Source organism: Mycolicibacterium vaccae NBRC 14118 = CIP 105934 (assembly GCF_001552715.1).
In the GTDB taxonomy this organism is placed as follows: domain Bacteria; phylum Actinomycetota; class Actinomycetes; order Mycobacteriales; family Mycobacteriaceae; genus Mycobacterium; species Mycobacterium vaccae.
The window spans coordinates 1-56,767 of record NZ_BCRS01000017.1; the positions used below are offsets into that span (position 1 = coordinate 1).

54 protein-coding genes, 1 tRNA gene and 2 pseudogenes (1 of these 57 cut by a window edge) are annotated in these 56,767 nt (G+C 67.5%); 30 read left to right on the forward strand and 27 right to left on the reverse strand.

The window, feature by feature from the left end; all coding sequences use genetic code 11:
* Positions 1-82 precede the first annotated feature (82 nt).
* Together MVA01S_RS05510 and MVA01S_RS05515 are read right to left on the reverse strand one after the other, a co-directional pair.
* The gene (locus tag MVA01S_RS05510) at positions 83-1,276 is read right to left on the reverse strand and encodes an alpha/beta hydrolase family protein (protein ID WP_003933728.1); all 1,194 of its coding nucleotides are present in this window, start codon (positions 1,274-1,276) and stop codon (positions 83-85) included.
* Positions 1,273-2,187 (reverse strand): amidohydrolase family protein, encoded by a 915-nt coding sequence (locus MVA01S_RS05515; RefSeq protein WP_003933727.1) that lies wholly within the window; start codon positions 2,185-2,187, stop codon positions 1,273-1,275. Before MVA01S_RS05515 ends, MVA01S_RS05510 begins: the two co-directional genes overlap by 4 nt.
* 45 nt (positions 2,188-2,232) lie before the next feature.
* Here MVA01S_RS05515 and MVA01S_RS05520 point away from each other — a divergent pair, with 45 nt between their 5' ends.
* Both MVA01S_RS05520 and MVA01S_RS05525 read left to right on the forward strand, forming a co-directional pair.
* The gene (locus tag MVA01S_RS05520) at positions 2,233-2,997 is read left to right on the forward strand and encodes a trans-aconitate 2-methyltransferase (RefSeq protein WP_003933726.1); all 765 of its coding nucleotides are present in this window, start codon (positions 2,233-2,235) and stop codon (positions 2,995-2,997) included.
* 70 nt (positions 2,998-3,067) lie between these two features.
* Positions 3,068-4,330 (forward strand): amidase family protein, encoded by a 1,263-nt coding sequence (locus tag MVA01S_RS05525; protein ID WP_003933725.1) that lies wholly within the window; start codon positions 3,068-3,070, stop codon positions 4,328-4,330.
* Between the two features lie 9 nt (positions 4,331-4,339).
* Here MVA01S_RS05525 and stf0 read toward each other — a convergent pair whose 3' ends face one another.
* Together stf0 and MVA01S_RS05535 are read right to left on the reverse strand one after the other, a co-directional pair.
* Entirely contained in the window at positions 4,340-5,143 is an 804-nt protein-coding gene (gene stf0, locus MVA01S_RS05530) for a trehalose 2-sulfotransferase (protein WP_003933724.1), read from the reverse strand.
* Between the two features lie 66 nt (positions 5,144-5,209).
* On the reverse strand, positions 5,210-6,583 hold the full coding sequence (locus tag MVA01S_RS05535; protein ID WP_003933723.1) for a sulfatase family protein: 1,374 nt from the start codon (positions 6,581-6,583) through the stop codon (positions 5,210-5,212).
* A 301-nt stretch (positions 6,584-6,884) separates the two neighbouring features.
* Here MVA01S_RS05535 and MVA01S_RS05545 point away from each other — a divergent pair.
* Positions 6,885-8,044: pseudogene (locus tag MVA01S_RS05545) on the forward strand (IS3 family transposase).
* 226 nt (positions 8,045-8,270) lie between these two features.
* On the opposite strand, the gene MVA01S_RS05550 reads toward MVA01S_RS05545, so the two are convergent.
* Positions 8,271-9,059, reverse strand: a complete 789-nt coding sequence (locus MVA01S_RS05550) for a bestrophin-like domain (protein WP_003933719.1) — start codon at positions 9,057-9,059, stop codon at positions 8,271-8,273.
* Between the two features lie 380 nt (positions 9,060-9,439).
* Between MVA01S_RS05550 and MVA01S_RS05555 the strand changes: the two genes are divergently transcribed.
* Entirely contained in the window at positions 9,440-11,956 is a 2,517-nt protein-coding gene (locus MVA01S_RS05555; protein WP_003933718.1) for an excinuclease ABC subunit UvrA, read from the forward strand.
* Between the two features lie 3 nt (positions 11,957-11,959).
* Here MVA01S_RS05555 and MVA01S_RS05560 read toward each other — a convergent pair whose 3' ends face one another.
* On the reverse strand, positions 11,960-12,442 hold the full coding sequence (locus MVA01S_RS05560) for a hypothetical protein (protein WP_003933717.1): 483 nt from the start codon (positions 12,440-12,442) through the stop codon (positions 11,960-11,962).
* A 42-nt stretch (positions 12,443-12,484) separates the two neighbouring features.
* On the opposite strand from MVA01S_RS05560, the gene MVA01S_RS05565 reads away from it, so the two are divergent.
* On the forward strand, positions 12,485-13,147 hold the full coding sequence (locus MVA01S_RS05565) for a phosphatase PAP2 family protein (protein ID WP_003933716.1): 663 nt from the start codon (positions 12,485-12,487) through the stop codon (positions 13,145-13,147).
* Here the strand turns inward: MVA01S_RS05565 and MVA01S_RS05570 are convergent.
* Positions 13,101-14,594, reverse strand: coding sequence for a bifunctional phosphatase PAP2/diacylglycerol kinase family protein (locus MVA01S_RS05570; protein WP_003933715.1), 1,494 nt, complete (start codon positions 14,592-14,594; stop codon positions 13,101-13,103). The two genes, MVA01S_RS05565 and MVA01S_RS05570, sit on opposite strands and share 47 nt — an antisense overlap.
* Before the next feature lie 68 nt (positions 14,595-14,662).
* Between MVA01S_RS05570 and MVA01S_RS05575 the strand changes: the two genes are divergently transcribed.
* On the forward strand, positions 14,663-15,361 hold the full coding sequence (locus MVA01S_RS05575) for a L,D-transpeptidase family protein (protein ID WP_003933714.1): 699 nt from the start codon (positions 14,663-14,665) through the stop codon (positions 15,359-15,361).
* Here MVA01S_RS05575 and MVA01S_RS05580 read toward each other — a convergent pair whose 3' ends face one another.
* On the reverse strand, positions 15,362-15,820 hold the full coding sequence (locus MVA01S_RS05580) for a nuclear transport factor 2 family protein (RefSeq protein ID WP_040543141.1): 459 nt from the start codon (positions 15,818-15,820) through the stop codon (positions 15,362-15,364). It lies immediately after the preceding gene.
* A 71-nt stretch (positions 15,821-15,891) separates the two neighbouring features.
* Here MVA01S_RS05580 and MVA01S_RS05585 point away from each other — a divergent pair, with 71 nt between their 5' ends.
* Positions 15,892-17,715, forward strand: coding sequence for an Hsp70 family protein (locus MVA01S_RS05585; protein WP_060941551.1), 1,824 nt, complete (start codon positions 15,892-15,894; stop codon positions 17,713-17,715).
* A gap of 81 nt (positions 17,716-17,796) precedes the next feature.
* Here MVA01S_RS05585 and MVA01S_RS05590 read toward each other — a convergent pair whose 3' ends face one another.
* From MVA01S_RS05590 to MVA01S_RS05610, 5 genes are read right to left on the reverse strand one after another with little or no spacing between them, the layout of a single operon-like run.
* On the reverse strand, positions 17,797-18,831 hold the full coding sequence (locus MVA01S_RS05590) for an ABC transporter ATP-binding protein (protein WP_003933007.1): 1,035 nt from the start codon (positions 18,829-18,831) through the stop codon (positions 17,797-17,799).
* Positions 18,828-19,817 carry an ABC transporter ATP-binding protein gene (locus MVA01S_RS05595; RefSeq protein ID WP_003933006.1) on the reverse strand — a complete coding sequence of 330 codons (990 nt, stop codon included), beginning with the start codon at positions 19,815-19,817 and terminating at the stop codon, positions 18,828-18,830. The genes MVA01S_RS05590 and MVA01S_RS05595 overlap by 4 nt, the downstream gene beginning before the upstream one ends.
* The gene (locus tag MVA01S_RS05600; RefSeq protein ID WP_003933005.1) at positions 19,814-20,776 is read right to left on the reverse strand and encodes an ABC transporter permease; all 963 of its coding nucleotides are present in this window, start codon (positions 20,774-20,776) and stop codon (positions 19,814-19,816) included. Before MVA01S_RS05600 ends, MVA01S_RS05595 begins: the two co-directional genes overlap by 4 nt.
* Positions 20,777-20,778: 2 nt before the next feature.
* Positions 20,779-21,798 carry an ABC transporter permease gene (locus MVA01S_RS05605; protein WP_003933004.1) on the reverse strand — a complete coding sequence of 340 codons (1,020 nt, stop codon included), beginning with the start codon at positions 21,796-21,798 and terminating at the stop codon, positions 20,779-20,781.
* Entirely contained in the window at positions 21,795-23,453 is a 1,659-nt protein-coding gene (locus tag MVA01S_RS05610) for an ABC transporter substrate-binding protein (RefSeq protein ID WP_003933003.1), read from the reverse strand. Before MVA01S_RS05610 ends, MVA01S_RS05605 begins: the two co-directional genes overlap by 4 nt.
* A 148-nt stretch (positions 23,454-23,601) precedes the next feature.
* On the opposite strand from MVA01S_RS05610, the gene MVA01S_RS05615 reads away from it, so the two are divergent.
* Positions 23,602-24,555, forward strand: a complete 954-nt coding sequence (locus tag MVA01S_RS05615) for an L-lactate dehydrogenase (RefSeq protein ID WP_003933002.1) — start codon at positions 23,602-23,604, stop codon at positions 24,553-24,555.
* Here the strand turns inward: MVA01S_RS05615 and MVA01S_RS05620 are convergent.
* The 4 genes from MVA01S_RS05620 to MVA01S_RS05635 all read right to left on the reverse strand — a co-directional run bounded on the left by MVA01S_RS05620 (position 24,544) and on the right by MVA01S_RS05635 (position 27,705).
* Complete coding sequence (locus MVA01S_RS05620) at positions 24,544-25,242, reverse strand: hypothetical protein (RefSeq protein ID WP_237024321.1); 699 nt, start codon at positions 25,240-25,242, stop codon at positions 24,544-24,546. The two genes, MVA01S_RS05615 and MVA01S_RS05620, sit on opposite strands and share 12 nt — an antisense overlap.
* Before the next feature lie 75 nt (positions 25,243-25,317).
* Positions 25,318-26,103 carry an SDR family NAD(P)-dependent oxidoreductase gene (locus tag MVA01S_RS05625; protein ID WP_003933000.1) on the reverse strand — a complete coding sequence of 262 codons (786 nt, stop codon included), beginning with the start codon at positions 26,101-26,103 and terminating at the stop codon, positions 25,318-25,320.
* Positions 26,104-26,112: 9 nt separating this feature from the next.
* Positions 26,113-27,342, reverse strand: a complete 1,230-nt coding sequence (locus tag MVA01S_RS05630; protein ID WP_003932999.1) for an FAD-dependent oxidoreductase — start codon at positions 27,340-27,342, stop codon at positions 26,113-26,115.
* Positions 27,343-27,393: 51 nt separating this feature from the next.
* A complete protein-coding gene (locus MVA01S_RS05635; RefSeq protein WP_040542873.1) occupies positions 27,394-27,705 on the reverse strand; it encodes a DUF3303 domain-containing protein in 312 nt (103 codons plus the stop codon).
* A gap of 369 nt (positions 27,706-28,074) precedes the next feature.
* Here MVA01S_RS05635 and MVA01S_RS05640 point away from each other — a divergent pair, with 369 nt between their 5' ends.
* The 9 genes from MVA01S_RS05640 (at position 28,075) to MVA01S_RS05680 (ending at position 34,062) form a co-directional block, all read left to right on the forward strand.
* Entirely contained in the window at positions 28,075-28,611 is a 537-nt protein-coding gene (locus MVA01S_RS05640) for a response regulator transcription factor (protein WP_051015365.1), read from the forward strand.
* 108 nt (positions 28,612-28,719) lie between these two features.
* A complete protein-coding gene (locus MVA01S_RS05645; protein WP_003932996.1) occupies positions 28,720-29,334 on the forward strand; it encodes a response regulator transcription factor in 615 nt (204 codons plus the stop codon).
* Positions 29,335-29,427: 93 nt separating this feature from the next.
* A complete protein-coding gene (locus MVA01S_RS05650; protein ID WP_003932995.1) occupies positions 29,428-29,757 on the forward strand; it encodes a hypothetical protein in 330 nt (109 codons plus the stop codon).
* Between the two features lie 157 nt (positions 29,758-29,914).
* Positions 29,915-30,796 carry a transglutaminase-like domain-containing protein gene (locus MVA01S_RS05655; protein WP_159426302.1) on the forward strand — a complete coding sequence of 294 codons (882 nt, stop codon included), beginning with the start codon at positions 29,915-29,917 and terminating at the stop codon, positions 30,794-30,796.
* Between the two features lie 29 nt (positions 30,797-30,825).
* Positions 30,826-31,401, forward strand: a complete 576-nt coding sequence (locus MVA01S_RS05660) for a hypothetical protein (RefSeq protein WP_003932993.1) — start codon at positions 30,826-30,828, stop codon at positions 31,399-31,401.
* Between the two features lie 18 nt (positions 31,402-31,419).
* Complete coding sequence (locus tag MVA01S_RS05665) at positions 31,420-32,190, forward strand: hypothetical protein (protein ID WP_003932992.1); 771 nt, start codon at positions 31,420-31,422, stop codon at positions 32,188-32,190.
* A gap of 84 nt (positions 32,191-32,274) precedes the next feature.
* Positions 32,275-32,787: a hypothetical protein gene (locus tag MVA01S_RS05670; RefSeq protein ID WP_003932991.1), complete on the forward strand. Its 513-nt coding sequence runs from the start codon at positions 32,275-32,277 to the stop codon at positions 32,785-32,787.
* 96 nt (positions 32,788-32,883) lie between these two features.
* Positions 32,884-33,270, forward strand: a complete 387-nt coding sequence (locus MVA01S_RS05675; protein WP_040542762.1) for a hypothetical protein — start codon at positions 32,884-32,886, stop codon at positions 33,268-33,270.
* A gap of 30 nt (positions 33,271-33,300) precedes the next feature.
* A complete protein-coding gene (locus MVA01S_RS05680) occupies positions 33,301-34,062 on the forward strand; it encodes a M35 family metalloendopeptidase (protein ID WP_003932989.1) in 762 nt (253 codons plus the stop codon).
* Positions 34,063-34,068: 6 nt separating this feature from the next.
* Here the strand turns inward: MVA01S_RS05680 and MVA01S_RS05685 are convergent, their stop codons facing one another.
* The gene (locus MVA01S_RS05685) at positions 34,069-34,932 is read right to left on the reverse strand and encodes a hypothetical protein (RefSeq protein ID WP_003932988.1); all 864 of its coding nucleotides are present in this window, start codon (positions 34,930-34,932) and stop codon (positions 34,069-34,071) included.
* Between the two features lie 21 nt (positions 34,933-34,953).
* On the reverse strand, positions 34,954-36,177 hold the full coding sequence (locus tag MVA01S_RS05690; RefSeq protein ID WP_144033082.1) for a hypothetical protein: 1,224 nt from the start codon (positions 36,175-36,177) through the stop codon (positions 34,954-34,956).
* A 159-nt stretch (positions 36,178-36,336) separates the two neighbouring features.
* Between MVA01S_RS05690 and MVA01S_RS05695 the strand changes: the two genes are divergently transcribed.
* From MVA01S_RS05695 to MVA01S_RS05705, 3 genes are all read left to right on the forward strand, one after another.
* Entirely contained in the window at positions 36,337-37,791 is a 1,455-nt protein-coding gene (locus MVA01S_RS05695; RefSeq protein WP_237024460.1) for an MFS transporter, read from the forward strand.
* 75 nt (positions 37,792-37,866) lie between these two features.
* On the forward strand, positions 37,867-38,361 hold the full coding sequence (locus MVA01S_RS05700) for a disulfide bond-forming protein DsbE (RefSeq protein ID WP_003932985.1): 495 nt from the start codon (positions 37,867-37,869) through the stop codon (positions 38,359-38,361).
* Between the two features lie 4 nt (positions 38,362-38,365).
* A complete protein-coding gene (locus MVA01S_RS05705; protein WP_003932984.1) occupies positions 38,366-39,223 on the forward strand; it encodes a cytochrome c biogenesis CcdA family protein in 858 nt (285 codons plus the stop codon).
* On the opposite strand, the gene MVA01S_RS05710 is transcribed toward MVA01S_RS05705, so the two are convergent.
* The 4 genes from MVA01S_RS05710 to MVA01S_RS05725 all read right to left on the reverse strand — a co-directional run bounded on the left by MVA01S_RS05710 (position 39,208) and on the right by MVA01S_RS05725 (position 45,574).
* A complete protein-coding gene (locus MVA01S_RS05710; RefSeq protein WP_003932983.1) occupies positions 39,208-40,617 on the reverse strand; it encodes a selenium-binding protein SBP56-related protein in 1,410 nt (469 codons plus the stop codon). The two genes, MVA01S_RS05705 and MVA01S_RS05710, sit on opposite strands and share 16 nt — an antisense overlap.
* 90 nt (positions 40,618-40,707) lie before the next feature.
* Positions 40,708-42,606: a lipocalin family protein gene (locus tag MVA01S_RS05715; RefSeq protein ID WP_003932982.1), complete on the reverse strand. Its 1,899-nt coding sequence runs from the start codon at positions 42,604-42,606 to the stop codon at positions 40,708-40,710.
* 248 nt (positions 42,607-42,854) lie between these two features.
* The gene (locus tag MVA01S_RS05720; protein WP_003932981.1) at positions 42,855-43,709 is read right to left on the reverse strand and encodes a glycoside hydrolase family 16 protein; all 855 of its coding nucleotides are present in this window, start codon (positions 43,707-43,709) and stop codon (positions 42,855-42,857) included.
* A 110-nt stretch (positions 43,710-43,819) separates the two neighbouring features.
* Entirely contained in the window at positions 43,820-45,574 is a 1,755-nt protein-coding gene (locus tag MVA01S_RS05725) for a hypothetical protein (RefSeq protein WP_003932980.1), read from the reverse strand.
* A gap of 140 nt (positions 45,575-45,714) precedes the next feature.
* On the opposite strand from MVA01S_RS05725, the gene MVA01S_RS05730 reads away from it, so the two are divergent.
* The 6 genes and pseudogenes from MVA01S_RS05730 to MVA01S_RS30225 all read left to right on the forward strand — a co-directional run bounded on the left by MVA01S_RS05730 (position 45,715) and on the right by MVA01S_RS30225 (position 52,153).
* Entirely contained in the window at positions 45,715-46,215 is a 501-nt protein-coding gene (locus tag MVA01S_RS05730) for a peroxynitrite isomerase (protein ID WP_003932979.1), read from the forward strand.
* Positions 46,216-46,329: 114 nt separating this feature from the next.
* Positions 46,330-46,602 carry a hypothetical protein gene (locus tag MVA01S_RS05735; protein WP_003932978.1) on the forward strand — a complete coding sequence of 91 codons (273 nt, stop codon included), beginning with the start codon at positions 46,330-46,332 and terminating at the stop codon, positions 46,600-46,602.
* Between the two features lie 156 nt (positions 46,603-46,758).
* Positions 46,759-47,523 (forward strand): annotated as a pseudogene (locus MVA01S_RS32405) (DUF222 domain-containing protein); the annotation flags it as partial.
* Between the two features lie 520 nt (positions 47,524-48,043).
* Complete coding sequence (locus tag MVA01S_RS05745) at positions 48,044-49,579, forward strand: recombinase family protein (RefSeq protein WP_003932976.1); 1,536 nt, start codon at positions 48,044-48,046, stop codon at positions 49,577-49,579.
* Positions 49,580-49,797: 218 nt separating this feature from the next.
* A complete protein-coding gene (locus MVA01S_RS31240; protein WP_144033081.1) occupies positions 49,798-50,001 on the forward strand; it encodes a hypothetical protein in 204 nt (67 codons plus the stop codon).
* Positions 50,002-50,152: 151 nt separating this feature from the next.
* Positions 50,153-52,153 (forward strand): SIR2 family protein, encoded by a 2,001-nt coding sequence (locus MVA01S_RS30225; protein ID WP_081529160.1) that lies wholly within the window; start codon positions 50,153-50,155, stop codon positions 52,151-52,153.
* Positions 52,154-52,448: 295 nt separating this feature from the next.
* Here the strand turns inward: MVA01S_RS30225 and MVA01S_RS31245 are convergent, their stop codons facing one another.
* Positions 52,449-52,886 carry a hypothetical protein gene (locus tag MVA01S_RS31245; RefSeq protein ID WP_144033080.1) on the reverse strand — a complete coding sequence of 146 codons (438 nt, stop codon included), beginning with the start codon at positions 52,884-52,886 and terminating at the stop codon, positions 52,449-52,451.
* A gap of 291 nt (positions 52,887-53,177) precedes the next feature.
* On the opposite strand from MVA01S_RS31245, the gene MVA01S_RS31250 reads away from it, so the two are divergent.
* Positions 53,178-53,669 (forward strand): hypothetical protein, encoded by a 492-nt coding sequence (locus MVA01S_RS31250; protein ID WP_003932974.1) that lies wholly within the window; start codon positions 53,178-53,180, stop codon positions 53,667-53,669.
* Between the two features lie 319 nt (positions 53,670-53,988).
* Here MVA01S_RS31250 and MVA01S_RS05750 read toward each other — a convergent pair whose 3' ends face one another.
* The 3 genes from MVA01S_RS05750 to MVA01S_RS05760 all read right to left on the reverse strand — a co-directional run bounded on the left by MVA01S_RS05750 (position 53,989) and on the right by MVA01S_RS05760 (position 55,330).
* Positions 53,989-54,807: an endonuclease/exonuclease/phosphatase family protein gene (locus MVA01S_RS05750; RefSeq protein ID WP_003932973.1), complete on the reverse strand. Its 819-nt coding sequence runs from the start codon at positions 54,805-54,807 to the stop codon at positions 53,989-53,991.
* A gap of 54 nt (positions 54,808-54,861) precedes the next feature.
* On the reverse strand, positions 54,862-55,161 hold the full coding sequence (locus MVA01S_RS05755; protein WP_003932972.1) for a DUF4193 domain-containing protein: 300 nt from the start codon (positions 55,159-55,161) through the stop codon (positions 54,862-54,864).
* Positions 55,162-55,256: 95 nt separating this feature from the next.
* Positions 55,257-55,330: transfer RNA gene (locus MVA01S_RS05760), tRNA-Gly, on the reverse strand.
* 86 nt (positions 55,331-55,416) lie between these two features.
* On the opposite strand from MVA01S_RS05760, the gene MVA01S_RS05765 reads away from it, so the two are divergent.
* The 3 genes from MVA01S_RS05765 to MVA01S_RS05775 form a co-directional block, all read left to right on the forward strand.
* On the forward strand, positions 55,417-55,923 hold the full coding sequence (locus MVA01S_RS05765; RefSeq protein WP_060941552.1) for a cupin domain-containing protein: 507 nt from the start codon (positions 55,417-55,419) through the stop codon (positions 55,921-55,923).
* 28 nt (positions 55,924-55,951) lie between these two features.
* On the forward strand, positions 55,952-56,524 hold the full coding sequence (gene dcd, locus MVA01S_RS05770; RefSeq protein ID WP_003932970.1) for a dCTP deaminase: 573 nt from the start codon (positions 55,952-55,954) through the stop codon (positions 56,522-56,524).
* Positions 56,525-56,753: 229 nt separating this feature from the next.
* Positions 56,754-56,767 carry part of the coding region annotated (locus MVA01S_RS05775; RefSeq protein ID WP_060941553.1) for a DUF7159 family protein on the forward strand (this coding region is incomplete at its 3' end). The annotated region continues 1,141 nt past the right edge of the window, so 14 of the 1,155 annotated nt are shown.

Here is a 56,767-nt window from a genome sequence, read left to right on the forward strand (position 1 = left end):
CCGCTGCCCGGGCTGACCCCCGAACACGGCAGGCACGGCCGCGCGTTGGCCGCGCTGGCGCCCGGCTCGGACCGGCGGCTGCTCAGTCGAACATGAACCCGCCCAGGAAGCGGGTCATCCGGCGCAGATAGTCGGGCTGGCTGACGTGGAGCACGTGGTTGCCCGGGAACCAGTGGAACGCACAGCGGTCCCAGTGCCGCCACAGGATCTCGGCCTGCTCGGGTGGCGCCAGCCGGTCGCCGAGCCCGGCGATGATCAGGCGCCGGTCCTTCGGCACCAGCGGCCGGTAGTTCAACGGTGACGAGTACATGGTCGCCGCATCGACGAGCTCGGTGTCGGTGCCCGCGATCCAGTCCCGCAGTGCCACCACCTTGTTGGCCGGGAACCACTCGTCGACCGTGCGGTCGGGGGTGACGACCGGGACGTTCGGGATGACGGCCTGGATGCGGTCGTCCACGCTGGCGATCAGCGCGGAGGTGTAGCCGCCGAGCGACATGCCGGTCAGCGCGATGCGGTCGACCCCCGTGTACTCCAGGTAGTCCAGGATCGAGCGGAAGTCGTGCACCGCCTGCGCCATCGCCTCGGCGAAACCGGCCATGCCGTAGGCGAAGTAGCCGTGCCCGCTGAACGGTGAGCACTTCTCGGCCCGACGGCCGTGGAAGGGCAGCGTGTACAGCATCACGTCGTAGCCGCAGCGGTAGAACCACGGCAGCGCGAAGAACAGCCCGTTGAACAGATATGCCGAGCCCATGAAGCCGTGGATCAGACACAGGGTGGGACGCGGCCCGTCGTCGTGGCGCCAGTGCTGGGCGTGCACCACGTTGTTGCGCACCAGCCCGGCGCGCTGATCGCGCAGCGCGGGGTTGACCGCGCGAAAGCTGCTCTGGAAGCGCAGGTTGCGGACGTTGCCGCGGGCCACCCACTCCGCGACCGGGCTGGCCGGCCGTGACGACACCCGCGGTGGCGACTGCGGCGCCGGGAACGCCACTTGCGGATCCTTCTCGGCCGCGAGCTCGGCGTAGAACCGGAGATGCTCACGCTCGGCGTCTGCCTGGGAGCGGCGCAGCGCGCCTGCCACCGACGGCACCATGGTGGCGCTGAGCAGCGAGGCGATCGAGGTGCGCAGGGCCAGGTCCGCAATGGCCGAGGTGTCGACGATCAGGCGTTGCCGCAACGTCAGGTCGACCCGCCGCGGCAACCCGCGGGCGGTGGCGTCGGCGCCCGGGACGTCCGGAACCGGGATCGGCGGATCGACGGGGGCGTGCGAATCGGTCACGGCGCGGCCCTCCCTTCCCCGGCGCTGCCGCCCGATGGTAGCCCGAACAGGCGAACCGCGTTGTCGTGGAACACGTTGCGCAGCCACGTGTCGTCGACGCCGGGTAGCTCGGTGAGCACCGACATCGCGTGGGCGTAGCCGTACGGGATGTTCGGGAAATCGCTGCCGAACAGGATGCGCCGGCCCATGTCGCGCAGCCGTCCGTACTCGTCGGCCGGGAACGGCATGGCTTCCTCCATGAACCCGGTGAACGCCATCGTGGTGTCCAGCCGCAGCTGCTCGAAATCCTCGCAGAGATCCAGGAAATCGCTGTACTCCGGCCCGCCCATGTGAGCGATCACCAAACGCAGTCGGGGATGCTCGGTCAGCACGGCCCGGATCGGCGCGGGCCCGGTATAGGTCCCGGGGGTCGGGCCCGAGCCGCAGTGGATGACCACTGGCGTGCCCGCGTCCTCGATCAGGCCCCAGACGTCGTCGAGCAGCGGATCGGTCGGGTCGTAGCCGCCCACCTGGATGTGGGCCTTGAACACCCGGGTGCCGGATTCCAGCGCCGCGGTGACATACCGGGCGGCGTCCGGTTCGGGGAAGAACGTCGCGGTGTGCAGGCAGTCCGGCGTGTCGGCGGCGAACCCGGCCGCCCACTGGTTCAGCCAGGCCGCCATGCCGGGTTTGTGGGGGTAGACCAGCGAGGTGAAGGCCAGCACCCCGAATGCACGCAGCGTGCGCAACCGGTCCTGCTCGTCGCTGCGGTAGGTGATCGGCCACGGCCTGCCGATCAACGGGCCCGCGTCGTCGAAGTACCGCCAGACCTTGTCCATCACGTTCTTCGGCATGAAGTGCGTGTGCACGTCGACGACGCCGGGCAGCGCCAGCGCCTGCCAGATCCGCCGGACCGATTCGGTGTCATCCATCGACTCGATGATGACACCCGCTCCGGGGGAGCAAGATGAACGGGTATGTGGGAGCCCGACGTGTACCTCGCCTTCGCCGACCACCGCGCCCGGCCGTTCTTCGACCTGCTGGCCCGGGTCGGGGCGGAGCAGCCGCGCGGGGTGGTGGACCTGGGCTGCGGCCCCGGCAACCTCACCGAGGTGCTGAGCAGGCGCTGGCCGGGCGCACACGTGCAGGGCTTGGATGCGTCACCGGAGATGGTCGACGCCGCCCGGGGTCGGGGAGTGGATGCCCGCATCGGCGACATCGCCGACTGGGTGCCCGAATCCGACACCGACGTGGTGATCGCGAACGCGGCGCTGCAGTGGGTGCCCGGACATCGGGACCTGCTGACGCGCTGGGCGCGGCAGCTGGAACCGGGGGCGCGGATCGCGTTCCAGGTGCCGGGCAACTTCGACGCTCCGTCACACGCCGCGATCCGCGAGGTGGCCCGCCGGGAACCGTTCGCCGCGGCGCTGGCCGACATGCCGTGGCGGGACGCGGACGTGGTCGGGACACCGGTCGAGTACGCGGGCCTGCTCACTGACGCCGACTGCACCGTCGACGCCTGGGAGAGCACCTACGTGCACGAATTACGGGGTGAGACACCGGTACTGGACTGGATCACCGGGACGGCGCTGACCCAGGTTCGGGAGCGGCTGACCGACGACGGCTGGCATCGGTACCGTCACGCCATCGCCCCGCTGCTGGCGCAGGCGTATCCGGCCCGCGCGGATGGCATCACGTTCTTCCCGTTCCGCCGGATCTTCGTCGTCGCCCGGATCGAATAGGCGTTTTACCCCAAGGTAATAGAGCCCACTTACAGTCGCGGACGGGCAACCCGACTCCGAGAGGCGGACGATGGAAGCGATCACGCGACGGCGGTTCTTCGCAGTCACAGGTACTGCGACGGCGGGAGCGTTCGCCCTCACCCGCGCGGCCACCTCCTGGGCGGCGCCAGGTTTCGACGGCACCGTGTGGCGCGAATACGGCACACCCCTGGTCGGGCCCACCGGGTCCGGGCCGCTCACCGGCGATACCGTCGCGATCAAAGACCTCTATGCTCTCGCGGGTCACAAGGTGGGGGCAGGCAACGAGGTGTGGCTTGCCCAGGCGCCGGTCGAGACGTCGACCGCGCCCGCGGTGGCCGCGTTGTTGGCGGGCGGCGCGGCGGTCGCCGGCATCAGTCGCACCGACGAGTTCGCCTACAGCCTGGCCGGGACGAACGGCCACTACGGCACCCCGCCCAATCCTGCTGCCCCGGAACGCATCCCGGGTGGATCTTCGTCAGGTTCGGCTAGTGCCGTCGCACTCGGACTGACGACGATCGGCCTGGGCACCGACACCGGCGGTTCGATCCGGATCCCGTCGTCCTATCAGGGCTTGTACGGCATCCGCACCACGCACGGTGCGATCTCGGTGGACGGGCTGATCCCGTTGGCGCCGTCGTTCGACACCGTCGGTTGGATGACGCGCGACCGCGCCGAGCTGGTCAAGGTGGCCGGCGTGTTGGAGCCGGATCTCCCTGCGGTGGTCCCGTTCCCGCGTGCGGTGTACGCCGATTCGTTGATCGCGCTGGCGGATCCGGACGTGGCCTCCGCGGTGCGCGCTGCGATCGCCGACTGGCCGGCGGAGCTGCCGATCGACCGGATCGAGTTCGACGCCGGCCAACTGCCGCTGTGGGTCAAGGCCTTCCAGATCCGTCAGGGCTGGGAGGCGTGGCGGGCGCACGGTGCGTGGATCGACCTGCACTGGGACGCGCTGAATCCCGATGTGCGGTCACGCTTCGAAGCGGCGGCCGCCCGCAGCGCAGAAGAGCTGTCCGGTGCCGACGCGGTCCTGGCGAGCGCACGAGCCACGATTGACGCGGCACTCGGCGACGCGGTGCTGATCCTGCCGTCGGCGTCTTCGGTGGCGCCACCGCGCGACAGCGCCGCGCTGGGCGGTGAGGTGATCGAGGACATCCGCGCCCGCACGTTCCAGCTGACATGCCTGGCGGGAATCTCCGGCCGGCCCGCGGTCAGCAGCCCGTTGCCGGTGGCTGGACCGCCCATCGGCATCTGCGCTGTCGGGCCACGTAACTCGGACCGTGCGCTCGCGGCGCTGCCCGTCAACGGATCCTGACTCTCGAGCTCAGGTGGGCAGGCCCTCCCTCTCCGCGTCGGCCCGGTAACGGTCGACCCATTCGTCGGAGCGCTGATCGGCCTGACGCTCGAGCGCCGGTGCCGGCGCCAGACGTGGATCCTGGCCGATGCCCTCCAGCACCTCGGCCACCACCTGAGTCAGGTTGCGCCACAACACCGGATACGGCACGTCCATCGGCTCGACGTTCTCCTCGGCGAACCAGTCGCGCCAGCCCGCCTCCTGCTCGCGCAGCATCGTGACCACGTGGGCGATCGCGCCGGCGTGGTATTCGGCGCGGGCGTCGCGCCCGGGGTCCGGGCGGCCGCGCCACACCCGGGTCTGCACCGCCCGCCAGAACGAAACCGCCTGGGACACCACATCGGGCCGGTAGACGTGGATTAGCAGCGGATCGCTGCCGACGACGTCGCGGATCGCCGACAGCAGTCCGGTGCCGGACCGGTCGGGCAACCCCTCGGCGCGCTGCAGCAGCAGCGGGGTCTGGTTCCACATCAGCTTGCCGCCCCACACGCCGTTCGGGGTGCGCCCGACAGTGCGGATGTAGTCGCGCCAGATCTCCGGAGGTGCCAGGTCCGGCTTGCCTTCGTCGGTCGGGTCGAGCAGTCGCAGGATCGACTCGTCCTGCACACCCTCGAACCACTGGCGCGGCTGCGGCGACTGACTGGTCGTCGGCAGATACTGGAAGAACTCCCCGGGTTCCCCGGCCACCCCGGTCGCCCGCAGCGATTCGACCAGCAACGTACTGCCGCTGCGCTGCGACGCGAGTACCAGATATGCCGTCGGGCTGGCTGACATGCGCGTGAGCTTAACCGCATCCGCCCGTCCCGGCACGGCCGTCGATTGCGATCAGGATGAGCAGAACTATTGCGCCGAGCTGCGGTCGTGGTCGATGCCGCGTTCGGTGGCATCTGCTGAGCGACTGGGGATTTGGAGACCGTGGATGTGGGCGTAGGTCTGCGTGTAGCGATCGGCGATGCGGGTGCCCGCGAAGTCCGACGGAATCACATCGTTGGTCTTCTGCCGCCAGTCGTCGAGCAGCAGTGCCAATTCGGTGCCGATGGCTTCGGCCGTGTCGGTGGCTTCCGGGCCCAGCAAATTCTGTTGCTCGGTCGGGTCGGCCGTCAGGTCGTAGAGCTCACGGTCGGGCCGCGGAGTCTGGACGTGCGGCGCGACCAAGCGGCCCGGCGCGCTGTCGGCGATGTCCCACGGCAGGTCGAGAAGCGGTCGGGGCGCGTAGTTCTCGATGTAGCTGTACTCGCGCGTGCGGATGGCGCGGATCGGGTCGAACGAATCGTGATAGGTCTTCATCGTGTAAACCGCGGTGCGCACCGGATCTGTTGCTGCGGCCGTCAGATGCGGTGCGTGCGAGAGCCCTTCGACCTCGGCCGGGACGTCGAGCCCGAGCAACTCGAGCAGCGTCGGGACCAGGTCGACACCGCTGAACAGTTCGTCGTAGACCCGCGGTGCGACCGTGGAATCGCGGGGTGGCCGGACGATCAGCGCGATCCCGGTGCCCGCGTCGTACAGCGTCGACTTCGCGCGCGGCAGCGCCGGACCGTGGTCGGTCACGAACACCACCCAGGTGGTGCGGTCCAGCCCGGTCGCCTCCAAGGTGTCCAGCAGTTCGCCGACGGCGGCGTCGGCGACGGTGATCGACCCGTAGAAGTCCGCGAGGTCCTGACGCACATCCTCGGTGTCGGGCAGATAGTCGGGCAGCGCGACGGCGTGCGGGTCTGCGGGCTGGTAACGGTGGCGCGGGTAGGGCCGGTGCGTCTCGAAGAACCCGGCGGTGAGCAGGAACGGCTTGTCCGGCGGGGCCGTGAGCCAGCGGGTGGCCTGTCCGACGACGTACTCGCAGTAGGAGTTGGACACGTCGAATTCGTCGAAGCCGAGCCGGTCCGGGAACGAGGTCTCGTGCTGCATCCCGAACAGGGCGGTGTGCCAACCGTTCTCGCCGAGCAGATGCGGCAGCGTGCGCACCCCGGGGCGGTACTCCCACCCGTGGTGGGCCAGGCCCACCAGGCCGTTGGACTGCGGATACCGGCCGGTGAACAGCGAGCCGCGCGATGGGCTGCACAGCGGGGCGGTCGCGTGCGCGGCGGTGAAGAGGATGCCCTCGTCGGCCAGCCGGTCGAGCCGCGGGCTGGCGACGTCGGGGTGCCCGTAGGCCCCGAGGTGGCGGCCGAGATCGTGCCAGTGCACGAGCAGCACGTTGTCCCGGTGCGGTGCGGTCACAGCGGTCCCTTCCCGTCGAATCCGGTTTATCCCCAGTTCCGAATCTATCCACAGCCGGAGACTTCGCCGCCGTCGGCCAGCTCTGCGGCGGTTCCGGAATCGAGGACAGCCCGCCGACTCCGACCTGCACGCAAAAGTGACCGCGCATCGCGAATGAACAGCCACTCGGCCGGGGGCAATTGGTTCCCCGCGGCTTTTACGCACGGGTCTGCTGCACGATCAGGTGACAGTTTGACCTGACCTACCGTTTGGGTTCCAGATTCGGTTACTAAGTGACAGCCTGTACGAAAGGCTGACCGTCATGCCACGCCCGTATCCGGCCGAGTTCCGTGCCCGCGCGATCGCGCTGGTCCGAGCCGGTAAACCCCAAAAGCAGACTGCATACGATCTCGGAATCCATCCCGTCACCCTGTCCAAGTGGGTCAAACAGGATGACATCGACCGCGGCGAACGACCTGGCGTGCCGTCAAGTGAATCAACCGAGCTGCGCGCGGCGCGGCGACGAATCCGAGAGCTGGAAACCGAGCTGGCCATGGTGCGCCAGGCCGCGACGTTCCTCGGGGAGGACAAACCCCGCCCAAAAGGATGTACCCGGTGATCGACCGACTCGTCGACGCCGGAGCCCCCGTGGATCGCTGCTGCAAAGTCCTTGGCGTCGCCCGCCAGAACTACTACAAACACAAGCGAAAGCCCGTCACCGCCACCCAGCTGCGTCGTCAATGGTTGACCGGACTGATCCGCGAGATCCATGTCGCCTCGCGCGGTACCTATGGATATCGCCGCGTCCACGCTGAACTCACTCTGGGCATGGGAATCACCGTCTGTCCGCGCACCGTCTCGGTCCTGATGACCCTGGCCGGCATCTACGGCCTGCCCGGACCGGTACGGGTCAAACGGCTACGTGGGGTGGCCACAGCTGATGATCTGGTCAACCGCAAGTTCCACCGCTTGGCCCCAAATGAGTTGTGGGTAACCGATATCACCCAACACCGCACCCGTGAAGGGTGGCTGTACTGCTGCGCGGTCCTGGACGCGTTCAGCCGCAGGATCGTGGGCTGGTCGATGGATTCGAAGGCAGACGCCACATTGGTGGTCAACGCGTTAGATATGGCCATCCGCAACCGCCGGCCCACTTCCGGCGGCATCGTTCACGCTGATCACGGAACTCAGTTCACCTCATGGGTTTTCGGAGAGAAGATCAGATCATCCGGACTGCTGCCGTCGTTCGGGTCGATCGGTGACGGCCTGGACAACGCGATGATGGAGAGCTTCTGGTCCTCGATGCAGATCGAACTGCTTGACCGCCAGAAGTGGAAGACCCGCGTCGAGTTGGCCAACGCGATTTTCGACTACATCGAGATCTTCCACAACCGCCAACGCCGCCATTCGGCGCTGAACTACCGCACCCCGATCGAGTACGAACTATCCTTCACCAACGACACCCTCACCGCCGTCAGTTAGCCACCACAACTGGAACCCAACAGGTAGGGCAGGTCAGTTTCGGTCACGCGGTCTGATTGGCCGGTGTGGTCACGATTGCTTCGTATTCGATCGGGGTCAACCCGAGACCGGTCTGCCGTCGGCGCCGGTGGTGGGTGCGTTCGATCCAGGTGACGCCCTCACCGATGGCTCCCTGTGGGCACTGGCGGACCCCCACCAACCAAGCCCGCAGTGGTGGCGGGTGGAATTACGTCCCCTGGTCGACCGCGTCGAAAACAGTCAGGGCCTGTTCGAACGGTTGGGACGTTATACCTCGCTGCGTCCCGAACGGATGGTCGAGCCAGAAGACGAGGAATAGCAGCAAGCCGAGCAGTACAGCGACCGCGCTGGAGAGAATGACGTGACCATGTCTGCTGTCCAGGCGCATGAAACCGCAGATTCCCACGACCACGACGGCACCGAAGAGCAGAGCGGACCACAACACCCCTGGTATTCGGGGGCGGGTGTCCAAGAATCGCTGATTGCGGTCGGACACCAGGACCGTCAACTGACCCACAAATTCGCCCTTGATCTGGCTCGATGTGTCGTCCGGCTGCTGGTTACCCAGAACGCGATACATCTGCGTGATCGCGGCTCGTGCGGTGTTGCTTGTGCCGCCATCTTCTTGCCTGTCCCATTCCGGACCCTTCACCGCATCCGCGTACTGGCGCAGCAATCGGCGCAGCTGTGCCTGTTCCGGGGCGGGCATGGCGACGGTCTGTCGATACATCGTGGTCAGCGTTGATGCCTCGTGGGTGACATGCGCCTCAGCGGAGGAGAACTGTTCCCAGGCGACCACGACGGTGAAGCCGAGCAAAGCGCCGAAAACCAGTGCGACACAGGTCAAGAACGGCGCCAGCGCCGAGTTTTGGTTCTGGCCCACCGAATCAGAGAGAGTGCGATCAGCCAGCTTTATCATGCCCACTGCAAGCGTGATCGACACGGCGACGATCGCCGCCAGTAACAGCCAGAATCCTAGCGCCCCGAACTCGCCCATTACCCGCCTCCTAGCTGGCCGGTCCGGCGTGACCGCCGTGGCCGAGTGGTCATGCTGCCCGTTCGGGTTGTGTGGCGGCAGCGACGTTATCAGCCGACCGTCTCCACAGGTAGCCCGCGATAACAGGACAAGAACTTTCCGCGCGGACCATCAGAGGCTTTGCCTGGCTTGCCCCGCCCACTGTCCGGGACGACTGGGCCAACCCGTATCCCAGGAAATCGCCCGACGGCTCCGGTCGCCGCCCGGCCGGAGGTCCCGACGAAGGGGGAGCACTCCGCGGGTCTGGGCATGCCGCGACGGAAGCGGACCCGCGCCGCGGCCCGGGCGCAGCGCATCGCCGATCAGCGCAGGCAGAACGAGGTCGGCGCCGGTCGTAGACAATGGTGCGGGTGAGCGACGAACCCGACCCGTACGTCAGGGTCTATGCCTCCCGCGTGCACAACCTGAGGTCCGTCGACGTCGCCGCCCCGCGCGACGCATTCGTGGTGTTCACCGGGGTGTCCGGCTCCGGCAAGTCGTCGCTGGCGTTCGGCACCGTCTACGCCGAGGCGCAGCGCCGCTACTTCGAATCGGTCGCGCCCTACGCTCGGCGGCTGCTGCTGCCCCAGGACGCTCCCAAGGTCGACGACATCACCGGTCTGCCGCCGGCGGTGGCGCTGCAGCAGCGCCGCGGCACCGCGACGTCGCGGTCCACCGTCGGCACCGTCACCACGCTGTCGAACCTGCTGCGGATGCTGTTCTCCCGCGCCGGCACCTACCCGCCCGGAGCGACGGAGCGACTGGACTCCGATGCGTTCTCGCCGAACACGACAACCGGCGCGTGCCCGCAATGCCATGGCCTCGGCCGGATCCACGAGGTGACCGAGCAGACCCTGGTTCCCGATCCGACACTGACCATCCGCGAAGGGGCGGTGGCGGCCTGGCCGGGCGCCTGGCAGGGACAGAACCTGCGCGACATCCTCATCACACTGGGCTACGACATCGACAAGCCGTGGCGCAAACTGCCCAAACGGCAACGGGATTGGATCCTGTTCACCGACGAGCAGCCCACCGTCGAGATCGATCCGAGCCGCCACCCGGTGACCGCGGACTACTACTACAACGGCACCTTCTCCAGCGCCGAGCGGCACGTGCGCCACACGCTGGCCAATTCGCAGAGCGCGACGATGCGCCGCCGGGTGCTGCAATACGTGCACAGCGTCGACTGCCCGGTCTGCGACGGTTCCGGGTTGCGCCCCGAAGCGCTCGCGGTGACCTTCGCCGGCCGCACCATCGCCGAGCTGGTCGGCCTGCCTCTGACGGCGCTCGCCGACGTGCTCGCCCCGGCGGCTGCCAGGACGGAATTCGCGGCCGCCTACGAATCCACCGAATCGGGTGAGTTCACCGAGGTCGCCACCATGATCGCCGCCGATCTGGTGGCCCGGATCGCGGTGCTGGTGGATCTGGGGCTGGGCTACCTGAGCCTGCACCGGCGCACGCCCACGGTGTCACCGGGCGAGCTGCAGCGGCTGCGGCTGGCCACCCAGCTGCGCGCCGGGCTGTTCGGCGTCCTCTACGTGCTCGACGAGCCGTCGGCAGGCCTGCATCCCGCCGACGCCGAACCGCTGCTCGAGGTGCTCGATCGGCTTCGGCGCGCCGGCAATTCGCTGTTCGTGGTCGAACACGACATGGACGTGGTGCGCCGCGCCGACTGGATCGTCGACGTCGGCCCCGGCGCAGGCGAACTCGGCGGCGACGTGCTCTACAGCGGACCGGTGGCCGGGCTCGCCGACGTCGAAACCTCGGTCACCCGGCGGTTCCTGTTCTCCGACACACCGCCGGCCCCGCGGCCCACCCGCACCCCGGCGGGCACCCTCGCGCTGCGCGGCGTTTCATTCCACAACCTGCGCGACGTCGACGTCGACATCCCGCTGGGCACGTTCGTCGCCGTGACCGGGGTGTCGGGATCGGGCAAGTCGACGCTGGTGTGCAAGGTGCTCGGCGACGTGATGGCCCGGCAGCTGGGCAGATCCGCCGAACCGGCGGACGAGACCGCCGACGGGGATGCCGAACTCCTCGACATCGACGCCGACGCCAGTATCGGGGTGACCGTCGACGGCGCCGACCTGGTCGACCGCCTGGTCACCGTGGACCAGCGGCCCATCGGGCGCACCCCGCGCTCCAACCTGGCCACCTACACCGGGCTGTTCGACGCGGTCCGCAAGGCGTTCGCCGACACCGCTGAGGCCCGCAGGCGCGGCTGGAGCGCAGGCCGGTTCTCGTTCAACGTCGCCGAGGGCCGCTGCGCCACCTGCCAGGGCGAGGGGTTCGTCGCGGTCGAGCTGTTGTTCCTGCCGGGCACCTACGCGACGTGCCCGGCGTGCGGCGGTGCGCGCTACTCCGCGGAGACCCTCGAGGTCACCTACCGCGACCGCACCATCGCCGACGTCCTCGCGATGACCGTCGACGACGCGGCGGAGTTCCTGACCGACCTGGCCGGCGCGGCCAGGAGCCTGGCCACACTGCGCGACGTGGGCTTGGGCTACCTGCGGCTCGGGCAACCGGCGACGGAACTGTCCGGGGGTGAGGCGCAACGCATCAAGCTGGCCACGGAGTTGCAGCGCGCCAAGCGCGGCCACACCCTCTACGTGCTCGACGAGCCCACCACCGGGCTGCACCCAGCCGACGTCGAGCTGCTGGAACGTCAGCTGCACCGCCTCGTCGACGCCGGGAACACCGTGGTGGTGGCCGAACACGACATGTCGGTGGTGGCCGGCGCCGACCACGTCATCGACCTCGGGCCCGGCGGCGGTGAGGACGGCGGTGCGGTCGTCGCGGCAGGCACACCGCGTCAGGTCGCCGCCGACCCGGCGAGCCGGACCGCGCCCTACCTCGCTGCGCAGCTGAGCCCGGTGTGACCGTCAGGGGTGATACGGGACCCCGACGGTGCGGAACACGAATTCCGATGGTACGTCGTAGGCCAGCGTGGTCCGGGGCAGCCGGGCCAGCACGTCGGCCGGGATGTGTTCCTTGTAGTGCAGGGTCAGCTCTCCGGAGCAGCGCGGGTCCACGGCGGCCACGTCGACGTCGAGCATCAGCCCGGTCTCGGACAGCTCGGCCTTGACCGCGCCCGATTGGGGCGCGTCCCAGCGCACGTCGATCGTCCTGCCGGCCAGCTTGGGCACCGACGACAGCGTCGCCAGCACCCGCTCGTTGGTGATCACCAGCGAACCGACATAGCTGGCGATGCTGCCACTGGACCGCAGCCCGGGCACCGCCCCCCGGAAACGCCGGGTGACCGCCACGTACTCGGACATGAACAGCACGCCCTCGGCCTCGACCTCCGCGCGCAACGCGCTGGGCAGCTTGCCGATTCGGAATAGCTTCCGCAGAAATACGGCCATCACCGAACGGTAGCTCAGCCGACCGGTGGTACAGCTTGTCAGGTGAGGTTGCGCACCGGATGGCTGGTCGGCAGCGCCGTGGTGGCATTCGCGGTGTACCTGCTGATGTGGCTGGGCTACGTCCAGGGGTGGCCGTGGCTGGTCGGTATCGACACGGCCGCGCTCGATGCGGCCTACCGGTTCGGCGCCGACCGTCCCGGCTGGGTGACCGGCTGGGACGTGTTCTGCACCGTGCTGGGGCCCGGCGCGTTCCGGCTGGCGGTGCTGGTCGTCATCGTGATCGCGCTGAGCCGGCGCAGATTCCGGCTCGCGGTGTTCCTGCTGCTCACCGTGGAACTCAGCGGTCCGCTCACCGAGGCGGCCAAGCACATCGCCGACCGGCCCCGTCCTGACACCGCGATGGTGTCGGCGTTGTCGTCGGCGTTCCCGTCCGGCCACGCCCTCGGCGTGATGGTCTCGGTGGCGGCCCTGCTCACCGTCGCGCTGCCGGTGGTCCGTCCACGGTGGCGCACCGCGCTGATCGCGCTCGGTGTGCTGCTGATCCTGACCATCGGCGCCGGCCGGGTGGTGCTCAACGTGCACCATCCCTCGGACGTCGTCGCGGGTTGGGCCCTGGGCTATGCGTACTTCGTCGGATGCCTGCTGCTGGTGAAGCCGGTCAGGGCAGCGGCCGGAACACCGGAAGAGCTCGATACCGCACGCTGAAACTGGCCTTGGTCACCTCGGTGCCGACCTCGCCGTCCAGCGCCAGCACCGTCGGCCCGTCCACCGATTCGAACGAGAACTCCGGCACCCGCATCTCGTGATACAGCGGACTGCGCTCCAGCCGGCCCAGCATCAACGCGGTCAGGATGCGCAGTCGACTCAACCGCCGGCCGGTTTCCAGGATCCGGACGTCGAGTAGCCCGTCGTCCATCCGGGTGCGGCGTGCGGGCGCGAAGCCCGACGGCAGATAGGTCGAGTTGCCCAGGAAGAACAGCGACGTCTGCAGGGTGTGGTTGTCGTAGCAGATCCGGACCGGCAGGGAGCGGCGCAGCGTGTGGAACATGGCATAGACACCGGCCAGCGGCTTGCCGATCTTGTGCTCGAGTTTCTCCCGCGTCTCGACGAACCTCGGATAGGCGCCGATGCTCGCGGTGTTGATCACCATCTGCTTCTCGTTGAGGCAGACCATGTCGACACACGACACCCAGCCGCGCCGGACCGCTTCGACGGTCCTGGCCGCGGTGTCGCAGCCGATGTCCCTGGCGAAGTGGTTGAACGTGCCCGCCGGGAAGACCGCCAGCGGGATGCCCGCCTCGATCGCGACGCCCGCCGCCACGGCGACCGTGCCGTCGCCGCCGCCGATCCCGAGCACCTCCGCCCGCTGCGCGGCCGCCCGGATCGCCTCGTCGAAGTCGTCGCCCTCGCCGAGCTCGACGATCTCGGCCTGCGGAAGGGCGGCCTTGACCTCGTGCAGCACCCGGTCGCCGGTCCCGCTGCCCGAGGCCGGGTTGATGACCAGCACCAAACCCTTCCCCTCGGGGCGGGGCGGGGTGTCCACCCGCAACGGCGCTGCGGTGGGCAGCCGGGTCTCGACGGCCGGCGGGACCACGCGCGCACCGAGCACCGCGATGCCCGCGCCCAGACCGAACCCGGCCAGCACGTCGCCCGGGTAGTGCGCGCCGGTGGCCACCCGCGACATCCCGACCAGCCCCGCCAGTAACGACAACGGCAGGCCCAGCGCGGCGTTCTCCAGCCCGACACCGACCGCGAACGCCGCGGCACTGGCCGAGTGTCCCGACGGCAGAGAGTTCGACGTCGGTTGCCGACGCGTCTGGCGCGCCAGCGGGACGAGGATCCGGTTGGGGCGTTCCCGCTTCCACACCCGCTTGGCGAGCTGATTGGTCAGCAGGCTGGTCACCGCCAGGCTCACCACCCCGCGGGTCGCGCCGCGCCGCGCCGCGGAATTGCCGAACGCCGTCAGCCCGGCCGCGATCGCGAACCACAGCTTGGAGTGGTCGGCGGCCCTGGTCAGCGGTGGCATCACCGCGTCGATCAGCGGACTGGGGGAGCCCGCCACCGCCTCGAACACCTCGCGGTCCAGAGTGCCGAGACCGGCTCCGATCTGGCGGATTCCGCGGCCGCGCCGCCGAATGGGCAGAAAGTCCATGACGCCAACCTACGTGCCGCTACGTGTTGTAGCCCGTTGCCGGTGCGTTCGAATGGCACAGTTGGGGCATGCCGACCGCGTCGCGACCCGAGCTGATCCGAAAGGTGCTGCGTCGTCTGGTCATTGCGCTGGGCGTGGTGAATCTGGCCGGCCTGCTGGTCGCCGCACCGGCCGGGGCCGACTTCGCGCCGTGGTTCGCGAACTCGGTCGGCGGTGCCACCCAGGTGCTTGCGGTCACCGGGGCCGGCGGATCGGACGCCAAGCTTGACGTGTGGCAGCGCACCGCGGCCGGCTGGCAGCCGGTGGCCGGTGGCGTCGGCGTTCCGGCCAAGATCGGGTCAAAGGGCATGTCGCCGAACCACTTCGAGGGATCGAAGATGACGCCGAAGGGGATCTACTCCCTCGACTTCGCGTTCGGCACCCAGCCGGATCCGGGCAGTGGCCTGAAATACGTCCAGGTCGGCCCGAACCACTGGTGGGACGGAGACGTCGCGAGCCCCACCTACAACACCATGCAGGTCTGCGACCGGCAGAACTGCCCCTTCGCGACCTCGGGCACCGGAACCGAGAACCTCGACATCCCGCAGTACGCGCACGCCGTGGTGATGGGGGTCAACAAGGAACGCGTCCCCGGTAAGGGCAGCGCGTTCTTCGTGCACAGCGCCACGGGCGGCGCGACCGCGGGCTGTGTGGCGATCGACGACGCGACCTTGGTGACGATCATGCGCTGGCTGCGGCCCGGCGCGATGATCGCGATCACCGAGTGATCAGATGTTTATCGCCCGACCGGCCTTGACCTTGAAGTTCAACGCCTCCAGGCTCATCGACGCGTCGTAGGTGCGGTCGTATCCGGTCTCGCAGATCCGCCAGCCGTCCGGGGTGCGGCGGTACCGGTCGTGGTAGAAGCCGGCGCCGATCAGCATGAAGTTGAAGTCGGGTGCGATCACCCGGTCCTGCAGATACCAGGTGGCCTTGGCCTCGTCGCCCTCGACGGTGATCTCGGGGTGGTTGACCCGGTGCTCGGTGAGGATCTCCGGTCCCAGCGAGTTGCGCATGAAGTTCACCAGCTCGTCGCGGTCGGTGAAGTGGTGCTCCTCGCCGATCGACTCGCCGTACCGGCCGACGACGTCCTCGGTGAGAGTGTCGGCGAACTCGTCCCAGTTCTTGGTGTCCAGGGCCCGGAGGTAGCGATACTTGACCTGCTTGATGTCGTCGATGTCACTCATGGCGCCATTGCAGCACATACGCCGGTTCGTCCGTGGCTGCGGTCGCGAAATCGTTTAGGGTGGCCTCAATCATGAGCGAAGCGTTGGGGTTGTCCATCGGAACCACCAACCTCGCGGCGGCAACAGTCGGTCGGCAGCCGGTGATCCGGCGTTCGGTGCTGACCCTGTACGGCCACACCGCCCCCGAGGTCGGCGCGGCGACTGGACGCCCCGGCGGGCTGGTGCTGTCCGAGTTCGTCGAACGCGTCGGGGATCCGGTGCCGCTGGTCGCCGCCGACGGTTCGTCCTATCCCGCTGAGCAGCTGGTCGTCGAGGCGCTGGAGTCGATGGCCGGTCTGGCCGCCCCGGACGCGCCGTCCGACGTGGCGATCTCCGTGCCGTCGTACTGGTCCGCCCGCGCGACGGCGGCGCTCGCCGGGGCACTGCAGGCCAGCGCCGTCCTCACCCCCGGGGGCACCCTCCCGCGGCTGATCCCGGACGCCGACGCAGCGCTGACCGCGCTGAACGCGGACCCGGGGCTGGACCGGCGCGGCGTGGTGGCGCTGCTCGACCTCGGCGGGGGCGGCACCAGCATCACGCTGGCCGACGCCGCGTCGGCGTTCACCCCGATCGGCGACACCCAGCGGTTCGCGGAGTTCGCCGGCGACCAGATCGACCAGGCGGTGCTCAGCCATGTGCTGGCCGGCTTGGGGGAGGGCACGGGCGGGCTCGATCCCGATCAGACGGCGGCGGTGGGATCGCTGGCCGCGCTGCGTGAGCAGTGCCGCGCCGCCAAGGAGCGCCTGTCGCTGCAGACCGCGACCGACCTGCCCGTGGACCTGCCCGGCTACCGTGGCGACGTCCGGCTGACCCGGGGCGAGCTCGAGGAGCTCATCGCCCGCCCGCTCGACGGCGTCTTCGTCGCGCTGGAGCAGGCGCTGGCACGAAACAGCATCGGCACCGTCTCCTCGGTCGCGCTCGTTGGCGGGGGATCGGCTATTCCGCTTGTCGCGCAACAGGTTTCGCAGCGTTTCCGGGTGCCGGTGGTGACGACGCCGCGGCCCGCGCTGGATGCGGCCGCGGGGGCCGCGCTGGTCGCCGCGTACGGCCGCAGCGCCGAGACCATGACGGTGGCCACCGTCGAAGCGGACAGCACCTACGCGCTGGCGTGGTCGCAGGACGACCTGCGTGACGACGACATCGTCCCGTTCACCGGGGAGATCCCCGAGGAGCGGCCCAACCCGTACGCGCTGTCCGGGGAGTATGAGACCGAGGTCATCGCACCGGACGACCGGGACGCCGTCGCCGGCCCAGGATCGCGGCTGCCGCTGTCGCTGACCGGTCTGGTCGCCGCGGTCGCGCTGTTGGCGGTCGGCGGCGCGGCGATCGCGCTGACCAGTCTCGACAGTCCGGAGCCGAACCGGCCCACGCCGGGCAACGTGCCGTTGAGCAGCGCGCTGGTGCCCTCTCCGGAGCCACCGCCCGTGCAGACGGTCACCCAACAACCCGTGCAGCCCCCGCCGACGGCCGAACCGCCCGCCCCGGTCGCCCCGCCGGTCGTGACGACCCCGCCGGCCCCCGTCCCGACCACCACCACACCGACCACCACGACGACCACCACGACCACGACCACCACGACGACGACCACGACGACGACCACCACGACCCCGACGACCACCACGACGCAGCCGACCACGACCCCACCGACGACGACCCAACCGACGACCACGCAGCCCACCACCACGCGGCCGACGACCACCCAGGCGCCGCCACCGACGACCACGCAGGCGCCGCCACCGCCGCCGGAACCGGAACCGGTCGAGCCGCCGGCCACGGTCGCGCCGCCGGTCATCACCACCTATTTGGAGCTGCCATTCGGCCTCCCCGACCAGATTCTGGACCCGGACGGCGCCTGACCGGCGGTTTCGGCCTGATCTTGGTTCTTGCCAGGGAAAGAAACTAGGGATTTCCCCGATTCCTCTCCGGGCACCCCGCGCCTATGTTTGCAATGTCGGTTCGATCGGCTGCGGAGGGGACAGCCGATCGGGCCGATCTCTTTTCGGATGGTGACACGCTGCCGCGTGCCCGGGTCCGTAGTTCGCCATCGCCGGCTCGTCGGAGGAGCAGATCTCGGTACCCCGCGGGCAGCGCGTGTGGAAGCGGCACCCGGTGGGGGGATTCGTCGGGCTCGGCACATCGCCGTCCAGGACGATGCGTTCGCGCGCCGCGTTGCGACGGGGATCCGGGATCGGCACCGCCGACAGCAGCGCATCCGAATAGGGGTGCACCGGATGCCCGTACAGGTCGTCGGTGCGCGAGTCCTCGACGACCTTCCCGAGATACATCACCGCGACACGGTCGGACACGTGGCGGACCACGCCGAGGTCATGCGCGACGAACAGATAGGACAGACCGAACTCGTCCTGCAGATCCTTGAGCAGGTTCACGATCTGGGCCTGCACCGACACGTCGAGCGCCGAGACGGGCTCGTCGGCGACGATGAGCTTCGGGCGCAGCGCCAGCGCACGCGCGATCCCGATCCGCTGCCGCTGGCCGCCGGAGAACTCGTGCGGGTACCGGTTGAAATGCTCGGGCCGAAGGCCCACCCGGTCCAGCAGATCCTGCACCTGCCGGGTGAGGTCGGCGCCGTCGGCCAGACCGTGCAGCCGCATGGGCTCGCCGATGATCTGCCCGATCCGTTTGCGCGGATTCAGCGACGAGAACGGATCCTGGAAGATCATCTGCATCTGGCGCCGCAGCGGGCGCAGTTCGCGCCGCGACATCCCGACCAGCTCCTGCCCCAGGAAGCGCACCGATCCCGAGGTGGGCGCGGTCAACTGCAGGATTGCCCGGCACAACGTCGACTTGCCACAACCGGATTCGCCGACCAGCCCCAGCGTCTGTCCCTCCTCCAACGTCAGGCTCACCCCGTCGACCGCGCGGACGCGGCCGACCTCGCGCTCGACGACCAGCCCCGACTTGATCGGGAAGTGCTTGACGAGGTCGGTCACCTCCAGCAGCGGGGCGCTCACGGCCCCACCGTGGCTTTCGCGTGGTCGTCCAGCCAGCAGCGGTCGAGGTGGGTGACGGTGCCACCGGGTGCCAGCGGGGGCGGCGCGGCGCACCGGTCGAACTCGAACGCGCAGCGCGGGGCGAACCGGCACCCCGACGGCGGATCCAGCAGCGACGGCGGCGCGCCCGAGATCTGCGCGAGTCGTTCGGTGCGCGGATGGTCCAGCCGCGCAAGGGAACCCAACAGCCCCCAGGTGTAAGGGTGGGACGGCGCATAGAAGATGTCGTCGAGGCTGCCGTCCTCGACGATCTGACCGGCGTACATCACCACCACCCGATCGGCGACCTCGGCGACCACCCCGAGATCGTGGGTGATCAGCACGACCGCGAGGTCGCGCTCCCGGTTGAGATCGGCGAGCAGACGCAGGATCTGCGCCTGCACCGTCACGTCCAGCGCGGTCGTCGGCTCGTCGGCGATCAACACCGCCGGCTCCACCGCCAGCGCCATCGCGATCATCACCCGCTGCCGCATGCCGCCGGAGAACTCGTGCGGGTAACTGCGCACCCGCTCTTGCGGATTCGGGATCCCCACCGAACCGAGCAGTTCGACGGCACGCTGCTCGGCCTCCTTCCTGGACACGTCGCGATGGGCCCGGATCATCTCGACGATCTGATCCCCGACCCGGTACACCGGGTTCAACGAGGACATCGGATCCTGGAACACCATCGCGATCTCCTCGCCCCGGATACCGCGCAAGGCGTCCTCGTCCAGGCCGGTCAACTCCTGGCCCCGGTAGGTGACCGAACCGGTGACCCGGGTGTTGGGCGAACGGGTCAATCCGGTCAGGGTCTGGGCGGTGACGCTCTTGCCGCAGCCGGATTCGCCGACGATGGCCAGGATCTCGCCCGGCGCCAGGTCGAACGACACCCCGTCGACCGCGCGGACGACGCCGTCCTCGGTGGCGAAACTGACCCGCAGGTCCTCGACCGTCAACAAGGGTGTCACGCGACTGCCGCCTCTCCCAACCGGATTCGGGGATCGAGCACCGCGTAGGCGATGTCGACCACCGTGTTGAACAGAACGATGAAGAACGCGCCGAACAGCGTGACCGCCATCAGGGGCGGCAGGTCCAGGCTGCGGATCGCCTCCCCGGCGTAGAGGCCCACCCCGTCGAGGTTGTAGACCGTCTCGGTGAGGATCGCCCCGCCGCCCACGACCATCCCGAAATCCAGGCCGAACAGGGTGATGATCGGGATCATGGAGTTGCGCAACACATGCCGGACCCGCACCTGCCGCTCGCTGAGACCCTTGGCCCTGGCGGTGCGCACGTAGTCCTCGTTCATCGCGTCGAGCATGTTGGACCGCAGCACCCGGCTGTAGAACCCGATGAACAGCACCGCCAGCGTGAACCACGGCAGCACAAGGTGATACGCCCAGCCCAGCGGGTCCTCGGCCAGCTCCACATAGCTCCCGGTCGGGAACAGTTGGACCTTGAAGCTCAGGAAGTAGAGCAGGATCGCGGCCAGCCAGAACACCGGCACCGAGATCCCGACCAGGGACAGTATTGTCAGCGCGCGGTCGGCGAACCTGCCCGCGTGCACGGCGCTGAGATACCCGAACAGCACCGCCAGCGACATCCAGATCACCGCGGCGCCGATGCACAGCGAGAAGGTGGCAGGCAGTCCCTCCCAGATCTGTTCGACCACATTGCGATGGCTGGCATAGGAGGTCAGCTGACCGGTGAAGATCTCCTTCATCATCGTGACGTACTGGACCGGCAGCGGCTGGTCGAGCCCGAGGTCGGCGTTGACCCGGGCGATCAGCTGCGGATCGGCGTTCTTGCCCGCGATGCGCGCCGCCGGGTCCGAGTTCGGGATGACGTTGAAGATCAGGAACACGATCACCGAGATCGCGAACAGCACCGCGATCATGCCCAGCACCCGTCGTGCCACGAAGCGTGCCATGTTCAGTGCTCCAACCGGATTCGGGCCTTGGGATCCAGCGCGTCGCGCAGGCCGTCACCGAAGACGTTGAGCGCCAACACCGTCACCACGATCATCAGGCCCGGAACGATCGTCAGATGCGGTGCGGTGTAGATCATCTGGTAGCCGTCGGCGATCATCGTGCCCCAGGACGCGTTCGGCGGCCTGACCCCGGCGCCGAGGAAGCTCAGCGCCGACTCCAGCAGCATGTTGTTGGCGATGTTCAGCGTGAAGAACACGATGATCGTCGAGATGATGTTCGGCAGCAGCTCGCCGACCATGATGCGCAGCGGCCCCATGCCCTGGGCGACCGCGGCCTCGACGAACTCCTTCTCGCGCAACGCGAGTATCTCCCCGCGCAGCGGGCGTGCCATGTAGGGCACGTACACCAGACCGATGATCAGGATCGGAATCCAGATCGAATCACCGGCGACGGCAACAACTCCCAGCTTCAGGCCACCCACGGCGAGCGCGGTGCCCAGCGCGATGCCCAGGAGCAGCACCGGGAACGCCCAGATCACGTCGAGCACCCGGGACAGCGCCGCATCGATCCACCCGCGGAAGTAGCCGGCCAGCAGTGCGACCACGACGGCCAGCACGGTGGTGACCGCGGCGGCGGCCAGGCCGATGTAGATCGACGTGCGTCCGCCATAGAGCAACCGGACCATCACGTCGCGGCCGTTCTGGTCGGCCCCGAGCAGGTAGCGCCCGTGCAGACCCGGCCCCAGCGGCGTGCCGTCGGGCGACACGATGTCGGTCGCCACGCCGTCGATGACGATGGTGTCGGTGATGTGGTTGTCGTTGGGCCCGGTGTGCGCCACGTGCTGGGCCCACCACGGCGCCGCCAGGCACAGCAGCACCACCAGCACGAACAACACACCGCAGCCGAGTGCCATCTTGTTGCGGCGCAGGCGCAGCCACGCCAGATACCACGGGCTTCGGCCCTGGGTCTGCGAGGTGGGAGTCCCGGGAGGTGCCGCGGGTACGGCGACGACGTCGGTCACTTCAGCGCGAACGAGGTGAAGTCCTGTTTGAACAGCAGGTGGTGATAGGACTCGTCGAAGTCCATCCGCTCGGACAGGAACGTGGTGAACTGCTCGTTGCCGTACGGCGCCCACACCGCCTGCTCCATGTACGCCCGGTCGAGATCGGCGTACTGCTGCTCGACGCCCTCGTCGGTGATCTGCTTGGTCAGCAGCTCGTCCATCCTGGCGTTGTTGGCCGGGATGTTCGCGCGCGACAGGTTGTTCCCGTTCGTCGGCAGAATGCTGTCGCCGTGCAGCAGCGGGCGGAAGAAATCGTCCGGGTGCGGGAAGTCCTGGAACCAGTCGGCGAACCCGGTGTCCACGTCGGGGGTGGACTGGTTGCCGATCGTCGTCCAGTACACGTCCCCGGCGATGACCTTCAGGGTGGCGTTGAACCCCAGCTGGGTCAGCAGATCGTGGTAGTACTCGCCGATCCGCTTGCGGTCCGGCTCGTCGTCGGTCCACACCGTGATGTCGCGGTCGGCCGGATTCGCCTCGGCGATCAGCTGTTTGGCTTTGTCCAGATCGGGCCCCGGATAGAGCTTGTACTCCTGGTAGCCGGGCATCCCGGGGGGCAGGATCTGTTGGGTCGGGTGCAGCCGGCCACCGAAGATCCGGTTCAGCGCTTCGGGGTCGATCGCATAGTTGATCGCCTGGCGCACCTTCAGGTCGTTGAACGGGGCACGTTCGGTGTTCATGAACATGTAGTAGGTGTTGATCGACTCCTCCATGCGGAACCGGTCGGAATAGCGCGCCTTGAGTTCCTGCAACCGGTCCGACGGCGGTGGGTCCATCATGAAATCGACCTTGTTCTGGATGATGTCGGTGACCTGCGAGCCCTGGTTCTTGTTCTCGATCAGGTTGATCTTGTCGACTTCCGCGTCGGGGACCTCGTCGGCGCCGGCGTCCTTGACGGTCTGGAACTGCGGATTACGCTCCAGCGTCAGGCGTCTCGGGGCTTCGACCGAGGAGATCATGAACGGTCCGCTGGCCGGTGGCGGGCTGTTCGTGGCATCGGTGTCCAGCGGGGTGCTCGGCGGGACGGGCGCGGCGAACATCAGGCCGAGAAGATTGTCGAAAGTGCCGTTGGGCTGGGTCAACTGGATCGTGATGTCACCGGTGGCGTCGTCGGTGGTGATGCCGGTGATGGTGTTGGCGGCGCCGTCGGCGTACTCCTTGGCGCCGACGATCACGTTGAAGAACACCGAGCCGCCCGAATCGGTCTTGAACAGGCGCTGGATCGCGTAGCTGAAGTCGGACGCCTTGATCGGCGTGCCGTCGGAGTACTTCATGTTCGGCCGCAGTTTGAGCTTGTAGGTCAGCTCGTCCGGCGAGATCTCCGGTAATGACTCGGCCAGCCCTGGCACCACCTTGGTGCCCTCCTCACCCGCCTCGTGCTTGTAGGTCAACAGCGGCGTGTAGACGTTCCACAGCACCTCCCAGCCCTCCACGGTGTAGGACATCTGCGGATCGACGTAGTCGGGGAACGAGGTCGCCGACACGGTGATCTCGCCGCCCCCGCCCCCGCCGCCGCCGGAACTGTCGTCGCTGCCGCAGGCCGTCGCCCCGGAGGCCGCCAGCGCGACGATCCAGCCGATGGTCAGTGCTTGTCGCGCCACGCGCGGTAGGTGCATTGCGGTCCCCTGCTGTTATCGATGAATTCCGTGAATAGTTCCAACTACTTATTCGAACCGTTAAGCATCTTGGAGGAATTTTTCCGATCGGCAACTCGAGTTTCACAGGTTTCTTCCAGTTGGACCGCTTCGGGGCGACAATGGGGTGATGCCAGTCGAACAGAACAACAAGGTCGCGATCGTCGGGATGGGCAGCGTCGGCACCGCGATCGCCTACGCATGTCTGATTCGAGGTTCTGCCGGGGCGCTCGCCCTCTACGACGTCAACACCTCCAAGGTGCGCGCCGAGGTGCTCGACCTCAACCACGGCAGCCAGTTCGTTCCGCACTGCCGCATCACCGGCTCCGACGACATCGCCGTGACGGCGGGTTCGGCGGTCATCGTGGTGACCGCGGGCGCCAATCAGAAACCCGGCCAGAGCAGGCTTGATCTCGCCGCGGCCAACGTCGCGATAGCCCAGCAGCTGACCCCGCAGTTGCTCGAGCTTTCCCCCGACGCGGTGATCATCTTCGTCACCAACCCGGTCGACGTCGTCACCTTTGCGGCCACCCGCGCCGTGGACGCGGCTCCGGGTCACGTGTTCGGGTCCGGAACGGTGTTGGATTCCAGCAGATTCCGCTATCTCATCGCCGAGCAGGCCGACCTCGCGGTCGGCAACGTGCACGGCTTCATCGTCGGCGAGCACGGTGACTCGGAGATCTCGCTGTGGTCGAGCGTGTCGATCGGCGGAGTTCCGGCCGCGAAGTTCCGCCGCGACGGGGGGCTGATCTTCGACCAGGAGAACCAGCGCCGGATCTCGGCTGAGGTGGTCAACGCCGCCTACGAGATCATCAAGGGCAAGGGCGCGACGAACCTGGCGATCGGGCTGTCGTCGGCCCGCATCATCGAGGCGGTACTCGGTGACCAGCACCGCGTGCTGCCGGTGTCGACCGTGCAGCAGGGCGCGCTCGGGATCTCCGGTGTGGCGCTGTCGTTGCCGACGGTCGTCTCCGGGCAGGGGGCCGGCCAGGTGCTGGAGGTGTCGGTGTCGGACTCGGAGCGGCAGGGCCTGCAGGCCTCGGCGGACACGTTGCGGGAGGCCCAGCAGTCGCTAGGGCTGTGACTGACGCGCGATCCAGCGTCGGCCCGTCTTCGCCGACCTCGCCAGCGCACCGCATTCACCGAAGTAGGAGGCAACGGCCCCGACGCCGGGCACCAGGCCCAGCAGCCGGAACGGCGCGCGTGGCTGCGGACGCTTGGCGAGTTCGTCGCCGATCGCGTCGAACAGACCGACCAGGTTCCACCACGCCTTGACGACACCGGCCGGGTGCTGCGGGATCCGGGTGAGCGGGCGGGCGGCACTGGGCTCGTACACGATCACCGACAGATCGCGGTCGCACAGCACCGCCGCCAACATGCGCACCTGCGCGCGGTGGTCGGTGACGCCGAGTTCGCGTGCCACCGCGCACAGCACGGTGGCCTGGCTGACGAATCCGAGCAGATCCTGGATCGGCAGCCTGCGGCCCAGGACCCCCAGCACCCCGGGGAAGGCGACCGCGACGGTGTTCACCGCGCCGACCCGCCAGACCCACCAGTCGATGCGCTCCTCGGCGTCCATGGCGTCCCACGCCGCGGTGCCGGGCAGGTCGACGGCGTTGAGGAACTGGCCGATGGCGTCGTCGCGACGCTTCAGGGCGAACGGATCCATCCCCCACAACACGTCGAGCAGCGGGTTGATGATGCGCACCGCGGCGGTCAACGCGGCGTCCACCCCGGCATCGGTGATCTGCACGTCGGGGGTAGGCAGCATCGGCAGCATGGTCACGGTCCTCTTGATGTCCGTCGAACCCCGGGCTCAAACGTCGGGGCGGTTTGCCAGGGCGGGCTAGAACTTCAGGTAGCCGCCGTCGAGGCGCAGCACGTCGCCGGTGTGATAGGCGCTGGCCGGTCCGGCCAGATAGACCGCGACCCCCGCGACGTCGTCGGCGGTGCCCCATCGCCGCACCGGCACCCGCGGCAGCACCCGTGCGCTGAACCGCTCGTCGGCCAGCCCGTCAGCGGTCATCTCGGTGTCGAACCACCCGGGCTGGACCGTGTTCGCGCGGATCCCGTAGCGCGCGAACTCCACCGCCATGCTGTCGATCAGCGAGGTCACCCCGGCTTTGGCCGCCGCGTAGGCCGGCTGCCGCGGCATGCCCTGCAACGCTCCCAGGCTCGACACCCCGACCAGGCTGCCGCCACGGCCGGCCTCGACCATCTGCCGCGCCGCCTCGCGCAGCGTCACGAACACACCGTCGAGGTCGACGCTGGTCACCGCGCGGAACTCGGCCAGCGACGTCTCCAGCGTCGGGGTGAACGTGCCGCGGATTCCGGCGTTGGCGAAACATGAATCCAGGTAACCGAATTCGCCCCGGATGCGCGCCATCGCGTCGGTGACGGCCTGTTCGTCGGTGACGTCGCAGACCACCGGCAGCACCGGGTTGCCGTGCGCGCGCAGGGCGGCTGCGGCCGACTCCAGCCGCTGCCCGGAGCGGCCCAGGATCGCGACCGTGGCTCCGGCACGGGCCAGTCCCTCGGCCATGCCCAGCCCTATCCCGGAGCCGCCACCGGTCACCACGGAGACGTGGCCGGTCAGGTCGAAGGGGTTGGGCGGCGCGGCGGCATCGGTCACAGGGGGACCTTACGCGGGGGGCCGCCGCGCGAAGTCCGGTGCACGCTCGGGCCGCACCCCGACGCCGACGAGATAGGCCGGAACGACGGTCAGCCAGGGTGCGCGCTCAACCACGCGCAGCAGAGCTGTGGGTGGCCCGCTCAGGTTCCCGTGCACGATCGGGCCGAGAAACCGCCGGTCGATCACGCGTTGCAACGCCTGGGTGAGTGCGGTCGCGGCGATACGGCGGCGCCGCACCGCGGCCAGTCGCCGCGGCGTCACCGTGCCCTCGCGCAACGGTGCGGCCAGCAGTCGGGCCGCCGCGACCCCGTCCTGGATCGCGAGGTTGATGCCGACTCCGCCTGCCGGGGACATCGCATGGGCGGCGTCGCCGAGGAACAGCAGACCGTCGGTGTGCCAGCGCCGCAACCGATCCAGACGAACGTCAAGGAATTTGACGTCGTCGAGCGTGGTGATGGTGTCGACGGACGCGCCCGCCTCGGGCAGCAGTCCCAGCACGTCGGCGCGAAACGCGTCCAGACCCCGCGCCCGCAGCGCGGCGTCGGCGCCCTTCGGGATCAGCAGCGCGATCTGCAGATAGCCCTGGCGCGGAATCACGATCATGGCCTTGCCCGGTGCGAGCCGCGGGAACAGGGTGTAGATCGCGTCGTCGTCGGCACGGGGGAGCCGGAACCACCACACGTCGAAGCTGACCGGGAACTGCCGCAGTCGGAGGCCGACCTGTTGCCGCAGAACGGAATTGCGGCCGTCGCAGGCGATGGTCAGGTCGGCGCGCAGCTCGCCGGGGCCGTCGTCGTCGCGATAGCGCACGCCGGTCACGCGGTCGCCGTCCCGGACGAGCCCGGTCACCTCGGTGCGCATCCGCAGGGTGAACGCCGGCTCGGCCCCGCCCGCTTCGGCGAGCAGGTTGAGTAGATCCCACTGCGGCACCATCGCGACGTACGGGTGGGGCTGGCGCAACCTCTCGAAGTCGACCATGGTGACGGACCGCCCGGGCGCCACCTCCACGGTCACCCGGCGTAACTCGCTGTGTGGCAACGCGGCGAATCTCGGCCACAGCCCGAGCTCGTCGAGGAGCCGCAACGTCGTCGGGTGCACGGTGTCGCCGCGGAAGTCGCGCAGGAAATCCCCGTGCTTCTCCAGGACCGTCACTTCGACACCGGCACGGGCCAGCAGCAGGGCGAGCACCATGCCGGCGGGACCGCCACCGACGACCGCACACGTGGTTTTCGCGCTCATCGGACGATCGTGCCAGCCGGGCAGCGCGGTGTCGGCGGTATCCGGGGACTGTCAGCCGATCGAGTTCCGGTAGTCGATGCCCTGCTGCGCGGCCTGCGCCCACTGGTCCATGTCGACCACGGGGTGGATCTGGAAGGAGTTGAAGGGACTGAACTTCATGGTCTCGGCGAGCAGTTCGGTGCCGTTGTCGGTCTCCACGATGGCGAACCCGCCCTCACCGTCGACCCGACCGACGAACTGGTGGAACGTCGTGCCGGCCGGGGGCTGCCATTTGGAGAACAGCTCCAATGCCCGGCGCAGCGCCTCTTCGTTGTCCTTGCCCGCGGCGCCGAGGCGCGACGTCCAGGTCATGGCGTACTTCATCAGGTCCTCCTGGCGCATAGCTGGTGGGAAGGCCTCAGTGTGCGCCGGTAGGCGACGGCGCGCAGGTGAACCGCAGGACGCCGAGGGAGCTGCTTGAAACACCAAAGAGTAGCTGTAGCAGCAGTTTTTAGCTGCACGCAGGTGGACGTTGCCGGTGTGGGTTGCTGCCGGTTCGCTCGCCTGATCTTGACGGTTCGCCGCCGGTTACCGGCCGCCGGATCCGCGGTGACAACCGCGTTGCTCGGTACCCGCGACAAGAGGACCGCCGCGGTGCACAATGTACTGCGTACTTCGGCACCTGGTCGGTGACTTCACCAAGGGGGCCCTGTGGATGCGAGCAACAATCAATCCGCCGACAACTGTCGTCGGATGATTCGCGTGGCGGTTCTCGACGAGAACGCCATCTTCCGTCGAGGACTGCGGGCATGCCTGGAAGGCAGCGACGACGTCGACATCATTTTCGAAGGGGCGATCGGTCCGGTTCCCGAGGCTGCGGACGTGGTGATCGCCTCGGATCTCGCCGCAGCCGAGATCACGACGCAGGGTCCTGTCCTGGTCTGCAGCGATGCGCCGGGGGACAGGACGAGCGGGGGCGGCAACGTGGTCGCGGTGCTGCCACGCAGTCAGCTCACCGAGAATCAACTCGGCGCCGCCGTCCACGCCGCCGCAAGCGGACTTCGCGTGGGCGTCGCCGGTTCCGCCGTGTCCGTTCCGGTCGGCCTGCCCGAACGATCCCTGCGGGTGTTGCGTCTGCTTGCCGCCGGTTACGGGACCCGCGAGATCTCCGACGCGGTGGGATGCTCGGAGCGGACCGTGAAGTACGCCATCCGGGATGCCGAACGACACCTGGTGGCGCGCACCCGGGCGCACGTCGTCGCCGAGGCGATCCGGCAGGGGATGATCTGACATTTCCCGTACGGGCAGCACCAAAGGGCAAGGCGCGGCGGGGAAATCGCCCGAAGGTACGCACCGCAACCCAGCCCGGTGGGACGTCGATGTTGGTTCAATGAACAGATGGAGCGCACAGTCACCCTCTGGGTGGACGACTCCAACGCGATCTTTCGGCGGGGGCTCGCGGACTGTCTGGCCTCGTCCGGTTTCGCGATCGTGGGCGAGGGTTCGCACCTGCTTCCGGTGCCGGATCCAGCCCTCGCGGAGATCTTCCTTCTGGAGTTGGACCGGGCGGCCGTGTCGGCCGGGACCGACTTCGTGGCCGCCGGGACGCGCTGTGTCGGTATCGCCGAGGCGAACTCGTCGGCCTTGATGGAGGCCGCGGTCAAGGCTGGTTTCGCCGGCCTGTTGATCCGGGAGGAGATCACGCCGGCCGGCCTGGTCGCGGTGTGCCGGGCGGTGGCCTGTGGTGTGGGCTCCATTCCACCGGCGATAGTGGCGCCGCTTCTCGGGTGCGGCAACAGCCCGGCCTCGCTGGTGGATCGCGGGGTCCTGGCCTGCCGCGAACTCAACGTTCTGCGACTGCTTGCGCAGGGTAGTTCGACTCGGGACATCGCCGGCGAGCTGTGCTATTCGGAGCGCACGGTCAAGAACATCGTGCACGACACGCTCGCCAAGCTTCACTGTCGGACGCGGGCCGAAGCCGTTGCCGTGATGGCGCGTCAGGGAGCGCTGTAGTCCGTCGTCGTTGCCCCGATGGTTGCCCTTCGGCCTCTCGTCTCGGAGGGTATGCCGGATTAGCGTCGGTCTCCGACAGGTAGGAGGCCACATGTGCTCCAGATTCTGGTGGCGGGTTTCGGTGAGGTGGCACGGCGGGGGATCGGGGCCATCCTGTGCTCGCCGGACTTCGTCGTCGACGAGTGCGCACTCGAATGTGTGATGAGCGCCGTTGTCGACCGGGCTCCGGACGTGGTGGTGATCGATGCCGGATGCAGCGATCTCCCGCGTGCGGCGCGGGTCGCGTCCGCCTGCCCCGCAGTGACGGTGATCGCCTGTTCGGCCTCCGAGGAGACGATCCGGATCTTTCCGAGGTTCGGCGGCGGCGAGTGCCGGTCGCGACCGCTCAGTGCGGACACGCTGCGCGCGAGTGTGCGGGGCTGAGATGAGCATTGTCTGTCGCACCCGCTCCACGGCTGTCACGAAACGTCTACGGCCACCGCACATCACGACCAGGAGGATCCCGTCCGGAGAGCGTGGGACGGATTGGACAGTCGAGCAGATACGGAGGTTCATTCTGGACGGCGCAAAGGATTTCGTGGTGCGCCGGCGGGCGGTCGACATCCTGACCGCGCAGAGGGTCCGCGCCAGGGACTACCTCGGCGAGATCAAGGCGCTGTTCGAATGGGTGCAGGGCAACATCCGCTACACCCGTGACCCGCATCGGGTGGAGTTGCTGCATTCGGCACGCCGGATGCTCGAGTTGCGTGCCGGTGACTGCGACGACATGACCATCCTGCTCGGCGCGATGCTGCAGTCGATCGGGCATCCCGTCCGAATCGTGGTGATCGGTCCGAATGCCCGGCGCCCCGACCTGTTCAGCCACGTCTACCCCGAGGTTCAGTTCCGGGGGCGGTGGATCGCCGCGGATGCGACGGTGCCGCATCCCATGGGCTGGAAACCCCGGGCGATCGTGAAGAAAGTCATCTCGCTGCAAAGGAGACCGGTCATGAGCATGAGTGACATCGATGACGGCCTCGGTCAACCGTACGGTGCCGCGGAGCTGGTCGAGGCAGTGCGGACCAGTGGTCTGCAACCGCGCGATCCGCGGGTGAGGGGGGTCTGGGACGCACTGCGGGCGCGGGGAATGCTGTCCCGCGATCCCTGGGTGCGGCGGCTGCTGCTGCGACTCTGGCGGCAAGGACTACCGCCGGGCAACCGCCCGCGCAGTGCGGGCCGGCTGGACGCCGCGCTGCGAAGTTCCGATCAGCCCGGATACCAGGCTCCGGCCGCGTCGGCCTATTACCCCTCCGCTTACTCCGCCACTTACCCCTCCGCCGTGCCCTACTACCCCGGCGCCCGTTACTACGCGGGCGGCACGCGCTACTACCCGCGGCCGGCTCCCGACCGTTGGCGCTATCCGGCGCGGCCGGTGGCCGCGCCAGCCCCCCGGTACTACCGGCCGACGGTGCGGCGGCACTGAAGCCGCACAGAGAGAAGGAGATTGAGACCATGGCACGTGTGACAGGCGTCAAGGAGAAGCTGCACAGCCCCCTCTACGATGCCATCTTCATCAATGAGGGGGAGACCCTCGCGGATGTGATGAGGGATCCGAGCGTCATCCGGTTCTTCGTCGACGTCCAGAACAAGACCCGGCTGGAGACCAACCTCCAGGCCTCCGGCGTCCTGCCCAGCCTCAACACGTTCGAGGCCAGGGCCATGCGTGTGGTCGTCAGCGGTCCGAACCCGGACCGCTATGACACCCGCGATCTGTTCATCCCGGAACTGATCTACGGCTCGGTGGTCTCGCTTCTGGTAGGCGAGAAAGAGGCCATCACCGCGCCGACCTACATGTTTCCGTCCGGTGCGGGCGTGCTCGGATCCAACGGGGAGATGCCACTGACTCACGGTGAGCCCGACCCACTTTCGACGTTCCGGTTCGCCGAGCCGGTCTTCATCGACCCGCAGCAGAACTTCCGCGTCGAAATGCTGTTCCCGCGTGGGGTGGCACCGCTGCTGCTCGAGGAGATCGGCCCCAGGCACATCTGGGTGGTCCTCGACGGCTACCTGACACGAGACGTGCAGTGAAGGAAGGCGGTGATACCGATGCAGGATGACAATCTCTACGGTCTCGGTGACGAGGAGCTGATGACCGTGCAGGGACTCGATGACGTCGCGGACTACGGGGCGCTCTACCAATCCCCCGATGGATCACTGTTCCAGCTGCAGGGTTTCGACGGCGGACTGGAGGACGGCGCCGATGCGATACCCGGCGAGGTGAGGCTGGGAGACGACGGCCGGCTGTATCAGTGGGTGCAGGGCTATGACGGACTGGGCGACCCCGTCGGTTTCTGGTCCCTGCTGCCCGGCATCGCCAAGACGGTGCTGCCGATGGTGGCTGCCGGCGTGGCGCCCCGGCTCCGGCGGTTCCTGACACCGGTGGCGCGTCCGGCACCGGTGGTCCGGCGGTCGCCGGCGGCACCGCCGCCGACCGTCGCGCAGCAGGTACCGGAGCCGCCGGTTCCCGTACCCGACGGCGTCGACGACCTGACGGGGTACGACGGGCTGTACCAGGCCCCGGACGGCAGCCTGTACCAGATGCCGGGCGTGGGTGAGGACGAGCAGCTTTCCGACGAGGAGTATCTGCGTGGTCTCGAAGACGATGAACTCGACGGCGACGAACTCGACGGCGACGAACTCGACGGCGACGACGACGATCTACGCGGGACCGAGGGCTATCTCCGGCAGCCGGGAGCACGAGCGTGCTCGTGTTCCGGACTGCGCGGTATCGACGCCTACGTGGCGCCGCAGCCGCCGCAGACACGGGCTTTCGTCAGGCCCGCGGTGGCTCCCGATATGTGGCGACCACTCTGGTAGGGGGCGGACGATATGCAGGACGACCGATTGGGCGCGGCGCGAATACTCGGCTCACGTCAGGAATTGCGTTCCGATGGTTGGGTCGTGCCGACGCGGCTCAAGGAGATCCCGTACGACCATGTCGCGGTCTTCACCCTGGCAGGCAGGAGAGGCGCTCGGATCGAGGACGTCATCAACGTCTCCGTCGACGGCGTGTTCGTCGCGACCTCCATCGGGTACAGCTTCGTCCCGGCCGAACCGGCCGGCCCGGTGGTGTTCAGCATGCCGGACGTCAACCAGTTGCTGACGGGGTTGTTCAACGATCCGCGGGTGGGATTGCGAGCCCTGGCCGCAAGGGTTTTCGGTATCGACTTCACCTACAGCATCATCGACAGCGGAACGGGCCGCGAGCTGCAGAACCGGTCGATCCACAACACCGCCGGGCTGGGCGGTCCCGACGGTCGCCGACCGTTCCGACCGATGGCCAAGCCGATGCTGTTCCAGCCACGGTCCACGATCCGGGTGGTGGTCGATGAGATCTCGGACGGGCCGCTGTATCAGGGTGCGCAGTTGTTCATCGCCCTGCACGGCTACAAGATACTCGGCGCCGGGATATGACCGATGCCGGCGTATCAGCAGTGCGGGCGGCCGGGTGCAGGCCAGTGCGACGTATGCGACAACCCGCTTGACTCCGCTCCGTTCGACAGCAGCGCTGTGCTGCCCGCCCCCGGCCCGGGTCAGGAGATCGTGCTGGCGCGGTACTCGCTGCGGCCCCGGTACTGCGGAATGCTGCGCTTTTTCACCCAGTTCACCGACCGGTATGCCGCCGACCCGACCAAGATCCGGACTCCGGGGTACCAGTGGCAGATCCGTTCCGGCGCCCAACCGCTCGACCCCTATCTGACGTTCGAGCACATCATCAACCCGTGGGGATCCTCAGCGGTTCCGATCGATATCAGGCTTCCGGAGTCCGCGACCATCGAGTTCATCATCCGCAATGTCGGCGCTACCGGCACCGACGTGCTGTCCGAGGTCGGCGGCAGACTCGTGGGACGGCACTGGTACGACACCCGATTCGGCGGTGCGCCGAGATCGTTGTGAATCAGCTGGGGAGAATCAGGAGGCACGACAATGTATCTCAGCGATCAATCGACACGCGGTGATGTCCCGAAGCTGGTGCACCGCCGCCGGGCCGGGCGCGTCGACACGTCAGTGGCCGGTGCGCATGAGGATCAAGGCCTGCTCGGCGCGCCGATCTTCGAGTTCCCGGCGTGCGCGCCCTGTCCCCTGCCGACTGCCGCACAGTGCCGAACAGCCCTGCGGCAGGCGATCGTTCGCGCGATCGGGCTCGCCCGTACCGCTGCCGACAAGGTCGACGCGTCGATCAGCGTGGCACCCGCGGCGCGCGACGCGGACGCGGTACGCACGGCGACCATCTTCCGCAACTTCTTCGGCCACGATCCGTCGCGGCCGGTTCCGTGGGCAGGGCAGCAGGCTTCGGGCGTCAGCGTGGCCAGCCGGTTACGTTCCGCGGCCAGGGAACTCGACGGCGGTCGGCGCATCACCTTCGAATGCCGACCAGCGACGGCCGGTTGCGCGGATCACGATCTGACATGCTGCACACCGTGCGACAACGGCTGGGTGCATCCGGGCGCCGGACGCAACACCGTGGTGCTGTGCCCGCTGTTCTGGGCGGCAACCAGGGACATCCGGGCCGGGATCATCATCCACGAGATGCTCCATCTGCTGTACGGCCATCTTCGGGATGTCGGTCAGGGCAGGATCCGCAACGCCTGTTACGAAGCGTTCGCCCTGCGCCTCGCAGGAGTGACTCCGGACCCGTTCGACGTCTGCAACTGCCGGGCCACTGCCTGCCCCGCAGCGGTCTGCTGACGACGATCAGCGTTGGTAGGGAGCCGAATTCCCCGGCACGATCGGCTGGGAAGTGGTCGCGTCGACGACGATCTCGAATCTGTTGCCCAACTCGGCAGCCGTGATCCTGCGGATGGTGCGGTCGACCAGCGGATCATTGGCCCAGAGTTCGCCACGGGGGGAACGACTGACCATCACCCAGTGCCAGCCCCCTTCCAGGTCCGCCATGACGGGTGCGCCCGCCTTGAGCGCATCCATGGCCCGACGCCTGTCCACTGCCACGACCTTGACGTTCGTGACGCCGTATCGCTCGGCGAGGTCCTGGTTGAACTGGGCCAGACTGCCGGGATCGGCCGTGTGGCTGACGATCCGGCTGATCAGCAGCCGCGCTTCGGCCGAGGCGTCGCGATCGGACCTGGCTGCGAGGATGGCCGAGTTCAACGCGGCGAGCACCGTGCGGTACGTCGGTTTGCCGACTCCGAATATCGACCGGAGCGCCATACTCCGCGTCGAGCCGAGACAGAAGCTGCCTGCCGCCTCCGAGCGGTCGAACTGCTGCCGCTGCGGCGTGAAGCGCCACGGGGTGTTGCGGGTGGAGCGGCCCTGAGCGTCCGTCTTGGTGACCGGGAACCTCGTGTAGTTCAACGGGACGCCGGACTGGTTCTCGTACACCGCCTTCAGGTTCTCCAGGAACTCCGCCTCGCGGGCCCACTGCGAGAGCCTGTCGAAATACCGCAACCCCTTCACCACGGTGTGGCCTTGCCGGGCCGCCGCCTGGTAGCGGTCGCTCTCGGCCTTCATCTGTGCTCGGGCGCGACGGATCGCGTCGTCGACGGCGGTGTGCCGGGTGCGTACGGCCTCCCCGAGGCCGGAGTCGGTGCGAAGGTACATCGGATTCCTCGGGCACGCCTGCTACGGCAGCGGGACATCGACCCGGGTGGTGGCGGTGCCGGTGCCGAAGACGACCACGATGCTCCGGACGCCCTGGGCGCGTCCGGGGAGGAACTTGCGCACCGTGAGCGCGATGCGTCGGATCTCACCGGCGATCGCCTTGCGGCTGCCGAAGTCACCCGTGCCGTATTGCGGCAGAACCACTTTCACGAAGGCTGCATTGCTGCGGCCCGCCTGTTCGAGCTGCTCGGCGAGTGCCAGTGCGAACACCCGGGCGTCGGGATAGGTCTGCGCCTCCTGCTCGGCCGTGTCCCTGGCGTACCGTGCGGCGGCCTCTTCGGTGGGTCCCGCGGTTTCTGCGGCCCTGCGCGTTCTGGTGAGCCGTGCCCGCACGTGCGAGGGCAGCAGCGCCTCGGGGCTGACCTGTTCTACGACCGCGTGTTCGATGCGTGTCACCACGTCGACCGGTAGGACGGCGCCTGCCTGGCTGGGCGTCCGGGGCCTGGCGCCGCGACGGGGGCCGCGCCAGGTCAGGCGCACGATGTCGGATGGGGGTGGCTCCTGCCTCGGCGAGGGCGGGACGGGGGGAGGCGCGGCGGGTTCGGGAAAGACCTGTACGCCCGGTATTCCGGTGAGTTTGCGGAATCCTTCGGGGATCACCTCCCGGCCGATGTGGGCGAGGGCGGCCATCGACGGGCGGTTGGAACAGAAGCTGCTTCCGGTGTGCTCGGGTGTCGGCGAGTACAGGTCGAGGTGGGCGTCGAACTCGTCGCGCGATCTCGGCGATCCGACGGAGATGTGGAGGCTGTCGGACGGTGAGATCTCCCGCAGCGTGGTCTGCCCTTTGTGCAGGCTCGCACCCACTCCCTGGGCCATGCAGAACCGGCCCGTGGCCATCAGCGATCGGATGAGCGCATCGCCGGATTGCGCGGCGAAGTGCACCGCCGGCGTGACGCCCGGGACCCGAAGTGCGCGATCGGCGACCATGAAGGGCGCCTCGCCGGCGGTGACCTTGACGATGCGGTGAACCTGTGGCCACACCCCGTAGCGGCACATCCGGTTGAAGATCGTCGTCAGCGCGAAGCGGACGTCGCGGTCGAGCCCGTCGAACCATTCGGCCGGCTTGGCGAACGACGCGGACACCACCCGCCGCAGCTCGGCTGGTTGCTTGTCGAAGCGGTCGACGGAGACGGCCGAACAATCGGCGGACGCACCTGGAGGCTGCCCGAGGCCCGGACCGGTCACGACGTACATGGCACGCCACCAGCCTGGCTCGAATCCCCGCCCGGGGCGCGTCTGTTCATGACGTCATCCTCGCGGCGACAGGGGTGTGCCGGCAGGGGTGAGCGGGCAGACTTTCGGGCATGCCGGGAACCGGGGTGGGCTGACGTGACCGCAGTGCAGATGGGTACGGCGTCGGGACGGTGGGTGCTGCTGGCCACGGTGCTCGGATCCGGCCTGGTGATGGTCGACGGCACCGTGGTCAACGTCGCGCTCCCGCACATCGGCAGCGACCTCGGGGCGGGATTCGGCAGTCTGCAGTGGATCGTCAACGCGTACACACTCACGCTGGCCTCCCTCATCCTGCTGGGCGGTGCTCTCGGAGACCGGTTCGGGCGGCGGCGGATCTTCCTGATCGGGGTGGTCTGGTTCGCGCTGGCCTCCCTGGCCTGCGGCCTCGCCCCGAACGCCGAGGTGCTCATCGCCGCGCGAGCACTGCAGGGCGTTGGCGGTGCCCTGCTGACACCCGGCAGTCTGGCGTTGATCTCGGCGTCATTCCGTGCCGATGACCGGGCTGCGGCGATCGGCGCATGGTCCGGTCTGGGCGGGATCGCCGGGGCCGTAGGCCCGTTCCTGGGTGGCATCCTGGTCGAGTGGAGTTGGCGTGCAGTCTTCCTCATCAATTTGCCGCTGGCGGTCATCGTGGTCGCGGTGACCGCGGCGCGGGTCCCCGAAAGCCGTAACTGGGAAGCGTCGAGAGGTCTCGATCTCGCCGGTGCCGTGCTGATGGTGGCCGGGCTGGGGGCGCTCACGCATGGGCTCACCGAACTCGGAACCGGCCGTGCGGACTTCGGGTCGGTGTCGAGCATCGCGGTCGGCGTCCTCGCGCTGACCGCGTTCGTCGTCGTGGAGCGCCGCTCCGATCATCCGCTCGTGTCGCCGAAGTTGTTCAGCGACCGGAACTTCCGGGTGGCCAATGCGATGACGCTGTTGATCTACGGGGCGCTCGGCGCGGTGTTCCTGTTGCTGGTGCTGCAACTGCAGATCGTCGCCGGCTTCAGTCCGGTCGCCGCAGGTACCGCACTGCTGCCGTTCACCGCGGTGATGCTCGTCTTCTCGTCGCGCGCCGGAGCGCTTTCCAGTCGGATCGGGCCGCGGCTGCCCATGACCGTCGGCCCGTTGATCGCCGCAGGCGGTCTCCTGCTGATGATGCGGATAGGCCCCGACGCGTCGTGGCCGTTCGACGTCGCGCCCGCGGCTGTCGTCTTCGGTGCCGGCATGGTGCTCGTGGTGGCCCCGCTGACCGCGACGGTGCTGGACTCCGCCCCTGAGAGCATGGCCGGATCCGCCTCGGGGGTGAACAACGCGCTGGCCCGTGCCGGTGGGCTGCTGGCCGTGGCCGTGCTCCCCGGGGTGGCAGGGATCAGCGGCGGCGACTACGCCGCGCCCGAGGCCTTCGCGACCGGCTTCCGTGTGGCCTTGCTGATCTCGGCCGCCCTCATGGTGATCGCCGCGGTGATGGCGGGCGTCGGGATCCGGCGCGCGCCGATCGGTCGGACCGGTCGGATTCCGGTCGAGAACTGCACCCACTGCGGGCTCGCGGGCCTGCCGCCCCATCCGGCCACCGAGAGCTGCTGACAGGACAGACATGAGTAGGCGGCCCCGGCGGCGGGTATGCCCGGACTTGGCCGTCATCATCCAGAGGAGCCGCTCATGATTCATCGATTCCTGCGTCTGGCGACCGGCGTCGTCGCCGCGGTTCTGCTGCTGATCGGGGCGAGCCCACCGACCGCGCTGGCCGACGACCGGCTCGACTTCACCGCGACCACGCTCAGCGGCGCGCCGTTCGACGGGGCGTCGCTGCAGGGCAAGCCCGCGGTGCTGTGGTTCTGGACTCCGTGGTGCCCGTTCTGCAACGCCGAGGCGCCGTCGGTCAGCAAGGTCGCCGCGGCGAACCCGGGAGTGACGTTCGTGGGTGTCGCCGCCCGCTCCGACGTCGACGCGATGCGGGGATTCGTGTCGAAGTACGGCCTGAACTTCACCAACCTCGACGACGCCGACGGCGCCATCTGGGCGCGCTACAACGTGCCGTGGCAGCCCGCCTACGTGTTCTACCGCGCCGACGGCTCGTCGACGTTCGTGAACAACCCGACCTCGGCGATGCCGGAACAGGAACTCCAGGAGCGGGTGTCCGCGCTCGGCGCGTAAACGCGTGCAGCAGAATCTGATCGGGTTGGCGTTCGCGGCCGGCCTGGTGGCGGCGCTGAACCCGTGTGGGTTCGCGATGCTGCCCGCCTATCTCGCGCTGGTGGTGCGTGGGAGCGGCACCCGGGTTTCGACGGCGGTGGGACGTGCGGTCGCCGCGACGTTGGCGATGACCCTCGGTTTCCTTGTGGTGTTCGCCGTTTTCGGGGTGCTGACCGTCGCCCTGGCTTCCTTGGTGCAGCAGTACATGCCCTACGTCACGGTGGTCGTCGGCGTCGTGCTCGTGGTGCTCGGCGGCTGGCTGCTGTCCGGTCGGGCACTGACCGTGCTGATGCCGGACCGGGTGACCGCCGGCGTCTCCGCCCCCACAGCTCGGCTCGGTTCGATGTTCGGGTACGGGGTGGGCTATGCGCTGGCGTCGCTGTCGTGCACGGTGGGCCCGTTCCTGGCCGTCACCGGCGCCGGTCTCGGCACTGCCGGCGCAGGACGGGTGTGGGTCTATCTGGCCTATGCCGCGGGATTCGCGTTGGTGGTCGGCACCCTGGCCGTCAGCGTCGCCGTCGCGGGTTCTGCGCTGGCCGATCCGCTCCGGCGGATCCTGCCGTACGTCAACCGAATCGGTGGAGCCGCGCTGATTCTGGTGGGACTCTACGTCGCGTACTACGGCTACTACGAAATCCGGTTGTTCGCCGGCGGCGACCCCGCGGATCCGGTCATCGCCGCCGCGGGTCGGGTGCAGGGCGCGATCGCCGGTTGGGTGCACCGGCAGGGACCGTGGCCGTGGCTGGTCCTACTCGCGGCGACCGCGGTCGCCGCCTGGCTCCTCAGACGCGCATACGTCCGACGCGGTCAGCTGAAGCAGTAGGAGTCCGACGACGCGTCGCCGCCCTGCAGCCGGATCTGGTGGACGCGCAGGCCGCGGAACTCGTCGCCGTGCGGAAAGAAGTTCTCGTCGAGGCTCAGCCCACCGTCGGGTGCGACGTCGAGTTTGGCCATCCAGGCGCCGACGCCATCGGGGTAGAACTGGTCGTCCCATGCCCCGTACAGCGAGTTGGTGAAGTACACCCGGCTTCCGTCGCGGCTGACCTCGACCATCTGCGGGCCGCCGGCCAACGGCATGTCGGGCATCGCGGGGTGAGGGGTGCGGCCCACGATCCCACCGAGCCGCACCGATCCGGTCGGTCGCGGCCGCGCGGGATCGGAGACATCGAACTGTTTGAGTTCGCCTGTGCCCCAACAGGACACGTAAAGGAACCGGTCGTCGACCGACAAGTCGATGTCGGAGATCAGCGGCGGCACCGCGCCGAACGGCTTGAGTGCGGGAGGCAGGAGCTCCGGGTCGGCGGGTTCGGCGGGAACGGTGATGACCTTCTCGACGTTCCAGACGTCGCCGTCGCGGAACCAACGCCAGACCGATCCGGACAGGTCTTCGGTGGAGATCACGACGCCGACGAAGCCCCACGTCGCCTCGGGGTCATGGGACGGTCGCACTTCCAGCGCCATCTGGTGCTGGGGGCCCAGCTCGACACGCTGCCGATGCTCGCCGGTGGCGAGGTCCCAGAAATGTATGGCGTGGCCATACTTGTTGTCCAGCAACAGTTCCGGCACGATACCGTTCTCGATCATCGATGGGCTGGCCCACTCGCTGGAGATCAGCACGTTCTGATTCAGATGCCACCAGGCGTCGTAGTGGAAGTGCTGCGGGCCGCGGTCGGTCTCCCAGGCGCGCAGCACGTCGAACGTCGTGTGGTCGAGCAGTGCGATCCCGCCGGGTCCGTCGTCGTCGCCCTCCGCGCCGCCCAGACAGGTCAGGAAGACGCCGTCGGGACCGCAGTGCAGCGTGTGCGGGCGCGAGTACCCGGCCCGGGTCGACAGGCTTGCCGCGTCGATGGTCTTGACCAGCGCCGGGGTCCGCGGGTCCGGCTGGGTGTCGAACACGTAGACGTTGGACGACCGCAGCCCGGGAACCAGGAGATGCCGACGGGCAAGGCCGTGCATGTCGTGGCCTTCGTGCTTGAGCGCGCTGCTGCACGCATTCCAGCCGAAGTGATGCAGTTCGTCACCGCGGCCGGGAACGTCGGTCCAGCCGACCACACGCCCGTAGGTGGCCGACCCCGGCTCCACGTCGACGACCGTCATCGCATCGGGTTTTCGGGCGTCGCGATCGAAAGCCACGACGTAGGCCAGCTTTTCGTCCGGAGCTGCCGCCGCCTCGGCGGCGGTCCGGTAGAACGTCGGATCGATGGACGGATGAGCCATGTTGGCACCTCCCCGATGGGGCCCCTGTGCCGATCGTAGTCTCGGCGACAGACCTGAACCGCCGTTTCGGGCACCGAAACGGTGGTTCGTTCATGTCGTCGACCGGGCGCGCCTACGGCGGGCTTGGGCGGGCTGCCGGGTCGGCGTGATCCGGCCCTTCACGCCGTTGACCGAAGCCCGATCCAGCAGTTCCTGGTAGAAGTCGGCCGACACGACGGCGGTGCGGCTGAGCAGGAATCCGCTTCCGCCGGTGGAGTCGGTGACGACGGCCCACTGGTAGTCGTCGTCGAGGTCCACGATCCAGTAGTTGCCCGGCGGCCTGGCCGACGGCGCGCCGACGAACCGCACGTTGAGCCGGTTGTTGGCGGCATTCACCGGCAACGCCGCGCCGACGATCGACGACTTCGGCCCGTTGTCGACGAAGTAGTTGCCCGAGTTCTCGACCCGCACCGAGCCGTTCGGGTTGAAGCTGTACACGGCTTTGGTGTTGACCAGGCCGATCGAGAAGAACTGTTTGACGCTGCCGACCTCGTACCAGGTGCCGAGGTAGCGGTTCAGGTCGACCACGGGCGCCGGAGCGAGCACGACGGCCGCGGCGTCGCCCAGCACGATGTACTGCCCGGGGACCCCGTAGATGCCGCTGCCGTCGACCGGGCCCAGGCCGAGGTACATGTCGTTGATCCACCCGGTGGCCAGCGTGTACGCGGCCTCGGTGTTGCCGCGCGGCGAGACCCCTGCGACAAGCTGCGCGAAGAAGTCGAAGAGTGCGTTTCCGCCGATCAGCGCGTCGGCGTGGGAGCCGCGGGCCAGGGTCACGCCGACGAACCGGTCTGGGCGCGCCGCCACCAGTTCCCGGGTGGTCGATCCGTTGCCGTTCCAGGGCTGGGGCGGGGCGGCGACCTGATAGACGGGGATGAACGGGTCGTCGATCTTGGCCAGCGCACCCGGGATCACACCGTTGTAGGCGTAGCCGTCGAACATCACCACGCCGCGCAGGCTGCCGTTGTTGGCCGGATCGTCGGAGTAGTAGCCGCCGACCGCCGTGGCGAAGCCACCGCCCCCGGACTGGCCGGAGAGCACGAACTCCTCGGGAAGCGAGCCGAGGAAGCCGGCCGTGTTGGCGCTGGTGGTCAGCGATGCGCGGTCGCCGAGGAACATCGACGCGACGGCCTCCTGCATCGGTACGCCGTTGATCCAGCAGCCGGAACAGGCCAGCGGGAACGACGACAGGTTCGGCGCCACCACGATGCTGTTGGTCTGCTGCGACAGTGTCTGGGCCAGCCTGGACAGGGCCGCCTTGTTGCCCAGGAAGCCGTGCTGCAGCCAGATCACCCCGGTCGCCGCCACCGAACCGTCCGCCTGCGTCGGCAGATACCAGTCCGCGCGGGTCGTATAACCGTTGCGGCCCACCGGAATCGTGAGCGCGGCCCGGCCGGTCTTGACGCCCGTGACTGCGGCGGCCTGCACGGCCGGGGTGACCTCGGGCCGAGGGGCCTCGGGTTCGGTGATCGCGGCTTCGGCGACCTCGGCTTGGGCGACCTCAGCTTCGGTGAGCTCGGGCTCGGCTGCGTCGCTGTGCCTTGCCCCGGCACGTTCGGTGACCGAAGCCGGCTCCGCCTCGACCGGGTCGGCGTCGACGGGGTCTGCCTCGACCGGGTCCGCTTCGACGGGGTCTGCCTCGACCGGGTCGGCGTCGACGGGGTCCGCTTCAACCGGGTCCGGTGAGTCGGACGCGTCAGACGTGGCCGAAGTGTCTGGCGTGCCGGAAGTGCCTGACGTGTCGGTGGTGCCGGAAGGGCCCGACGTGTCGGAAGTGTCGGTGACGGAACGTTTGTCGTCGGACTCGGACTGGCTGGACGTACCGGCACCCGCACCCGCGCCCGCCGACGTCTCGGTGTCGGCGGCGGCCACACCGTGACCGGCGCCCAGCGCGATACCCGCGCCCGCGCCCAGCGTCGACAACCACAGCGCCCAGCGTCTCGAGTTCACAGGCGGAATCTAACCGGCGCGCGAGGGCGGGCACATCCAATTGTCCGCTTACGTCAGCGAGATGTCACTTTAGCGGGGCCGGGTCGCGAGGAATCGACGCAGCCGAGGCGCCCCATATCCGGAAAGTGTTGTGCCACAGCGGTATAGGTAGACGTCGGCCGACGGTCTGCCGATACCGGCGCCATGCTCCGCGCGGTCGTGTCGTCGGCGAGCACGGTGACTTCCCGGTCGCGATGAGGCCGCTGGTCCTAGAAGACCCGGATCCAGTCGATCAGCATGTCGGCGGGGTAGGTGCCGCCCGCCGGTTCGCGCCCGCCGGAGCCGCCCACCGCGATATTGAACACCGGGGCCATGGTGAAGCCCGGATCGTTGAACGGCCAGACCGGCAACGAGTTGGCCAGTACCGTGAAGAACGGCTCCATCCCCGGCTCGTAGTCCTTCCAGAAGTACATTCCGGACGGCAGCCACGTCATCCGCCACCGGTGCCAGTCGGAGTCGACAGGGTGCTTCTGGGTCTGGAACATGGTGCCGTCCAGCAGCGCGTGCACGGTGGTGCCCGAGGGCCAGTCCCGGTTGCCGTACCACTCGACGAGGTCGATCTCGCCACCACGCACGGGGTTGTCGTTGATCAGCCAGAAAGCCGGCCAGGCGCCGTCGGTAAGGCAGTTGAGCTTGATGCGGGCTTCCCAGGTCGTGCCGACACCGCCGCGCCAGTTTCCGATGACCTTTCCGCTGGCGTACTTCTCCTGGATGTTCGCACCTTCGCCACGGGTGGCGCGGATGACCAGGTTGCCCTTCCCGTCCTGGAACACATGTTCCTGGTCGGTGACGTAGCGGCCCATGTTGAAGGGCTTGTCCCATTCGACGGGGTTACGGATGGTCTCCCGCTCAGGGACGATGAACCACCATCTCGGATCCGGCGGCGAGCCGGCCGGACCGTTGAACTCCTCGTCGAACAGGAACACAGGTGCGGCAGGCTCGGCGACCTCGGGAACGCCCGGCTGACCGGGGCCCGGTGCCGGCGCGTCACCGATCGCCGGTTGCGCCCCCGCCCTCGGTAACGGCAGCGCGGCAGCTGCCACACCGAACCCGAACAACATCATGGCGCTGCGACGATCGACGCTTGACACTCCCAAACCGTAAACGCCGCGGCCGTGATTTGGGCTGAAAAGGCCGCCGATGTCGCGGAAAAGTGAACAACGAATCCCGCCGATCAGGGACGGAACAGGATTCCGTCGTCCGAAGCGGCCTTCATCAGCTGGGGAATCGTCAACGCGCCGTAGCCGGTGTGCACAGGTCCGCGAGCCGTGCCCAGGAACAGCATCACGCCGGGATCGGGTGTGACGTCGAGGTGATAGGCCTGCACGCCGGGCAGGTGGTACTGGAAGAAGTTCATCAGGTAGTCGACCAGGAAGATCGTGCTGCCGATCAGGCCCTTGCCCCACAAGGCGGAGGCGTTGTACAGCGGCGTCATGGCCGCGGGATCGCCGACCATCACGATCGGACCGTAGTGCGGCTTGCTGCCGCCGCCGGGCACAAAGGGTGGCATGAACGGTTGCAGGCCAGGCAGATCCGTGGCCATGTACGGCGCAGAGCTGCCGTAGGTGCCGATGTTGACGAACTTCGAGTCGACGCCGTTGCCCGGAACCCGGGTGTTGATGCCGGGCGCCTCGAATCCGATTCCGGCGAGGCCGATCTGCTGCGCGACGTACTGAGCTTCCCAGCCACCCAGCGAATGACCGGTGACGAAGATGTCGTCGGACGTGTAACCCTGCTCGGCTGCTCTGATCTGGACCCGCTTCGCGAAGTACAGTGCGTCGTGGAAGGCCCACGGCGTGGTCCTGGTGAACACCACCTGAAGGTCTGCGAGCACCTGCGAGATCGTGATCAGCGGGTTGAACAGCAGGTTCGATCCGCCGGTGGTGCCCTGGTAGGCGATGATGATCTGCCCCTCCGGGGTCACCCAGGTCTTGGCCACCATGCCGGAGAAGATGTTGGTCGAAGACATCTGAAATCCGTTGACGGTGAACGGCACCAGCCCGGCAGGGGTGGAGCCGAGTACATAGCCCGCTGCGGACGCGTTCAGGAGCTGCGCCACCGTCGGAGTCTTCTCCGTCGTGGGGCCGTCGTAGACCAGGGTCGGCACCTCAGGCTGCGGGGGCGGCGTGCGATGCAGACCCAGCAGCCGCTCCAGTTCGCGGAAGGCACCAAAGATCAGATCGTTGATCGGCCCGAGGCCGTTCGGGACGCCGGGACGGCCCGCCGACGTACTGAAGCCGAACGTCTGGAGGAACGCATTGACGATGCGGCCTGGCAGCTGCAGCAGTTTCGCCAGCGGCGACAACGGTTTCGGCGCGTTGGGCGGCGCCTCGATGGTGGTCGTCGTGGCGACGGCCGGGATCAGTGCCGGAGCCGGGGCGAGCGTTGCGATCGCAGTGGTGTCTGTGTGGGCGGCGGTCTGGGTCTCGTGCTCGGGACGGTCGACGACGGACGCCCGGCGCCCCAAGCGCGGCTGTGAATCGGGTTCTGTGCCAATAACTTCGGAATCCGCGGCCGGTTCCGGCTCCGAATCCGGTGCGGTCCCCGATTCCGTTTCCGGTTCGGTCTCGGCGCCTGATTCGTCATCGGCTGGTTCGTCGGCGCCTGGTTCGTCGGCGCCTGATTCATCGTCGACAGGTTCGTCGGCGACTTCGTCCTCGGGCGGCGACTCGTCCTCGACCGGGGCTTCGTCAACCGGTGCTTCGTCAACCGGCGCCGCGTCGACGTCGGTCTCGGTGTCCGTGTCGGTCTCGGTCTTGGCAGGCGCGCTGTCGGTGACGTTCGAGGTCGACTCTGCGGTGGGGGATTCCGCCCAGGCCGTCCCCTGCACCGGAACCGCCGCTACGACGGCGGCGACGGTGATCGCCGCGATTCCGTACGTCAGCGACCGGACTCTGTGGCGGCTCTCCGCCGGATCGACCTCTGGCATCACGGACGACTCCCTTCTGGCAACGGCATCCGAGACCGTGACAACATACGTTGTCGCGCGGGTCCGGTCCTCGGAATCGCGGAAAAAGTTAATGAGCATTCAGCCGGAGGGCCGCTGTGCACGCGGCGTAGCCTGGGCTGATGGCCGCTCCCGCTCCTGACCTGCATCCCCAGGTGGCTGTGCTGGCGCCACTGCTGGGCAGCTGGTCTGGTGAGGGCGTCGGCGAATATCCGACGATCGAAACGTTCGGCTACCGCGAGCAGATCAGCTTCGGTCACGTCGGTAAGCCGTTCCTGGCCTACCGTCAGCGCACCCGGGCCGCCGACGACGGTCGGCCGCTGCACGCCGAGACCGGTTACCTGCGCGCGCCCGCGCCGGACCGTGCCGAATGGATCCTTGCGCACCCGACCGGCATCACCGAGATCCAGGAGGGGACGCTGACGGTCGACGGCGACGTGCTGCGGATGGAGCTGCTCTCGACCGTCATCGGCCGCAGCGGATCGGCGAAAGAGGTGACGGCCGTCGGTCGGACGATCCAGGTCGACGGGGACATCCTCAGCTACACCCTGCGAATGGCGGCCGTCGGTCAGCCACTGCAGCACCATCTGTCAGCCGTGCTGCGCCGGGTCATGCCCTCCTGATCAACGTGTTCTCTGAGGTTGGGATCGCGGGCGTCCGGGAATCCCCTTGGGCAGGCGGGCGCAGGATCGGTGACGTCGCGTGACGGGACTGCGGCTGTGAGAAGGGGGTTTCTGATGAAACGGCTCGCATGGACAGCCTCGGTCGGCGCGGCGATGATCTCGGGGGCGATGGCGTTCGCGGGCAGTGCGTTCGCGCAGCCCGTCGACGACGACACTCTGCCGGAGAACGCCGAGCAGGCCGTCAACCAGTTGCAGAGCCAGGGTTACCAGGTTGAGGTGATCGGCGGCAACGGTTCGGCGTTGGTGTTCTGCGAAGTCGAAGAGGCGACCGAGAAGCGCGATCAGCCCAAGGCCGTGACCGTCTTCATCGACTGCGTTCCGGACTGACCCGATAACACCTCGCACTGACATATCTGCCCGGCAGGCGCAGGTTGTCCACAGTGGAGGATCCATCCACAGATCCGGTCGTGGCAAGGCCTGAAGTGCCTGCCGGCGACTAAATTCGAAAGTGTGTTCGACAGAATTCTCGCCTCCCTCGCCGCGGTGCGGACCCCCGGGGATGGCCTCCGGGCGTGCGCCCGGCTGGAGAACGCCGCGTGTGCGGCGCGCCTTTCGTACATGGCCGACATGTTGGCGGCCGCCTACGCGGCCTCCGGGTCGGCGGAGCGCGAGCAGTGGCGGGTGGACAACTGGGGCGCGGTGTGCGCGCGGATCGGCGCGGCGCACGCGGTCACCAGCGGCGTCGTCAGCGGACTCCTGATGGATGCGGTCACCCTGCGCGAGCGCCTGCCCCGCGTAGGTGAGGTGTTCGCCGACGGGCTGATCAATTACCGCGCGGTCCACCTGATCTGCACGCGCACGATGTTGGTCAAGGAGGCCGGCGCGTTGCGCCGGCTGGATGCCGAGGCCGCCGAGATGTTGCGGGGATGGGGAGCCAAGACCCTTGCCGAGGTTCGGCGCGATATCGACGCCCTGGTCCTGCGGCATGACCCCCACGCCGTGCGGCGCAACGAATCGAGCAGCCGAGGGAACCACGTGGATGTGGACGCTGATCCCGGTGACGGCGTCGCCTATGTGACGGCCAGGGTGTCGACGACCGATGGCGAGGCCTTCGACAGGCGCGCCGACGCGTTGGCCCGCACGGTGTGCGACCGGGATCCGCGCGATCTGGATCAGCGCCGGGCGGCAGCGATGGGCGCGATGGGTTTCGGCTGGGACCGGCTCCCGTGCCTGTGCGAGACCGACGGGTGCGAAGCTGCCGGCAGGCCCGCCGCCGGCGGTGTGGTGGTCCACGTGATCGTCGGCCCGGAAAATGTGGAGGACGAATCCGACTGCACGTCAACGGAACCAGCGCATGATCCGCAGCCGGCGGAAGAGCGCCGTCGCGGCGATCTGACGTCTCAGCGCCGTGCCCTGGTGGGCGCGCGAAGTCCGTTGCTGCCCAAGCCGTGGTACCGCTACACCCTGCGCGGGTTGATCGCGGCCCTCGCGCCTGGAGAAGGCCAGTTCTGCCCGGCTCGGCCGGGAGTCATTCTCGGTGGTGGTGTCCTTCCCGCGCCGGTCGCGGCGCAGGCTGCGGTGCACGCCGTGGTGCGGCGACTCGTCCATCCCGGCAGTGCGGCGCCCGAGCCGCGGTACCGACCGTCGAGGGCGCTGGCCGACTTTGTGCGGTGTCGCGATCAGACGTGCCGATTCCCCGGCTGCGCCAAACCCGCCACTCACGCCGACATCGACCACACCATCCCGTATCCGTACGGGCCGACGTGTGCGTCCAACCTGGTCTGCCTGTGCCGAGAACATTGTCGGTTGCGTGAACTACGTTCTTGGCATGACAGCAAACACCAAGACACCTATCCGCGCCGGCTGCTACCTGCGTATCTCATCGGACCCGAACGACAAGCGCAAAGGCATCGACCGTCAGCGCGAGGACGTGTCCGCCCTATGCGAGGCCAAGGGATGGGACCCTGCGGAGTTCTACATCGACAACGACCGCTCCGCGTCCAACGGCAAGGAACGTCCCAAGTGGGACAAGCTGCTCTCCGACATCAAGGCAGGCAAGAGGGACGCCATCGCCGCATGGAGTCTTGACCGCGGGTGGCGCATGATGTCGGAACTCGAGACCTTGCGGGAGTTCTTCGCCGGAATCGACCGCCCCATTCTGCTCAGCACCAATCGTCAGGGCGACATCGACCTCGACTCACCCTCCGGAGTGCTGATGGCCCAGATGAACACCTCCTTCGCCGAGCACGAGATCGCGGTGATGAAAGTCAGGATGCGCCGTGCCGCCCGCCAGAAGGCCGAGCGCGGCATCCCGCAATGGCGTCACGCGTTCGGCTACACCTCCGGTGAGCACACCGCCGAGTGCGCCGCGAACTGCAGAAACCCTCATCACCGGCTGGACCCGGTCACCGCGCCACTGGTCGACCAGGTGTATCGGGATGTCCTCGCCGGAGGTTCGATCACTGACGCCGCCCAGTGGCTCAACAACCAGAGCGCGTTCGGCCTAACGGGCAAACCGTGGTCGGCGTCAACCCTGTCGCTGTTCCTGCGCTCACCCCGCAACGCCGGCCTCCGCGCCCACAACGATGTCATCGTCACTGACACCAACGACCAGCCCGTGAAGGGTACGTGGCCCGCGCTGGTCAGCGAATCTACCTGGTACGCCACGCAATCGAAGATCAGTGCGGGTACTCGCACTGTGATGACGAAGACTGGCCCGAGACTGGTTCGCCAACCTGGGACGAAGTCTGTTCGGCGGCACATTCTGACCGGCGTGATGCAGTGCGGGAAGTGCGGTGATGGTCGTCTCAACGGCAAGTGGGCTGCACCCCGGCACGGATCGAACGACGCTGGTCACGAGATCGTCTATAGCTGTAAAGATTGCCGTGGCTGCGCTATCCGAGCCAACGACGTTGAGCCGCTGCTCCACGAGATCGTCAGCGACAGGCTGGGACGTGCGGATGCCGGCGACCTGCTGGTCAACAAGGCCCACGACAGCACCGAGGCCGAGCGCATCCGTACCGAGCGCGCCGTCCTATTGACCCAGATCGAGACCGCCAACCGTGAGTACGACGACGGCATCATCGACGGTGCACGGCTGAAAGGCCGCACTGAACGCGCCAAGGAGAAGCTGGCCGAGCTGGACAGGTGCGTGCAGGATCAAGAACGGCTGCGCGTCCTCGACGGATTGCCTCTGGGCAACCCTGCGGCAATCCTCAACGCGGTAAAGGATCTCACCGCCGACCGCTTCCGCGCTGTGCTGGATCTGCTGCTGGAGATCACCGTGCTACCGGTGGGCAGGGGCTCACACAACAGAACCTTCAACCCCGACCGGGTCCACGACGGTCTCGTGTGGAAGGTGTAGTTCATCTACGCCGCGCACGCTCTGACCCTCGGGTACGCCAAGAAGTTCCGCCCCCATCGAGATCCACGGTGCGGAATCCTCCGGCACAGAGGCGGTCGGCCACCACACCAGGGTCAGGTCGTCAAGAACAAAGGATGTCAGCAGGGACGGCTCGCTCATCGACATGGGCGTCGGGGCGGGGCGTAATCCGCAAGTCCGGGTCCTAGTTCCACCTACGGATGCAAAGAGAACGCGCGAACGTCCTGCGTGAGAACCCCGATGTGGCCAACGAGATCGAGAAGATCAAGGTGGACGCAGACGCGGTGCTGAATATCCACTTCGTCAACCTGATGGCGGACCTGTACAACTCCTCCGCTGTGGGGATGTGCCACACGGATGTCGACCAGAACCCGGTCTTCTCCCCGTCGACCAACAAGCCGTAAACCGTCTTACGGCCCCGAAACCGGCCGACCTGTCGCCGCCAATTTTTGCCAAGGGGTGTGAAGTAACACAGTGTGGCCTGTTATGGCCTGTTTAACGTAGCGGGCGGATTGGGTCGATAGCCTTCGGGTTGGGCGTGATTATCCTGCATGTATGGCGACCCTGACCGAGAACGACGAGACGCTGATGTCTCTGGCATTCTCCTTAAAAAATAATCCAGGCGCATACGCAGTGTTGGTAGGCGCAGGAATCTCGAAACCCGCCGTACCGACCGCTTGGGAAGTGTTGACACGTCTGATTGTAGATGTTGCGGCGCTCCACGGTGAACAGATAGCGGTTGATGCCGCTGAGGAATGGTGGACTACGAACATGCGGGCGGAGCCGCGCTACGAGACCGTGTTGGAGAAGATCGCTCCATCGCAAATTGAACGACAACGATTACTAAAGCAGTTCTTCGAACGCGATGCTGCTCCGGCACCTGACGAGGATTTTGCGATTGCGCCGCCGACTATCGCGCACCAAGCGATCGCTCGCCTCGTAAAACTCGGTGCCGTGAAAGTCATCGTGACGATGAATTTCGACCATCTATTAGAGGCAGCGATTCGGGCTGAGGGTATCGAACCCACGGTTGCGGTGACGGAGGCCGACATACGGGGGCTTGCCCCCCTGCACACTCTCGATTGTTGCATAATTCATTTGCACGGTGATTACTTGTACCCGGAATCAATGCTCAATACGCAGGCTGAGCTGCACGCTTACCGTCCTGTGGTCAAGAATATGCTGAGGCAAATTCTTGTAAACTATGGCCTCATCGTTAGCGGTTGGTCTGCCCGATATGATCCAGCCCTACGAGAGGCAATAAAAGTCCATTACCCACTGCGATTCTCAATGCTCTGGATGGAACCGATCGAGCCGCTATCGGCCGAAGCTAGCCAGTTAGTGCAACTAAAGAATGCCCTTCTGCTCCGTTTAACAGCCCAGCAAGGCTTTGGCCGTATTGCAGACGCCGTGGAGTCAATGCAGGTGAGCCGCGCTCGCCATCCGTTGACGGCTCGCAGCGCGGCAGAAACAGCGAAGAGGGAGTTGTCTGGTCGGTGGACCGCGATCCGCCTGCACGACACTCTTCAAGCGGAACTCGCGGATCTTCATGCTAACTCGAATTTTCATCTCCCAGATTACAACGACAGAAAAGTCTACGAAGGATACGCGGACCTAGTTAGCAGTACCGAGGAAGCTACGAAGGTAACAGCGTCTCTTGTCGCGGTATTAGCTTATTGGGGTCGTTCCGAGAACGATGACTGGTGGTTACCTCATCTAGAGCGATTTGCGGTCCCGGTGCGCAGCGGCGGACTGACAGCCTTGCTGGAATTGCGTATGGTCGCGGGTTCAATTCTGTTCTATAGTGCTGGCGTATCAGCAGTGTTAAAAAGGCGATACGGCTTGCTCGCCCGCATACTCCGAACCAACAGAGACAACCCCCTCAGGTATGGACGTCGCCAACTGCTCTCCGAGGTACTCGATCCAGGAGGGATTTACGAGGGATTTGAGGATTCCCACCATCGGCATTACCTCTTGACGAGCCACCTTCTGGCGGAGGCGCTTTCTATAAGCGGAGAGACACTGAGCGACGCATGGCAAGAGTTCGAGATATTACGACTAGCCACCCTGGCGCAGCCAATGTTGCTCTTCCAAAGGAATGCTTATAACTACAACGAATTGGAGCGAGAAATAAATGTCTCGTTAGAAAAGTACCCCGATCTGGGGTCCACCTCAGTAGATCCGCAGCTGATAATCAAAAAGCGCGAACAGGTCAACCAACGACGTTTGGAGTGCCTTAACAGTCTTGCTCAGACGGTTCCGCTGACCCGGCAGCACTTACTTGCGCGAGACAGCCACGGCATGGATACGTGGGTATGTCCTGTCGCCCAACGTTTGAAAGACGACCTGTGGTTGGAGAGGGATCAGCATCCAACAATCATCGCCGGAATCGGGGGTGACGTGGAGAACGTTCCCGAGCGATGGCTCGGCCTGAGTACAGCAATTCAAGCTGTGAGCCACGCGGTGGGGAGACGGGGTGACTCCGAATCTTGGAGATGGGCGCCCACCCTGCCAGACAGAATTTGGCTCGACACCGGCAAGCCTGCGGCGGAGTAGCTCTGGTATATGGCTACGGAAATCCGTTACTGACTTTCCTCGAATGGTCCAGCGGCCTTCCGCTACACTAGGAACGCATCAGAAAGAGAATGAGGGGGCCGGTGGCGCCCGCCCTGTCAGACGTAACGCCACCGGCCGGTCGCCGAGAGGGCAGCTCGAGTTCAGTCCTCCCGACTTCCACTAGGGGACACAGGTTTTGGAAGCCTGTGGTCGCTGGTTTTGGAAGCCAGGTGATCCCCTAGGGCGATGCTTTTCCTCTATTGATGGGAAGGTCCAAGTATCTTCCCAATTGGCCTTAGCTCTCAAGAGCTTCGGGTACTGACGAACGATCTTTGAAAACAAACGTTCCACGGCGCGTTCCTTTTTGGAGTCTCCGCGTTCGCACAAGGTAGTAGAGGGCGTTGCGCGCTGTGCCTTGCGATATGTCTTTCCAGCCCTGGCTGCGGAGTCTTTCCTGGACATCGCCTACATCGAGCGCAGTGTTGGGGCTTTCCTTTAGGACGTTAAACACCAGGCTGGTGTACGAGCCAGACGTTTCGGTTTCATCATCTCGATTTTTACTTAGGGACTCCACGTCGGAGATTTCCAAAGGGGAAGACACGTACTGCTCTACGAACTGTGGGATGCTGTCACGCATCTCGCGCAGACGCTTGAGGCGTTCTTCCGTGGCGGCAATGTCCGCATCGAGGCGCGCGAGCGCATCGCTGAGTGGGTTCCCCTGTAAGTCGGACATGCGTAGAGAGTATCAGATTTCCCCGCATTTGTTGGGGACATCGAAGGGATTCCCCCATATCAGACTCTTCATGTCTGCTCTTCGGTCAGTAGGAACCGTGTGGCGGGTGTCAGAGAGTTACCCCCCCAGGTGGGGGATGATCGGAAGGCTTGAGGCGAACGCAATGCTCCACGCAGTGACGCATCCCCAAATGGCCAAGATCCTGGGCGATTTCTCACGCGCGGCGATAGCTGCCCACTGAGGGCCGGCCGAGATCGCGAGTGCCCTCGGTCGCCGCCGTAGAGTTCACGCATGACGGTTGATGCCGCCGACGCGGCAAACGCGCCAATCACCGTAGATGTGGAGGTGCTTGGCGCGCTCTACGACGGCAGTCCCCCGCAAAGGGCCATGACGGCGGAACTGCCCGCCTACCTAGCAGCAGAGGGGGTCTCGGCCCGTCTGCATTACAGCCCAGGGGGCGGGGCGGACCTGTGGGCACCGATCGAGATCATCTCCGTATTCATTGGGGAGAATGTCGCGGCGGGTCTTATCGGCGGTGCGGCGTACGCATCGATGACCGGGGCGGTCAAGTGGGCGCGGGAACGGATACGCCGAGAACCACCTGGGGGTCGCGTACCTACAGACGTCACTGGCCCCGACAACGACCCGACCGCCGACCGACGGCCAACGGTGCACGTGTCGCTGTATGGACCGCGCGGTCAGCTGCTCAAGCGGGTCGCGGTCAATCAAGACGAGGTCAATACGCTGTTCGGCGAGCCAGGCTACGACCCGGACGCAACCTGATAGCTAGAACGTTCTTGGGCCAGCCGTTGACATCACCTGCTGAAGACGTTCTGGCCCGGGTGGTCGACCCAGCAGCTCCCCGACGGCGCCCTGGTCTGGACCGATCCGGACGGCGACACCTACACCACACACCCCGGGAGTCGGCTGCTGTTCCCGGAACTGTGTGCGCCGACGGCCCCCGTCACCGGGGCGAGGACTCCTCCGCCCAAGCACATCGCGGGTCTGACGATGCCCAAGCGGGCGATCACCCGCGCCGAGGCCCGCCGCCGGCGGATCGGCGACGAGCGCCGGGCCAACGCCGAGGAGAGTGCCGAGTCATCTACGGAGACTTAGTATTTCGAGTCAGCAGGCAGCGAAGGCCGAAATGATCGGACGGGAAGACGCGGGGCAGATGAGGCGAGATCGGTTCGGTGCCGAGCAGTTCGATCGCGTGCGGGTGCCACTGCGGCCCCTTGACCAGGATCCGGTCGAACCGGACGAATCGTTCCTTGTTCGTGCTGTCGTAGCGCATGGCGTTGATCGCGGTGTCTTCGGTGAAGCCGTCGTCGTCGGGCCGCAACGCCAACCACGCGTCGGTGAACGGCGCCGTGATCCGCTGATTCTCGTTGTCGCGCATGTTGAAATCGCCGAGGACGACGGCGTCGACGTCACGCTCCAGCGCACCGAAGACCCGCCGCAGCTGCCGGGCCCGCAGGCCGGCCGAGCGCTTGCCGCTGTCCAGGTGCACTGCACAGATCACCGTCGGCGCGTGATCGACGAGCAGTTCGGCACGCAGAAACCCGCGCCGAGCGCCGGACGGCAGGCAGATGTGCGTGACTCCCGCCAACGGCACCCGGGACAACAGCAGCATCCCGTAGGTCCCGACGCGGCTGCCGGTCACGGCCGCACTGCAGTAGTGCTGCCGGATCCACGGCTGGTCGTGGAAGACCGCGAGCGCCGCGTCGGTCACTTCCTGGAACACCATGACATCGGGCGGTTGGGCACCCAACAGATCCGCGATCGCCCGGTATCGCTCAGGGGCGTGGAACGGATCGAACCAGATGTTGAACGTCGAGACCGACAGCGTGTCGCGGGGGCCGCCCTGCACGGCGCCGGCGGTGGAGGTCCACTGACCGGTCACGTCGTCGAAGCGACGCACCGCGACCCGTCGCCGGCGCGGCCACCGTGGCCAGCCCATCCGGTGGGCCGGCGGTCAGGCGCAGTCTGCGCAGATCGACTGCTCGCCGACCTTGCGCGCCAACCGGTGGCTGTGATGCACCAGGAAGCAGCTCGAGCACGTGAACTCGTCGGGCTGTTTGGGAAGCACCCGCACGGTCAGCTCTTCGCCCGACAGGTCAGCTCCGGGCAGCTCGAAGCTGTCCAGGTCTTCGCTGTCCTCGACGTCGAGGACAGCGGTGGCCGCGTCGTTGCGTCGTCCTGCCAACGCCTCGAGGGACTCGTCGACGTTCTCGTCGGGGTCCTTCTGGCGGGGCGCGTCATAGTCGGTCGCCATGATGTCCTTTCGGTGAGCTCTCAGCCGTGACTCAACGTCGATGGCGGCCGATGCGTTCCCGCTGGGACAGGGGGTGAAACCAACGCTTCGGAAAGTGGAGCCGGTGACGGGAATCGAACCCGCGTATTCAGCTTGGGAAGCTGATGTTCTGCCATTGAACTACACCGGCCTGCTTGATCAGGAAGGCTAACACCTAGCGGTTCCTCGCCGTGGAGGTGGCCGCACGCTGGTCACGCACATTCCCGGGGGTAAGCCATGAAACACGCCGTCACCATCACCGCCGTCACCGCCGTCCTCGTCGCTGCCACGTCGGCCACCGCCGGTGCCACGCCGCCCGACGGCGACATCGAGCGCGCCGATCTCGGGCAGGGCACCACCGACGTGCCCGTCGTGATCGTCTCGGTCGGCCACCCGACCACGCTGTACGTCCAGCAGCTCGAGCTCAACGGCCCCGCCGCCAGCGGCTGGCACACCCATCCAGGCCCCGAACACACCGTGATCACGGAGGGCATCGTCTACGTCCAGTCCGCCCCGGACTGCGTGCCGATCGCCTACCCGGCCGGCCGGTCCGTCTACATCCCGGCCGGCGTCCCGCACATCGTGCGCAACGAAGGCCCGGGCGACGCCGACGCCGTGGTCACCCGGGCCTTCGTCCCGCACATCGTGCGCAACGAAGGCCCGGGCGACGCCGACGCCGTGGTCACCTACACGCTGCCCGCCGACCGCGCGGTGCGCGACGACGCGCCCGCCGCCTGCCCCTGACCGGGCGAGCTACGGATACTCTCGTGCGGTGCTGCTCTCCGACCGCGACATCAGGGCCGAGATCAAAGCGGGCAAGTTGGGGATCGAGCCGTACGACGACAGCCTGGTCCAGCCCTCCAGCGTCGACGTCCGCCTCGACACCCTGTTCCGGGTCTTCAACAACACCCGCTACACCCACATCGACCCCGCACAGCGTCAGGACGATCTGACCTCACTCGTCGAGCCCAAAGAGGGCGAGCCGTTCGTACTGCACCCCGGCGAGTTCGTACTCGGCTCGACGCTGGAACTCTGCACGCTGCCGGACGACCTCGCCGGCCGCCTCGAAGGCAAGTCCTCGCTGGGCCGCCTCGGGCTGCTCACCCATTCGACCGCCGGGTTCATCGACCCCGGCTTCTCCGGGCGCATCACCCTCGAGCTGTCCAACGTCGCGAACCTGCCCATCACGCTGTGGCCCGGCATGAAGATCGGCCAGCTGTGTCTGCTGCGCCTGACCAGCCCGGCCGAGCACCCCTACGGCAGCAGCTCGGTGGGCTCGAAGTACCAGGGTCAGCGCGGCCCCACCCCGTCGCGTTCCTACCAGAACTTCATCCAGAACACCTGACCGAAAAACGCTCCCCACGCGTCCCACCCGACGCGAGTAGTGTCGTCAACACCGGCGCCAGCGGTCCTCCGTGCCGATGCGTTCCGGCCTGATCTTCACCCGCTGTCAGCTAACAGCGCCGATGTAACGCCCAAGCTGATCGCGCCGATGAAGTATCGAGTTGTCGGCTCGCCGTGCCCGCGTGGTGCATGCCGACCGCAACGCTGCAGCAAACTTTGGGAGGGGTTTCGTGGACATCGTACT

Coding starts and splice junctions, on each gene's coding strand:
- MVA01S_RS05515 (WP_003933727.1), bottom strand. CDS start 2,187: ATGGATGACACCGAATCGGTCCGGCGGATCTGGCAGGCGCTGGCGCTG.
- MVA01S_RS05520 (WP_003933726.1), top strand. CDS start 2,233: ATGTGGGAGCCCGACGTGTACCTCGCCTTCGCCGACCACCGCGCCCGG.
- MVA01S_RS05525 (WP_003933725.1), top strand. CDS start 3,068: ATGGAAGCGATCACGCGACGGCGGTTCTTCGCAGTCACAGGTACTGCG.
- stf0 (WP_003933724.1), bottom strand. CDS start 5,143: ATGTCAGCCAGCCCGACGGCATATCTGGTACTCGCGTCGCAGCGCAGC.
- MVA01S_RS05550 (WP_003933719.1), bottom strand. CDS start 9,059: ATGGGCGAGTTCGGGGCGCTAGGATTCTGGCTGTTACTGGCGGCGATC.
- MVA01S_RS05555 (WP_003933718.1), top strand. CDS start 9,440: ATGGTGCGGGTGAGCGACGAACCCGACCCGTACGTCAGGGTCTATGCC.
- MVA01S_RS05560 (WP_003933717.1), bottom strand. CDS start 12,442: ATGGCCGTATTTCTGCGGAAGCTATTCCGAATCGGCAAGCTGCCCAGC.
- MVA01S_RS05570 (WP_003933715.1), bottom strand. CDS start 14,594: ATGGACTTTCTGCCCATTCGGCGGCGCGGCCGCGGAATCCGCCAGATC.
- MVA01S_RS05575 (WP_003933714.1), top strand. CDS start 14,663: ATGCCGACCGCGTCGCGACCCGAGCTGATCCGAAAGGTGCTGCGTCGT.
- MVA01S_RS05580 (WP_040543141.1), bottom strand. CDS start 15,820: ATGAGTGACATCGACGACATCAAGCAGGTCAAGTATCGCTACCTCCGG.
- MVA01S_RS05585 (WP_060941551.1), top strand. CDS start 15,892: ATGAGCGAAGCGTTGGGGTTGTCCATCGGAACCACCAACCTCGCGGCG.
- MVA01S_RS05600 (WP_003933005.1), bottom strand. CDS start 20,776: ATGGCACGCTTCGTGGCACGACGGGTGCTGGGCATGATCGCGGTGCTG.
- MVA01S_RS05610 (WP_003933003.1), bottom strand. CDS start 23,453: ATGCACCTACCGCGCGTGGCGCGACAAGCACTGACCATCGGCTGGATC.
- MVA01S_RS05615 (WP_003933002.1), top strand. CDS start 23,602: ATGCCAGTCGAACAGAACAACAAGGTCGCGATCGTCGGGATGGGCAGC.
- MVA01S_RS05620 (WP_237024321.1), bottom strand. CDS start 25,242: ATGCTGCCTACCCCCGACGTGCAGATCACCGATGCCGGGGTGGACGCC.
- MVA01S_RS05630 (WP_003932999.1), bottom strand. CDS start 27,342: ATGAGCGCGAAAACCACGTGTGCGGTCGTCGGTGGCGGTCCCGCCGGC.
- MVA01S_RS05635 (WP_040542873.1), bottom strand. CDS start 27,705: ATGAAGTACGCCATGACCTGGACGTCGCGCCTCGGCGCCGCGGGCAAG.
- MVA01S_RS05640 (WP_051015365.1), top strand. CDS start 28,075: ATGATTCGCGTGGCGGTTCTCGACGAGAACGCCATCTTCCGTCGAGGA.
- MVA01S_RS05645 (WP_003932996.1), top strand. CDS start 28,720: ATGGAGCGCACAGTCACCCTCTGGGTGGACGACTCCAACGCGATCTTT.
- MVA01S_RS05660 (WP_003932993.1), top strand. CDS start 30,826: ATGGCACGTGTGACAGGCGTCAAGGAGAAGCTGCACAGCCCCCTCTAC.
- MVA01S_RS05665 (WP_003932992.1), top strand. CDS start 31,420: ATGCAGGATGACAATCTCTACGGTCTCGGTGACGAGGAGCTGATGACC.
- MVA01S_RS05680 (WP_003932989.1), top strand. CDS start 33,301: ATGTATCTCAGCGATCAATCGACACGCGGTGATGTCCCGAAGCTGGTG.
- MVA01S_RS05685 (WP_003932988.1), bottom strand. CDS start 34,932: ATGTACCTTCGCACCGACTCCGGCCTCGGGGAGGCCGTACGCACCCGG.
- MVA01S_RS05695 (WP_237024460.1), top strand. CDS start 36,337: ATGGGTACGGCGTCGGGACGGTGGGTGCTGCTGGCCACGGTGCTCGGA.
- MVA01S_RS05700 (WP_003932985.1), top strand. CDS start 37,867: ATGATTCATCGATTCCTGCGTCTGGCGACCGGCGTCGTCGCCGCGGTT.
- MVA01S_RS05710 (WP_003932983.1), bottom strand. CDS start 40,617: ATGGCTCATCCGTCCATCGATCCGACGTTCTACCGGACCGCCGCCGAG.
- MVA01S_RS05720 (WP_003932981.1), bottom strand. CDS start 43,709: ATGATGTTGTTCGGGTTCGGTGTGGCAGCTGCCGCGCTGCCGTTACCG.
- MVA01S_RS05725 (WP_003932980.1), bottom strand. CDS start 45,574: ATGCCAGAGGTCGATCCGGCGGAGAGCCGCCACAGAGTCCGGTCGCTG.
- MVA01S_RS05730 (WP_003932979.1), top strand. CDS start 45,715: ATGGCCGCTCCCGCTCCTGACCTGCATCCCCAGGTGGCTGTGCTGGCG.
- MVA01S_RS05735 (WP_003932978.1), top strand. CDS start 46,330: ATGAAACGGCTCGCATGGACAGCCTCGGTCGGCGCGGCGATGATCTCG.
- MVA01S_RS05745 (WP_003932976.1), top strand. CDS start 48,044: ATGACAGCAAACACCAAGACACCTATCCGCGCCGGCTGCTACCTGCGT.
- MVA01S_RS31240 (WP_144033081.1), top strand. CDS start 49,798: ATGCAAAGAGAACGCGCGAACGTCCTGCGTGAGAACCCCGATGTGGCC.
- MVA01S_RS30225 (WP_081529160.1), top strand. CDS start 50,153: ATGGCGACCCTGACCGAGAACGACGAGACGCTGATGTCTCTGGCATTC.
- MVA01S_RS31245 (WP_144033080.1), bottom strand. CDS start 52,886: ATGTCCGACTTACAGGGGAACCCACTCAGCGATGCGCTCGCGCGCCTC.
- MVA01S_RS31250 (WP_003932974.1), top strand. CDS start 53,178: ATGACGGTTGATGCCGCCGACGCGGCAAACGCGCCAATCACCGTAGAT.
- MVA01S_RS05755 (WP_003932972.1), bottom strand. CDS start 55,161: ATGGCGACCGACTATGACGCGCCCCGCCAGAAGGACCCCGACGAGAAC.
- MVA01S_RS05765 (WP_060941552.1), top strand. CDS start 55,417: ATGAAACACGCCGTCACCATCACCGCCGTCACCGCCGTCCTCGTCGCT.